The 55,982-nt window shown below is 53.3% G+C and carries 57 protein-coding genes and 7 pseudogenes (1 of these 64 running past the window's edge); 32 read left to right on the top strand and 32 right to left on the bottom strand.

Features of this window, described 5'->3' with window-relative positions; genetic code table 11:
- A pseudogene (gene putA, locus HA48_RS08490) lies at positions 1-2,598 on the top strand (trifunctional transcriptional regulator/proline dehydrogenase/L-glutamate gamma-semialdehyde dehydrogenase); it begins 1,346 nt to the left of the window's first position.
- 130 nt (positions 2,599-2,728) lie between these two features.
- Here the strand turns inward: putA and HA48_RS08485 are convergent.
- From HA48_RS08485 to HA48_RS08435, 11 genes and pseudogenes are all read right to left on the bottom strand, one after another.
- The gene (locus HA48_RS08485) at positions 2,729-3,811 is read right to left on the bottom strand and encodes an acyltransferase family protein (protein WP_128600626.1); all 1,083 of its coding nucleotides are present in this window, start codon (positions 3,809-3,811) and stop codon (positions 2,729-2,731) included.
- Between the two features lie 415 nt (positions 3,812-4,226).
- A complete protein-coding gene (gene tcyN, locus HA48_RS08480) occupies positions 4,227-4,979 on the bottom strand; it encodes an L-cystine ABC transporter ATP-binding protein TcyN (RefSeq protein WP_128600625.1) in 753 nt (250 codons plus the stop codon).
- Positions 4,976-5,644, bottom strand: coding sequence for a cystine ABC transporter permease (tcyL, locus tag HA48_RS08475; protein ID WP_128600624.1), 669 nt, complete (start codon positions 5,642-5,644; stop codon positions 4,976-4,978). Before tcyL ends, tcyN begins: the two co-directional genes overlap by 4 nt.
- Complete coding sequence (gene tcyJ, locus HA48_RS08470) at positions 5,644-6,444, bottom strand: cystine ABC transporter substrate-binding protein (protein WP_128600623.1); 801 nt, start codon at positions 6,442-6,444, stop codon at positions 5,644-5,646. The genes tcyL and tcyJ overlap by 1 nt, the downstream gene beginning before the upstream one ends.
- 148 nt (positions 6,445-6,592) lie before the next feature.
- A complete protein-coding gene (locus HA48_RS08465; protein WP_128600622.1) occupies positions 6,593-7,579 on the bottom strand; it encodes a D-cysteine desulfhydrase in 987 nt (328 codons plus the stop codon).
- A gap of 132 nt (positions 7,580-7,711) precedes the next feature.
- A complete protein-coding gene (fliZ, locus tag HA48_RS08460; RefSeq protein WP_128600621.1) occupies positions 7,712-8,215 on the bottom strand; it encodes a flagella biosynthesis regulatory protein FliZ in 504 nt (167 codons plus the stop codon).
- Between the two features lie 49 nt (positions 8,216-8,264).
- Positions 8,265-8,986 (bottom strand): annotated as a pseudogene (locus tag HA48_RS08455) (RNA polymerase sigma factor FliA).
- Positions 8,987-9,129: 143 nt separating this feature from the next.
- Positions 9,130-10,097 (bottom strand): annotated as a pseudogene (locus HA48_RS08450) (HNH endonuclease signature motif containing protein).
- Between the two features lie 325 nt (positions 10,098-10,422).
- On the bottom strand, positions 10,423-10,980 hold the full coding sequence (locus HA48_RS08445) for an FkbM family methyltransferase (protein ID WP_158086962.1): 558 nt from the start codon (positions 10,978-10,980) through the stop codon (positions 10,423-10,425).
- Positions 10,981-10,987: 7 nt separating this feature from the next.
- Positions 10,988-14,638, bottom strand: coding sequence for an O-linked N-acetylglucosamine transferase, SPINDLY family protein (locus tag HA48_RS08440; protein ID WP_128600619.1), 3,651 nt, complete (start codon positions 14,636-14,638; stop codon positions 10,988-10,990).
- Between the two features lie 150 nt (positions 14,639-14,788).
- The gene (locus HA48_RS08435) at positions 14,789-15,739 is read right to left on the bottom strand and encodes a flagellin N-terminal helical domain-containing protein (RefSeq protein WP_128600618.1); all 951 of its coding nucleotides are present in this window, start codon (positions 15,737-15,739) and stop codon (positions 14,789-14,791) included.
- A 254-nt stretch (positions 15,740-15,993) separates the two neighbouring features.
- Here HA48_RS08435 and fliD point away from each other — a divergent pair.
- The 3 genes and pseudogenes from fliD to fliT all read left to right on the top strand — a co-directional run bounded on the left by fliD (position 15,994) and on the right by fliT (position 18,175).
- Positions 15,994-17,399 (top strand): annotated as a pseudogene (gene fliD, locus HA48_RS08430) (flagellar filament capping protein FliD).
- Between the two features lie 12 nt (positions 17,400-17,411).
- Positions 17,412-17,816, top strand: a complete 405-nt coding sequence (gene fliS, locus HA48_RS08425; protein ID WP_128600617.1) for a flagellar export chaperone FliS — start codon at positions 17,412-17,414, stop codon at positions 17,814-17,816.
- Positions 17,816-18,175: a flagella biosynthesis regulatory protein FliT gene (fliT, locus tag HA48_RS08420; RefSeq protein WP_128600616.1), complete on the top strand. Its 360-nt coding sequence runs from the start codon at positions 17,816-17,818 to the stop codon at positions 18,173-18,175. The genes fliS and fliT overlap by 1 nt, the downstream gene beginning before the upstream one ends.
- Before the next feature lie 46 nt (positions 18,176-18,221).
- On the opposite strand, the gene yedD is transcribed toward fliT, so the two are convergent.
- Entirely contained in the window at positions 18,222-18,692 is a 471-nt protein-coding gene (yedD, locus tag HA48_RS08415) for a lipoprotein YedD (protein WP_128600615.1), read from the bottom strand.
- 148 nt (positions 18,693-18,840) lie between these two features.
- Here yedD and HA48_RS08410 point away from each other — a divergent pair, with 148 nt between their 5' ends.
- Positions 18,841-19,164 carry a DUF6388 family protein gene (locus tag HA48_RS08410; protein WP_128600614.1) on the top strand — a complete coding sequence of 108 codons (324 nt, stop codon included), beginning with the start codon at positions 18,841-18,843 and terminating at the stop codon, positions 19,162-19,164.
- Between the two features lie 314 nt (positions 19,165-19,478).
- The gene (locus tag HA48_RS08405) at positions 19,479-19,718 is read left to right on the top strand and encodes a DinI-like family protein (protein WP_128600613.1); all 240 of its coding nucleotides are present in this window, start codon (positions 19,479-19,481) and stop codon (positions 19,716-19,718) included.
- Between the two features lie 18 nt (positions 19,719-19,736).
- Here the strand turns inward: HA48_RS08405 and HA48_RS08400 are convergent, their stop codons facing one another.
- The 5 genes from HA48_RS08400 to HA48_RS08380 all read right to left on the bottom strand — a co-directional run bounded on the left by HA48_RS08400 (position 19,737) and on the right by HA48_RS08380 (position 21,444).
- The gene (locus HA48_RS08400) at positions 19,737-20,003 is read right to left on the bottom strand and encodes a hypothetical protein (RefSeq protein WP_128600612.1); all 267 of its coding nucleotides are present in this window, start codon (positions 20,001-20,003) and stop codon (positions 19,737-19,739) included.
- Positions 20,004-20,141: 138 nt separating this feature from the next.
- Positions 20,142-20,480, bottom strand: a complete 339-nt coding sequence (locus tag HA48_RS08395; RefSeq protein WP_128600611.1) for a hypothetical protein — start codon at positions 20,478-20,480, stop codon at positions 20,142-20,144.
- On the bottom strand, positions 20,465-20,662 hold the full coding sequence (locus HA48_RS08390) for a hypothetical protein (RefSeq protein WP_128600610.1): 198 nt from the start codon (positions 20,660-20,662) through the stop codon (positions 20,465-20,467). The genes HA48_RS08395 and HA48_RS08390 overlap by 16 nt, the downstream gene beginning before the upstream one ends.
- A gap of 82 nt (positions 20,663-20,744) precedes the next feature.
- Complete coding sequence (locus tag HA48_RS08385) at positions 20,745-21,074, bottom strand: hypothetical protein (RefSeq protein ID WP_128600609.1); 330 nt, start codon at positions 21,072-21,074, stop codon at positions 20,745-20,747.
- Complete coding sequence (locus HA48_RS08380; protein ID WP_128600608.1) at positions 21,055-21,444, bottom strand: hypothetical protein; 390 nt, start codon at positions 21,442-21,444, stop codon at positions 21,055-21,057. The genes HA48_RS08385 and HA48_RS08380 overlap by 20 nt, the downstream gene beginning before the upstream one ends.
- A gap of 142 nt (positions 21,445-21,586) precedes the next feature.
- Here HA48_RS08380 and HA48_RS08375 point away from each other — a divergent pair, with 142 nt between their 5' ends.
- Positions 21,587-22,237 (top strand): helix-turn-helix domain-containing protein, encoded by a 651-nt coding sequence (locus HA48_RS08375; protein WP_128600607.1) that lies wholly within the window; start codon positions 21,587-21,589, stop codon positions 22,235-22,237.
- 55 nt (positions 22,238-22,292) lie between these two features.
- Here HA48_RS08375 and HA48_RS08370 read toward each other — a convergent pair whose 3' ends face one another.
- Entirely contained in the window at positions 22,293-22,541 is a 249-nt protein-coding gene (locus HA48_RS08370) for a hypothetical protein (RefSeq protein WP_128600606.1), read from the bottom strand.
- Positions 22,542-22,787: 246 nt separating this feature from the next.
- On the opposite strand from HA48_RS08370, the gene HA48_RS08365 reads away from it, so the two are divergent.
- The gene (locus tag HA48_RS08365) at positions 22,788-23,999 is read left to right on the top strand and encodes a diguanylate phosphodiesterase (protein WP_128600605.1); all 1,212 of its coding nucleotides are present in this window, start codon (positions 22,788-22,790) and stop codon (positions 23,997-23,999) included.
- 34 nt (positions 24,000-24,033) lie between these two features.
- Here the strand turns inward: HA48_RS08365 and HA48_RS08360 are convergent, their stop codons facing one another.
- Positions 24,034-24,213, bottom strand: a complete 180-nt coding sequence (locus tag HA48_RS08360) for a hypothetical protein (RefSeq protein WP_128600604.1) — start codon at positions 24,211-24,213, stop codon at positions 24,034-24,036.
- A 248-nt stretch (positions 24,214-24,461) separates the two neighbouring features.
- Complete coding sequence (locus HA48_RS08355) at positions 24,462-24,830, bottom strand: biofilm/acid-resistance regulator YmgB/AriR (protein WP_341864974.1); 369 nt, start codon at positions 24,828-24,830, stop codon at positions 24,462-24,464.
- A gap of 428 nt (positions 24,831-25,258) precedes the next feature.
- On the opposite strand from HA48_RS08355, the gene HA48_RS08350 reads away from it, so the two are divergent.
- On the top strand, positions 25,259-25,459 hold the full coding sequence (locus HA48_RS08350; protein WP_128600603.1) for a hypothetical protein: 201 nt from the start codon (positions 25,259-25,261) through the stop codon (positions 25,457-25,459).
- 437 nt (positions 25,460-25,896) lie between these two features.
- Positions 25,897-26,073: a hypothetical protein gene (locus tag HA48_RS22035; RefSeq protein ID WP_158086961.1), complete on the top strand. Its 177-nt coding sequence runs from the start codon at positions 25,897-25,899 to the stop codon at positions 26,071-26,073.
- Positions 26,074-26,169: 96 nt separating this feature from the next.
- Here the strand turns inward: HA48_RS22035 and HA48_RS08345 are convergent, their stop codons facing one another.
- Positions 26,170-26,547: a hypothetical protein gene (locus HA48_RS08345; RefSeq protein WP_128600602.1), complete on the bottom strand. Its 378-nt coding sequence runs from the start codon at positions 26,545-26,547 to the stop codon at positions 26,170-26,172.
- Between the two features lie 579 nt (positions 26,548-27,126).
- On the bottom strand, positions 27,127-27,438 hold the full coding sequence (gene fliE / locus HA48_RS08340; protein ID WP_128600601.1) for a flagellar hook-basal body complex protein FliE: 312 nt from the start codon (positions 27,436-27,438) through the stop codon (positions 27,127-27,129).
- Positions 27,439-27,730: 292 nt separating this feature from the next.
- Between fliE and fliF the strand changes: the two are divergent.
- The 15 genes and pseudogenes from fliF (at position 27,731) to HA48_RS08265 (ending at position 41,591) form a co-directional block, all read left to right on the top strand.
- Positions 27,731-29,442, top strand: a pseudogene (fliF, locus tag HA48_RS08335) (flagellar basal-body MS-ring/collar protein FliF).
- A complete protein-coding gene (fliG, locus tag HA48_RS08330) occupies positions 29,439-30,431 on the top strand; it encodes a flagellar motor switch protein FliG (RefSeq protein ID WP_128600600.1) in 993 nt (330 codons plus the stop codon). The pseudogene fliF and the gene fliG overlap by 4 nt, the downstream one beginning before the upstream one ends.
- Positions 30,424-31,128, top strand: a complete 705-nt coding sequence (fliH, locus tag HA48_RS08325; protein WP_128600599.1) for a flagellar assembly protein FliH — start codon at positions 30,424-30,426, stop codon at positions 31,126-31,128. The genes fliG and fliH overlap by 8 nt, the downstream gene beginning before the upstream one ends.
- Positions 31,128-32,483, top strand: coding sequence for a flagellar protein export ATPase FliI (fliI, locus tag HA48_RS08320; RefSeq protein WP_128600598.1), 1,356 nt, complete (start codon positions 31,128-31,130; stop codon positions 32,481-32,483). The genes fliH and fliI overlap by 1 nt, the downstream gene beginning before the upstream one ends.
- Positions 32,484-32,503: 20 nt before the next feature.
- A complete protein-coding gene (gene fliJ, locus HA48_RS08315; protein ID WP_128600597.1) occupies positions 32,504-32,947 on the top strand; it encodes a flagellar export protein FliJ in 444 nt (147 codons plus the stop codon).
- Positions 32,944-34,213: pseudogene (locus tag HA48_RS08310) on the top strand (flagellar hook-length control protein FliK). The gene fliJ and the pseudogene HA48_RS08310 overlap by 4 nt, the downstream one beginning before the upstream one ends.
- Before the next feature lie 130 nt (positions 34,214-34,343).
- The gene (gene fliL / locus HA48_RS08305; protein ID WP_128600596.1) at positions 34,344-34,829 is read left to right on the top strand and encodes a flagellar basal body-associated protein FliL; all 486 of its coding nucleotides are present in this window, start codon (positions 34,344-34,346) and stop codon (positions 34,827-34,829) included.
- A 4-nt stretch (positions 34,830-34,833) separates the two neighbouring features.
- Positions 34,834-35,841 (top strand): flagellar motor switch protein FliM, encoded by a 1,008-nt coding sequence (gene fliM / locus HA48_RS08300; protein ID WP_021509863.1) that lies wholly within the window; start codon positions 34,834-34,836, stop codon positions 35,839-35,841.
- Complete coding sequence (gene fliN, locus HA48_RS08295) at positions 35,834-36,241, top strand: flagellar motor switch protein FliN (RefSeq protein ID WP_128600595.1); 408 nt, start codon at positions 35,834-35,836, stop codon at positions 36,239-36,241. The genes fliM and fliN overlap by 8 nt, the downstream gene beginning before the upstream one ends.
- 2 nt (positions 36,242-36,243) lie before the next feature.
- Positions 36,244-36,639, top strand: a complete 396-nt coding sequence (gene fliO, locus HA48_RS08290) for a flagellar biosynthetic protein FliO (RefSeq protein ID WP_128600594.1) — start codon at positions 36,244-36,246, stop codon at positions 36,637-36,639.
- Complete coding sequence (gene fliP / locus HA48_RS08285) at positions 36,639-37,373, top strand: flagellar type III secretion system pore protein FliP (RefSeq protein WP_128600635.1); 735 nt, start codon at positions 36,639-36,641, stop codon at positions 37,371-37,373. The genes fliO and fliP overlap by 1 nt, the downstream gene beginning before the upstream one ends.
- 41 nt (positions 37,374-37,414) lie before the next feature.
- Positions 37,415-37,684, top strand: a complete 270-nt coding sequence (gene fliQ / locus HA48_RS08280) for a flagellar biosynthesis protein FliQ (protein WP_128600593.1) — start codon at positions 37,415-37,417, stop codon at positions 37,682-37,684.
- The gene (gene fliR, locus HA48_RS08275; RefSeq protein WP_128600592.1) at positions 37,684-38,472 is read left to right on the top strand and encodes a flagellar biosynthetic protein FliR; all 789 of its coding nucleotides are present in this window, start codon (positions 37,684-37,686) and stop codon (positions 38,470-38,472) included. The genes fliQ and fliR overlap by 1 nt, the downstream gene beginning before the upstream one ends.
- 629 nt (positions 38,473-39,101) lie before the next feature.
- The gene (rcsA, locus tag HA48_RS08270) at positions 39,102-39,737 is read left to right on the top strand and encodes a transcriptional regulator RcsA (RefSeq protein WP_128600591.1); all 636 of its coding nucleotides are present in this window, start codon (positions 39,102-39,104) and stop codon (positions 39,735-39,737) included.
- A gap of 150 nt (positions 39,738-39,887) precedes the next feature.
- Positions 39,888-41,591, top strand: a complete 1,704-nt coding sequence (locus HA48_RS08265) for a methyl-accepting chemotaxis protein (protein ID WP_128600590.1) — start codon at positions 39,888-39,890, stop codon at positions 41,589-41,591.
- Between the two features lie 201 nt (positions 41,592-41,792).
- On the opposite strand, the gene dsrB is transcribed toward HA48_RS08265, so the two are convergent.
- Both dsrB and HA48_RS08255 read right to left on the bottom strand, forming a co-directional pair.
- Positions 41,793-41,984, bottom strand: a complete 192-nt coding sequence (dsrB, locus tag HA48_RS08260; RefSeq protein ID WP_128600589.1) for a protein DsrB — start codon at positions 41,982-41,984, stop codon at positions 41,793-41,795.
- A gap of 67 nt (positions 41,985-42,051) precedes the next feature.
- Positions 42,052-42,210, bottom strand: a complete 159-nt coding sequence (locus HA48_RS08255; protein ID WP_021509855.1) for a YqaE/Pmp3 family membrane protein — start codon at positions 42,208-42,210, stop codon at positions 42,052-42,054.
- 315 nt (positions 42,211-42,525) lie between these two features.
- Between HA48_RS08255 and HA48_RS08250 the strand changes: the two genes are divergently transcribed.
- The 3 genes from HA48_RS08250 to HA48_RS08240 all read left to right on the top strand — a co-directional run bounded on the left by HA48_RS08250 (position 42,526) and on the right by HA48_RS08240 (position 45,164).
- Complete coding sequence (locus HA48_RS08250) at positions 42,526-42,759, top strand: DUF2525 domain-containing protein (RefSeq protein ID WP_128600588.1); 234 nt, start codon at positions 42,526-42,528, stop codon at positions 42,757-42,759.
- 360 nt (positions 42,760-43,119) lie between these two features.
- Complete coding sequence (locus HA48_RS08245) at positions 43,120-43,917, top strand: mannosyl-3-phosphoglycerate phosphatase-related protein (RefSeq protein ID WP_128600587.1); 798 nt, start codon at positions 43,120-43,122, stop codon at positions 43,915-43,917.
- Between the two features lie 26 nt (positions 43,918-43,943).
- A complete protein-coding gene (locus tag HA48_RS08240) occupies positions 43,944-45,164 on the top strand; it encodes a glycosyltransferase family protein (protein WP_128600586.1) in 1,221 nt (406 codons plus the stop codon).
- Here the strand turns inward: HA48_RS08240 and dgcQ are convergent.
- The 6 genes and pseudogenes from dgcQ to HA48_RS08215 all read right to left on the bottom strand — a co-directional run bounded on the left by dgcQ (position 45,161) and on the right by HA48_RS08215 (position 49,222).
- Positions 45,161-46,813 carry a cellulose biosynthesis regulator diguanylate cyclase DgcQ gene (gene dgcQ, locus HA48_RS08235; RefSeq protein ID WP_128600585.1) on the bottom strand — a complete coding sequence of 551 codons (1,653 nt, stop codon included), beginning with the start codon at positions 46,811-46,813 and terminating at the stop codon, positions 45,161-45,163. The genes HA48_RS08240 and dgcQ overlap by 4 nt on opposite strands.
- Before the next feature lie 130 nt (positions 46,814-46,943).
- Complete coding sequence (locus HA48_RS08230; RefSeq protein WP_128600584.1) at positions 46,944-47,123, bottom strand: YodC family protein; 180 nt, start codon at positions 47,121-47,123, stop codon at positions 46,944-46,946.
- Positions 47,124-47,305: 182 nt separating this feature from the next.
- Positions 47,306-47,440: a hypothetical protein gene (locus tag HA48_RS22790; RefSeq protein ID WP_254919505.1), complete on the bottom strand. Its 135-nt coding sequence runs from the start codon at positions 47,438-47,440 to the stop codon at positions 47,306-47,308.
- Between the two features lie 37 nt (positions 47,441-47,477).
- Positions 47,478-48,322, bottom strand: a pseudogene (locus HA48_RS08225) (DUF808 family protein).
- A gap of 77 nt (positions 48,323-48,399) precedes the next feature.
- Complete coding sequence (locus tag HA48_RS08220) at positions 48,400-48,675, bottom strand: hypothetical protein (protein ID WP_128600583.1); 276 nt, start codon at positions 48,673-48,675, stop codon at positions 48,400-48,402.
- Positions 48,676-48,745: 70 nt separating this feature from the next.
- Positions 48,746-49,222: a very short patch repair endonuclease gene (locus HA48_RS08215; RefSeq protein WP_128600582.1), complete on the bottom strand. Its 477-nt coding sequence runs from the start codon at positions 49,220-49,222 to the stop codon at positions 48,746-48,748.
- 156 nt (positions 49,223-49,378) lie between these two features.
- Between HA48_RS08215 and dcm the strand changes: the two genes are divergently transcribed.
- Together dcm and HA48_RS08205 are read left to right on the top strand one after the other, a co-directional pair.
- Positions 49,379-50,779, top strand: a complete 1,401-nt coding sequence (gene dcm, locus HA48_RS08210; RefSeq protein ID WP_128600581.1) for a DNA (cytosine-5-)-methyltransferase — start codon at positions 49,379-49,381, stop codon at positions 50,777-50,779.
- A 187-nt stretch (positions 50,780-50,966) separates the two neighbouring features.
- A complete protein-coding gene (locus tag HA48_RS08205; protein ID WP_128600580.1) occupies positions 50,967-52,565 on the top strand; it encodes a methyl-accepting chemotaxis protein in 1,599 nt (532 codons plus the stop codon).
- A 47-nt stretch (positions 52,566-52,612) separates the two neighbouring features.
- Here the strand turns inward: HA48_RS08205 and HA48_RS08200 are convergent, their stop codons facing one another.
- Positions 52,613-52,861, bottom strand: coding sequence for a hypothetical protein (locus HA48_RS08200; RefSeq protein WP_128600579.1), 249 nt, complete (start codon positions 52,859-52,861; stop codon positions 52,613-52,615).
- Between the two features lie 70 nt (positions 52,862-52,931).
- Positions 52,932-53,636 (bottom strand): phosphohydrolase, encoded by a 705-nt coding sequence (locus HA48_RS08195; protein ID WP_128600578.1) that lies wholly within the window; start codon positions 53,634-53,636, stop codon positions 52,932-52,934.
- A 586-nt stretch (positions 53,637-54,222) separates the two neighbouring features.
- Here HA48_RS08195 and HA48_RS08190 point away from each other — a divergent pair.
- Positions 54,223-54,903: an ASCH domain-containing protein gene (locus tag HA48_RS08190; protein ID WP_128600577.1), complete on the top strand. Its 681-nt coding sequence runs from the start codon at positions 54,223-54,225 to the stop codon at positions 54,901-54,903.
- 203 nt (positions 54,904-55,106) lie between these two features.
- A complete protein-coding gene (gene mtfA, locus HA48_RS08185; RefSeq protein ID WP_128600576.1) occupies positions 55,107-55,883 on the top strand; it encodes a DgsA anti-repressor MtfA in 777 nt (258 codons plus the stop codon).
- Positions 55,884-55,982: the final 99 nt, after the last annotated feature.

Genomic DNA, 55,982 nt, shown 5'->3' with positions numbered 1-55,982 from the left:
TCCGGTTTACACCCGTAAGGTGTATACCGATATCTCCTATCTCGCCTGCGCCCGTAAACTGCTGGCCGTGCCAAACCTGATCTACCCGCAGTTCGCAACGCACAACGCCCATACGCTGGCGGCGATCTATCAGCTGGCGGGCAATAACTACTATCCGGGCCAGTATGAGTTCCAGTGCCTGCACGGCATGGGTGAACCACTGTACGAGCAGGTGGTGGGGAAAGTGGCCGATGGCAAACTGAACCGCCCATGCCGCATCTATGCGCCGGTTGGTACGCACGAAACGCTGCTGGCGTATCTGGTGCGCCGCCTGCTGGAGAACGGTGCCAACACATCCTTTGTTAACCGTATTGCCGATAACACACTGCCGATCGATGAGCTGGTGGCCGATCCGGTCTCCGCCGTGGAGAAGATGGGCATCAGCGAAGGTGCCATTGGCTTGCCGCATCCGAAGATCCCCCTGCCGCGCGATCTCTATGGCGATAAGCGCGTGAACTCGGCGGGTCTCGACCTGGCAAACGAACACCGTCTGGCGTCGCTCTCCAGCGCCCTGCTGACCAGCGCCAGCCAGCCGTGGATCGCTGAGCCGATGATTGCAGGCAGGTGCGATACCGGCGAGAGCCGTCCGGTGCTCAACCCCTCAGCACCGGGCGATGTGGTCGGGAGCGTACGCGAAGCAACACCGCAGGAGGTCTCCCGCGCGCTGGATGCCGCGGTCAATGCCGGTCCGATCTGGTTTGCCACACCGCCGCAGGAGCGCGCAGCCATTCTGGAGCGCGCCGCCCAAACCATGGAAGGTCAGATGCAGCAGCTGATTGGTCTGCTGGTGCGTGAAGCCGGTAAAACCTACAACAACGCCATCGCCGAAGTGCGTGAAGCGGTCGATTTCCTCTATTACTACGCGGGCATGGTGCGTGACGATTTCGACAACGAAACCCATCGCCCGCTCGGTCCGGTGGTCTGTATCAGCCCGTGGAACTTCCCGCTGGCGATCTTCACCGGGCAGATCGCCGCGGCGCTGGCCGCCGGTAACAGCGTGCTGGCCAAACCGGCCGAGCAGACCCCATTGATCGCCGCGCAGGCGGTGCAGATCATGCTGGATGCCGGCGTACCGGAGGGCGTACTGCAGCTGCTGCCGGGCCAGGGTGAAACCGTGGGGGCACAGCTGACCGGCGATGAGCGCGTGCGCGGCGTGATGTTCACCGGCTCAACGGCGGTAGCGACCCTGCTGCAACGCAACCTGGCGGGCCGTCTTGATCCACAGGGCCGCCCGACTCCGCTGATTGCAGAAACCGGCGGCATGAACGCCATGATCGTTGACTCCTCCGCTCTGACTGAGCAGGTGGTGGTGGATATCGTGGCGTCGGCCTTCGATAGCGCCGGCCAGCGCTGTTCGGCGCTGCGTCTGCTCTGTATTCAGGACGATGTGGCTGACCACACGCTGAAAATGCTGCGTGGCGCCATGGCGGAGTGCCGCATGGGCAACCCGGAGCGTCTGTCAACGGATGTTGGCCCGGTGATTGACGCCGAAGCCAAAGCCAATATTGAGCGTCACATTCAGGCGTTACGTAATAAGGGCTTCACCGTGTATCAGGCGGTGCAGGAGAACCCGCAGGACAGTAAAGAGTGGCAGAGCGGTACCTTCATTAAACCGACGCTGATCGAGCTGGATCAGGTAAGCGATCTGGATAAAGAGATCTTTGGTCCGGTGCTGCACGTGGTGCGCTTCACCCGTAACAACCTGCCGCAGCTGATTGAGCAGATTAACGCATCCGGCTACGGCCTGACGCTCGGCGTGCACACCCGTATCGATGAGACCATTGCGCAGGTCACGGCCGGTGCCAAAGTGGGCAACCTCTATGTGAACCGGAATATGGTTGGTGCGGTAGTGGGCGTGCAGCCGTTCGGCGGCGAAGGCTTGTCGGGCACCGGGCCGAAAGCCGGTGGACCACTCTATCTCTACCGCCTGCTGGCGAACCGTCCGGACGGCGCCTGCGCCTGACGTTCGATCGTCAGGATGCTGAGCGTCCGGTAGATAGCACCGCGCGTGCGATGCTGCTGCAGGCGCATCAGGCGCTGCAAAGCTGGGCGCAGGATAAGCCGGCGCTGCTGGCGCTGTGCCAGCGTTACGACGAGCTGGCGCAGGCCGGTACCGTGCGACTGCTGCCTGGCCCAACCGGCGAGCGCAACACCTTTACCCTGCTGCCGCGCGAGCGCGTGCTCTGTATCGCGGATAACCAGGAGGATGCGCTGATTCAGCTGGCCGCCGTGACCAGCGTAGGCAGTCAGGCGCTGTGGCAGGATGATGAGCTGCATCGCACGCTGCGCCAGTCGCTGCCGGCAGCCGTACAGCAGCGCATTGAGCTGGCGAAAGATCCGCTGGCCGCAGAGTTTGATGCGGTGATTTACCATGGCGATGCCGATCAGCTGCGCAGCCTGTGCGAGCAGATTGCCGCACGCGAAGGCGCGATTGTGTCGGTGCAAGGCTTTGCCCGCGGTGAGACTAACCTGCTGCTGGAGCGTCTGCTGATTGAGCGTTCGCTGAGCGTGAACACCGCTGCAGCAGGCGGCAATGCCAGCCTGATGACCATTGGTTAACACAGCGCACGCAGTAAACAAAACGGGCGGCCTTTGCGGGCCGCCCGTTTTTTTATCCCGCAGAAGTGATCCGCCCGGGCCGCCAACCTCTTCGCATCGCGATCACGGATGCGCAACCCTCACCCAACCGCTACGCCGCCGACTTACTGCGCTTTAAGCCAATCAGCGTCGGGAACACAAACAGCGACTGTCCCATCCCCCGGTTGGTCAGCGACCACACCGCCACGGAGCAGAGCGAACAGATCCCCACGATTGCCAGCGGGTACAGGCAGGCCCAAAGCAGTGAAAACCACGCGTGCTCGAACAGATGGTGACGCTGAGCAAACAGAATCGCCGACATACCAAAGAACTCAATAAAGATGCGGTGTATCACATAGATCTGCAGCGTATTACGCCCGACCCAGTTGAAGAATGTCATCGCGAAGTGCGCATTGAGCCAGCGGCACGCCGCCACGCTGAACAGTATGGCGATAATGCACATGAACAGGCTCTTATCGAGACCGAAGATGACGTGAATGCCAGCCAGCGCCGCCAGCACTGCCCACGCGCTGATGTTCTCACGGCGCAGCTCACTCAGGCGCAGCATCAGCGGGCTCCAGAATGCCCCCAGCAGGAAGAACAGGAAGTACTGCGCCAGGCTCTGCGGCCCCCAGAAGGGAATAACCTTCTCCGCTGCCAGATAATTGAGCACCACGGCCACCACCAGCAGCGCCACTTTGTGCTGGCGGAAGATTTTGGCACAGAGGAAGTAGAGCGCTAAACCGTAGAGATACCAGGAGGTGCTCATGGCCATAAAGGTCAGCTTGAGAAACTCGAACAGCGAACCGGCATACGCGGCGTTGAGGTTTTGTGAGATGCGCTGACCGGTGATCTCCGTCGAGATGCCGACAATGGACCACCACTGGATAAAGCCCCACAGGATGTAGAGATAGAACAGGTTGGTAATGCGGCTGGTAAACACCTGCTTCCATGGACGATTTACAATGCCGTTGGTCGCCAGCAGCCCGGATACAAAGAAAAAGGCTGGCATACGTAAGGGTGATAATACGGTATTAAACTGCACCCATATTTCTGCCGGGATCCAGCCGGCGCTCAAATATTTTACCGTCCCTTCAAATCCCGGTAATACGGTGTGATACAACACGACCAGTAATATACAGGCCCCTTTCAGGGTATTTACCCATGCAATATCTTCTTTCCTGGCGTTATTCATTGGATTAGCTCCCGCTGCAGTGTAGGTCTTAAAGGAGAAGAGTGAAGAAATAAGCGCTGATGCATTTATGATTTTTAAACGATTATTCAACAACCCTGTGGTGGTGACTGTAGCGAAAGTCTTAAAGTGTTTTAAATGGTCCTGATCTAACAATACTTTACAGTACCATATATTAATTGACCTGAAATAATGCTGCGTAATTCCACTGAGATTAGAGAGGCTAAGGTAATATCAGAAGAAACAGATGCTGCGGTTAAATGCACCGGAAATTAAGAACTATCCGCGATAATGAAAACCAGCGTTACATTTACCGTAATGAAAAAAGATATATTGATGCACCAAAAGGGTAAGAGAATATTTTATTAATATGTTAGCGCGGGGGAATTAAAACGGGCCAGCGTGCCGGCCCGGGGGATTATTGATTGAGGAATTTATCGAGAAATTGCCGGGTACGGGGCTGCTGCGGATTACTGAACAGCGCTTTTGCCGCGCCCTGCTCCACGATGCGCCCCTGATCCATAAAGATGGCGCGATCGGCCACGTCACGCGCAAAGCTCATCTCATGAGTGACGATCACCATCGTGCGTTTCTCCTGCGCCAGCGCCCGAATGGTGCTCAGCACTTCGCCCACCAGCTCCGGATCGAGCGCCGACGTCGGCTCATCGAACAGGATCACCTCCGGACGCATCGCCAGCGCGCGGGCGATCGCCACGCGCTGCTGCTGACCACCGGAGAGGCGACGCGGAAAACTCTCCTCTTTGCCGTGCAGCCCTACTTTCTCCAGCAGCGTGCGCGCACGCGCCACCGCTTCCGCTTTTGGCTCGCCTTTGACAATCACCGGGCCTTCGATGATGTTCTCCAGCACCGAACGATGCGGAAACAGGTTAAAGTTCTGGAACACAAACCCAACCTGCTGCCGCAGCTGCCGTACCTTCTCTTTCTGCTTACTGAGCCCGAGGCTGGCGTCGATGGTGATACTTCCCACCATTACCTGACCGCTTTCAGGCACCTCCAGCAGATTGATACTGCGCAGCAGCGTGGTTTTACCGGAGCCGCTTGGGCCGATAATCGCGACCACCTCGCCCGGCGCCACATCCAGATCGATGCCGTGCAGCACGGTCTGCCCGTTAAACCGCTTTACCAGCTGACGTACTTCAATCGCACTCATTTCGCCTCCCGATCCTGACGATTCACATGCGCTTCAAGGCGGTTCTGCAGTGCCGACAGCACGGTTGCCATTACCCAGTAGATCAGCGAGGCCGCCAGATACATGGTAAAGACCTCCAGCGTACGTGAGGTGATCAGCTGCGCCTGACGGAACAGCTCCGGCACCTGAATCGTGGCCGCCAGCGAGGTATCTTTCACCAGGCTGATAAAGCTGTTACCCAGCGGCGGCAGCGCGGTGCGGGCAGCCTGCGGCAAGATCACGCGCCGCAGCGTTTGCCACGGCGTCATACCGATACTGGCGGCCGCCTCCCACTGACCGCGCTCAATGGCGGCAATCGCGCCACGCAGTGATTCAGACGCGTAAGCGGCAGTGTTAAGCGAGAGGCCAATCATCGCTGACGGGATCGGATCCAGCTCGATACCAAACTGCGGCAGACCGTAGTAGATCATAAACAGTTGGGCGATGAGCGGTGTGCCACGAAAAATCGACACGTAAATACGCGCCAGCCAGTTGATCGGCCAGAAGTGCGACAGGCGCATCAGCGCCAGCACGAAGCCGAGTATCAGACCGAAGAACATCCCGCCGATACTCAGCTGCAGCGTAAACAGCGCGCCTTTAAGGAGAAAAGGTGCTGAATCCAGCACCAGCTGTAAGCTCTCCTGCATTATTTCGTGACGTCCGCGCCGAACCACTTCTCAGAGAGTTTGCTCAGCGAGCCATCTTTCTGCATGTCCGCGATTGCCGCGTTGATCGCTTTCAGCAGATCCTCGTTGCCCTTACGCAGCGCCACGCCCGACTCCAGACGTGAGAAGGCCGGGCCCGCTACCGCCATGGTGTCACCGGTTTTCTTCACCAGATCCAGTGCGGCTAAGCGGTCCACCAGAATGGCGTCAACGCGGCCAGAGCGCAGGTCCTGATATTTAGTCGGGTCATCATCATAAGTGCGGATATCCACGCCTTTGACGTTATCACGCAGCCACTGCTCGTAGTTGGAGCCCAGGCCCACGCCCACTTTCTTGCCGGAGAGATCGTCCGGTTTGCTGATGGTGCCGGCGTTTTTCTTCATGGTCAGCGCCTGCACGCCGGAGATGGTGTACGGCGTAGAGAAGTCATACTTCTTCTTACGCTCAGGTGAAATGGTCACCTGGTTGATCACCACGTCGATACGTTTGGAGTCCAGCGAAGCCAGCATGCCATCCCATTTGGTCGGTTTCAGTGCGGCTTTCACCCCAAGGTGCTGCGCCAGCTCCTGTGCAAACTCCACTTCAAAGCCGGTCAGTTTGCCGCGCTCATCCTGGAAGCTGAACGGCGGATAGGTGCCTTCCAGACCCACGCGCAGCTCGCCCTTGCTCTTCACCTGCGCCAGCAAATCTTCGGCGGCAAAGGTTTTCACGTTGACGCCCGCCACCAGTGCGACCGCCATCATTCCCATCACCAGCTGGCGACGAATTGGAGAGAAGATCATAATTACCCCATTTATTGTGATGTGTTGTGATTGTTGTGTGCCCAACCGGTACGCAGGGTTGCGCACCTGATTGTTATAATCAGGCCGCCCTTTGAGGCGACCTGTTAATTCCTAACCGCCGGATTATAAACTTTTTTATGCCGCTGTCTCAGACCGAAGGATGATAAGCAAATAACGCCGGCGATCCCCCGGTGTGGACAAACAGCAGCGGCCCGTCACGACGGAAGCGATTCTGGCTAATGCCATCGATCAGGCCAGCCATCGCTTTGCCGGTGTAAACCGGATCGAGCATGATGCCTTCAAGGCGCGCCAGCAGCTTCACCGCTTCCATGCCTTCGTCATTGGGTTCGCCGTAGCGCGGCGCGAAGTAGTCATCCCACAATGTCACCGGTGCCTGCGCCTGCAGTTCCAACTGCTCAGCCAGCGGCATGCGGATGCGCTCCACGATCGGCAGCTGCGCCTCCGCTTTACGTGAAACCGTTACGCCTACCAGCTCGGTATTGGGCAGCAGGTGCTCCAGCCCTACCGCCAGCCCGGCATGGGTACCGGCACTGCCGGAGGCGACCACCACCGCCGCAAAATCCACCACGCCTTCACTCTGATGGGCGATCTCCTGCGCGCACTCCACGTAGCCCAGCGCCCCCAGCACGTTTGAGCCGCCCACCGGCACGCTATAGGGACGAAAACCCTGCGCCTCAAGCCGCTCCGCCTGCTCTGCCAGCTGGGCCGGAGGATTGTGCAGTGCATCTACCATCACGACCTCGACATCCATCAGATCCAGCAGCAGACGGTTGCCATTGTGGAGGTAGTTCTCTGCAGTCGTACCGATAGGATTCTCCAGCAACGCCACGCACTTGAGGCCAAGACGCGCCGCGACCGCCGCCGTCTGGCGCACATGGTTGGACTGAATGGCACCGGCAGTCAGCAGCACATCTGCGCCTTCACGTAGCGCATCCGCCGCCAGGAACTCCAGCTTGCGCAGCTTATTGCCGCCCAGCGCAACCGGGGTGAAGTCATCGCGTTTAATAAAGATATCGCGTCCGAGATAATCAGACAGGCGGGGAAGATGCTCAAGCGGTGTAGGTGCACCGAGTAGTTCAAGACGCGGGAACTGGTGCAGAAGATGTAAGGACAATGCAGCCTCCATTCGGGCAGTGTGCGATTATCCATACAGTGTTGCAGAAGATGAGAAAAGTCGCACCCGGAATTGATCGGGTGCGATCGTCAGTTGCCGGCATGCTCGCCAGCAACTGATGTAAAATCACCCTTAGCTGCGCTGCCAGCCTAAAAACTGGTCATATTTACGCAGCGCGATACGGTAGTTGTTATTACCGGCATCGGGCAGATCATTTTCCAGACACTCATGCCAGCTATTGCCCCGTAATCTTTCTGCCGGGAAATTTTTCGCTTTTAGCATGTCATCGAGACGACGCAGGCGCACCACATATTCACGAATGGTACTGTGACTCATTTCGGTCTGTTCAAACAGATATTGTTTAAACGCCATAATGTCGAAGTAATTCGGATGGGTATTACAAAAAATATCGCTGCAGAAACGGCACAGCGCCGTCAGTTCCGGCTGAAGCTTCATCCAGACCTGATCGTCAATCATCTGGTCCATGCGGGCGATGGCCTCTTTATTGATGATCTGGCCGCGGAATACTAACGCCATGCGGTCTAAAACTTTGCCGCAATGTGAACAGTTGCTTTGGCTGTGTTTATAGTCTTTAAGGTAGCGACTTAAAGGTCTGGCTTTGACTTTGGCTCCCATTGCTGAGTCCCCGGTTTTTTTATTTTTGTTTCCCCAGGAACTGAGTCTGTCAGCGCGCTCCCGATAACCGGGCCCGCAGGCGTTTGATGGCCTGACTGTGCAGCTGGCTGACGCGGGATTCCCCCACTTCGAGCACCGCGCCAATCTCTTTCAGGTTCAGTTCTTCCTGGTAGTACAGTGTGAGCACCAATTTTTCACGCTCGGGCAGCGCTCGATCGCTTCTATGACGCGTTCACGCAGATTTCCTTCCAATAACTGATGCAACGGGTTGGCTTCCTCATGCCCCTCCGTGACCAGCTCCGCACTGTCGCCGTGTTCTTCCCGATACTCGTCGTATGAAAAGAGCTGACTATTGTTGGTATCCAGCAAAATCTGCCGATACTCTTCCAGCGAAACATTCAGCCGCTCAGCCACTTCTTGCTCGGTAGCCGCACGCCCCAGCGTTTGTTCTACCTGATGCATCGCACCGGCCACCTCACGCGCATTACGACGCACGCTGCGCGGTGCCCAGTCGCGGCTGCGCAGTTCATCCAGCATTGCGCCCCGGATACGCTGCACGGCGTAGGTAGTAAAGGCGGTGCCCTGCAGCGCGTCGTAGCGCTCCACGGCATTTAATAAACCAATGCCACCGGCCTGCAGCAGATCGTCAAGCTCAACGCTGGCTGGCAAACGCACCTGCAGGCGCAGCGCTTCATGCCGCACCAGAGGAACATAGCGCTGCCAGAGCGAATGTTTATCCATCACGCCATCGGCGGTATAGAGATCGTTCACATTGACTACCCTGCGTTAATAAAGTTATCGGCATGATTATCCAATTCTGTAGAGGTTTCGATTGGCAGAATAGGCAGGCAAAAGCGAGGTTATTTCAAATTTGTTATGGTTGGCGGTGGATCGCACCGCCAGAAAGGGATCGCTCAGCGCAGATTACGCAGCCGCTGCCGCGTGCCGGGCGGCACGGCGTGCCACAGCGCACAGGTTTTGCCCGCCAGCGCCTGATAACAGGAACTTATGGACTCGTCGTTTTCAAGTGCTGCATTAAACAGCACCTGCCCGGTTTCCGCGTCGATGCTTATCATTTTATTGATGAACAGTCGCTGTAAATCACTGCGTAAAAACAGGCCGTTATCCACGCTGTTATCCGCGAGAAACCCCTCTTCGTTCTCTTGGGTGTCAATATGACAGGCCTCCACCCACGGCCAGCTGTGCCGCTCGGTTAAGCGCGTACCGGTAATGATGCAGGCGCCGTAGCGCGCTTTCACCGCCGAGGTAAACTCCGCCTGGCTGGCGCGCTGGAACACGCGGGCTTTCACGCGGCGGCCAACCTCCGTGCCCGGCATTACGGCGGTGGGCACTTTTTGCTGTGGCGTGCTCAGCACCACCAGAAACTGGATCTTGCGCGACAGCGGAAAACACGGATGCGCCTGCGGATCGAACAGCTGCCAGTACTCCTCCTCTTCGGTCTGGCGCATCAGCACCAGCTTAAAACCGCGGCTGCTTAGCAGGTTCTGCGCCTCCGCCGATCGCGGATCGAGCATGGCGTAGACCTGCGCTTCGCCCACCACTCTCCAGCGGCCGGTTTTACGCGTCTCATCGTTGCGCCGGAAGTAGAGAAACGCCTGCTGGTTTTTCAGGTAGTGCTCAAAGCGGCGCAGGTAGTTTTTGCGTTCGTTATCGTCAGAGATAAACAGCAGATCCTCCAGCGGGCTGTTGAGCTCTTCCTGCGCAAACAGCGCGCGGATAATCAGGTTGCGATAGCTGGTCGACGGGCTCAGCAGGCCACGTGCGGTGAGCTCCTTCTCATCCGGATGCTGCTGCGCATAGCGCAGGGCGATCTCTTCGAGGTCAGCAACTCACCCGGTAACAAGTCATAATTGAAGCGCATAGACACCCCAGAAACAGGAAACGTACGACAAAAAATGAGTGATTCTGAGGGGAGTTATCGGCAGATGTGCGGCGGGCTGTAACACAATGTGTGACTTATTCACATCATGTTACCCACAAAATATTCGTATCGCAGTAAAGCAGAGTTAATTTAGGAAGTAATAATATCTTGAACGTTATTTAAAAAATTAAAGCTTCAAGGATTTATTAAATATTTACTGTTACATCTAACAGAATTATAACTAACTCTAACAAATCTCATTGTGCTTATATTACTATGACATAAACACCCTTTTTTCAAAGGGTGTTTATGCGCAAAGATTAATTTAGTTAACTTTTGAAAAAAGATACGTCGCTGTTGCATTGAATCTTTTTAAGGGAATATAGTTAAACTTCTTAAGAAAACCAGAAATTTCGTCAAATTCTTTATTGGTCGCTGCTTCAATGTATAGCACAGGATTATGTCGCTCAAGAGTTTTTATTGCTCCTCTTAAAACCTCCATTTCCATACCTTCGACATCGACCTTAATGACAGATATGGAATTCACTGGTTCTTTCTCAACGACAGAATCAAGCGTAGAAATCCTTATCTCACCAGTATCATTTACATCCAGCTTAGTCATGCCTATATTCTTGTCATCTACTTCACCAAGGTTGGCTTTGGTTTCAATACTACCAAGTCCCATTTGATGGGCAATAACCTTACCTTCCTTTAAATTACGCCTTATATTTCTACACAGGGTGTCATAGACATTCTTTTGTGGTTCAAATGAAATAACCTTTTCCACATCGCATAATAGAGAGAAATATATAGTGTGGTTGCCAATATTTGCACCTACATCAAGGATAGTGCTCCTCTTTTTAGCCCTTGAAGAAATATCCATAAGCATTTCAGTTCATAGAATGAACTGTAGATTTGATTACATTCTGAATATAATCATCTTTATTTGGCAAGTGCATGCATACGAGTTTATCCTCATGACTAAAACTGAAAGCATCATTGACAACACTCATATCTTCTTCATTATTATGCTCATTATTTTTAAAGCCATAATGCTTGAGCATTTTTTTAATATTTTTGTCATTACCTCCATTTAATAAATTATCATGCCATAAGGGTTGTGCTAAAGCACCTTCCCACTCAAGCAATTCCATCTTTTTACCTACTACTTTAACTTTGACTCCATTCATGCGGCACATCCAATAAAGCCAGATATCATCTGTGCCTGGCGATAACTCGGAGAAAAGCTCTTCATTAATAATATCATGATAAAAACAGTGTGGCGGATATAAAACTCCAGCCCCCGATGTCGGGAAATTTAATGATGAAATATCATTGGATACATCATACTCCCATCCCCATTCTTTATAAGGAACAGGTAGGCCATTTTTATCTAAAATGATCTTATGCGCACGATGAGCAACCACGACTTTGTAATCCCCATTCCATGCGCCGATTAAATTTTCAAGCCAGTCTTCGGCATAATATAAGTCATCATCAGCCGTAACAATAAAAGAGTTAGGATCATCCTTAAGTGTAGGAATGATTTTTTTATATGATTTAATATCCTTGCAATACTTTATTTCTAAACCATGACTAATAAACTTAATAACATTATCAGGAACTATATTTTTTTCTGACTCAGCAATCCACAAAATGATTCTGTCAGCTTTTACTGTTTGGTTTAAGAGACAATTAAGTGTTAAATGGAGCGTATCAAAACGTTTACAATATGACGTTAAGCTGACAATAAGCTTTTGCGGCAGAGAATGTCCTCTTTTGTTACTTACATTAGATATAGATGACTTGCTATCAAAAGCAACTTCTTTTATATAATTAGCAACCCGATTTTTAGATTGCATCTGCAATAAGGAGACTACAATATCATAAAGACCATATCCGGTATGTAGAATAAATGCCAGCTTTTCACATTGTTGAATACTAAGCTTCGCTCTACGATCTTTAGATGCAATGAAAAGGGCTTCTGCTGCTATCATTTGCGAAGATTCGAATGGTTGATTACCTTCTATTTCTACAAGCTGTTGATATTCGATATTCACAAATGAGTGAAAATCCAGGCCTACATTTCTTAATTGGTCGCATATGTTGCTAAATGACAGTTGTCCTTCGTGAGTATTTTCAAAACGATAATGTACCGCCACAAAGAGACAAGATTTTAAGATTCGCGCTCCGTATGCGAAAAGCTCTTTAAGATTGAATCTGTTATCTAAAATTAACCAGTCAACTCTATCAAGCCCATAAATTTCATCAAGTTTTAGCGATGGCACTTTAATCTTAGTAATTACTCTTTGAGGATACCATCCTTCACGTTTTGAGGTAAAAGTAATTGCATCCAGGTCGCTACTATATTTAGCATCGAGACACATATTTAATTGTGTATCGTTACCATCGCCTAGTAATTGCATTTGAACTTTCTGCAGAGAGTTTCTTTTTAAGGGAAGATGGGTGTCTCCTACAATGCCTAAAGGATCGATAATAATTACAAATATACCATTTGTTGCCATTAATGCCTTGAACTTATCTTGGCAAGCAAGGATACCACCATAGTCTAAAGCCCTAACCTGGCCATCAAGGTTGAAAGAAAACCCTAACTCATTATCTATTAAAGATGAATTCTCAACCTCGATAGGATGGTTTAATTTAATTGCTTTTTTTTCTGGCTCAAAGAAAAGTCCTTCGTTCTCTATAAAGGATAATGCCGCAGGTAACTTCCCCTCACAATATCGCTGCCAAATAGCGCGCATAGCATCAGTAAAATGACGAGCATAAATTTTCCCATCACATACAGAAGAAGATAAAAGAACCTCTCGCAAATGGCGCCTAATTAAGGCCAGGTTTTCAGTATCATTCGCCAGGCTTTTAGCGATAGTTAAATAATCCCCCCAGCTTTCTGCAACTAATTCTGGCATCCCTGCATGAACAAGATGCGAAGCAGAATGACGGCCAGCAAAGGTTGGCCCGGGTAACGTTATAACCGGCACTCCCATTACCATGGCTTCACATGTTGTTAACCCTCCTGAATAAGGCCAGGGGTCAAGCGCTATATCAACCCTATTATAGCTCTCAAGTAATTCTTTATGTGGAGATGCGCCTTCCAGAATAATTCTACTGCGTTTTATACCGTACTTTTCAAGCGTAGTGTAAATACGATCACTCAGCGTAACATCTTTAAAATTGAAACTTTTCAAATACAGTTGAGAGTTTGGAATATCATTAAGTAACAAAGCCCACTGTTCTAACAAAACATCATTTATTTTTGCTGCATTATTAAAGCACCCAAAAGTAATAAAACCTTTTTCTTCATAGGGTAAAGATGAAACAGGTGGTAAATATCCCGGTGGATCATAACATATATAATCTACTGGAAGCCTTATTAACTTCTCTGTATAGTAATCATCAGTACCTTCATGCGTTTCAACATTATCGCTGAGCAGATAATCCATTCCTTCAAGACCAGTGCTACTTATTAAACCTCCTACCCATTTAACCATGATAGGTGCAGGTTTAAGCTGTAAAGTTCGCATGCGGCTATTAGAGTTATAACCATTCAAATCAAAAAGAATGTCTATTTCGTGTTGCCGAATTAAGTCATTCAATTCCAAATCAGAGATACTTTCAACTTGTACCCATTTTGCTGTAATCCTTTGTAAGCGCTGTGTGATGTGATCTGAAGCAGAAGTTGTACTGTAGGCGTAAAATTCCATTTCATGATTAAAAACATGAGATAAACCAATGGCTATCATCATACCCACAGGATGAGATCTAAAACCATCAGAGATCATTCCAATCCGGAGCTTTTTGTTTTTTTCTTTATTCAGCGGCATTGCTGGCTGAATATTTTTTAATGGCTTGAATTTTTTCTGCCAATCAAAGCAAAGCTTCTGTAAATCATTAATATCCATAGCAGGGTCATAATGAGAACTGACAATATGATTGAAATAAGGTAGCGGATTGGAGTCAGTAAGCGCCTTAGCTTTATTGTAAGCTTCATGCATTTTATCAAAATTGGCCATTTCTTGATAAATAAGTGCCAGGTGACTCCAGTTGGACCATTTATCAGGTTCCAAAAGAATGAGTTGCTCAAAGCATTCAATTGATTCTTTGTATTTCTTTTGCTTTTGCAGAACGTTTGCCAGCAATACTTTCATGGGGACTGCTTGCTTTCCACCCATTGCAGTCATAGCGTCGTTTATTAAAATCTCAGCTTCATCAAAGCGTTCTAGCGAATAAAGCATACCTGCCTTAGAATATAAGGCCTTCTGATGATTTGCCTGAAATGAGAGTGCTTTGTTAAAAGCTTTCTCTGCGGCGATGAAATCATTTAGTTTATGATGCGTGCGGCCCATAAACTCCCACAGATCTGCATTTTGTGGGTTTTTATCCAGTATTTTTTTGACTTTGACCAAAGCAGCCTGAGGATTGACATCAAGCATCTCAAAAAGCTGTTTACTCAATAGTCCAGCATTATGGATGACTTGAGAGCGATTAGTGGGTTTAGTTTTTACAGCTGTTTTTTTCATAATTGTATTTTCTCGAATGAAAACAGTGAGTAGCTAATCATCTGGGTAAACAGCTACTGTCTTTTTCATTAGTTTAAAAAATACAAAAAAAAATAACGGGTGGAGCACCCGTTATTTTTACTGCTAATTGTGAGGATTAGCGAACTAAGATTAACGAAGCAGAGACAGCATGGTCTGTGGTACCTGGTTAGCCTGTGCCAGTACAGAAGAACCAGCCTGCTGCAGAATCTGTGCACGAGACATATTCGAGACTTCGGTCGCGTAATCAGAATCCTGGATACGGCTACGGGCAGCTGACAGGTTGTTGACGGTATTGTTCAGGTTCGTAATGGTAGACTCAAAACGGTTCTGAGAAGCACCCAGTGAGCTACGTTGTTCATCAACAGCTTTAATCGCAGCGTCGATATCTTTCAAAGGCTCCCCACCACCTAAAGCACTACCTGTAACTTTACCACTCTTAACGTCAAAACCTACTGCGTCAACTTTACGGGCATCGCCATCAATTGCAGTCAGGCCAGATGCAGCCGCAGTATTTGCATATACACCACTGGCAGCAGCAGTTGTGGTGCCGTCAGAGCCTGCAGAAGCCAGGTTCCAGCCAGCTGCACCATTAATTTTGATGGAGATGGTTTCACCGTCTTTAGAACCCACCTGGAAATCATAAGATTTCGCAGCTGAGCCAGTGTTGTTCAGAACTTTTTTGCCGTTAAAGTCTGTCTGAGTAGTAACACGGTCAATCTCTTCCATACGCTGGTTAACTTCAGCCTGGATAGAGTCGATGTCTGATGCAGAGTTAGAGCTGTTCTGCGCCTGAACGGTCAGGTCACGGATACGCTGTAAGTTGTTGTTGATTTCTGACAGCGCGCCTTCAGCGGTCTGCGCCAGAGAGATACCATCGTTAGCGTTACGTGCAGCAACGGTCAGGCCGTTGATGTTAGAAGTGAAGCGGTTGGCGATGGCCTGACCTGCAGCATCATCTTTCGCGCTGTTGATACGCAGACCAGATGAGAGACGCTCGATCGCAGTACCCAGTGAAGACTGAGATTTGCTCAGGTTGTTCTGCGTCACCAGGGACAGGGTGTTAGTATTGATAACAGCCATGATATTTATCCTTCAAATTAAATGGTTAGGTTTCGGCATTTGGCCTGCGGCTTCATCACCGTCAACCTGATTATCGTCACCCCCCAATCAACCTTTAGAAAAATTTCTGCGAAAATTTAAAAAATCTCAAATGGCCGAAGTGCAATAAAGAAGGGGTTTTTATCCACCTATTGTTTTTTGTTTGAAGGATTAACCTTTTTTGCGTCGCTGCCGATACTGCTTCCAGTGATTGTCCATCAACTAAGGATTGAACTATGGCAAGTGTAAGTAACCTGAATGCCGGTACTAACCTCGGCTTAAGCGATTTGTATGATCAGCTGCAAACGGCGGAACAGGCTAACCTGACGCCGATTACGACGCAACAGACCTCTTATAAAGCCAAACTGTCAGCATGGGGCATTGTGCAAACCGCACTACAAAAAGTGCAAAGTGCTGCCGCAGCATTAAAAAATACGTCTGCTATCGCTAGCACCAAAGTCAGCAGCACTAATACCGCATTTGCCGCCACGCTGGCCAATAATGCTACCTCTGGAACATATTCAGTAGAGGTAACCCAGCTTGCAAAAGCCCAGTCTTTACTTTCAGCAAGCGCGACCAGTAAAGATGCGGATTTAGGTGACAGCAGCCAGGCTTCACGCACCATCACGATTACGCAGCCGGGCAGAAAACCCCGATGACCGTCACGCTTGGTAAAGATCAAACCAGCCTGACGGACATTAAAGATGCTATCAATAAACAACAAGGTAGCGTTACCGCCAGCATCATTAAATCTGATGACAACACTTACTATCTGGCACTGACTTCGCGTGATAGCGGTACAACCAATGAGATGACGGTCGCAACAGACGATAGCGAGCTAGCAAAATACATTGGGTTTACCAAAGGCGGCAGCAATAACGGCATGACGCAGCAGGTAGAAGCCGCCGATGCAAAACTGAACATCAACGGGGTTGCTATTACCCGTAGCAGCAACACTATTACCGATGCGCCGGAAGGTGTGACGCTGAATCTGACGAAAACCAATACCGGTAGCCCGGAAACGCTGGCGGTAACGAAAGACAATGCGCCGATGATAGCAGCCGTTCAGGCTTATGTTGACGCCTATAACTCGCTGCAAACGACCATCAGCAATCAGACTAAATACACAGCGGTGGATCAGGGCAGTAGCTCCCAGAACTCTGGTAATGGCGATCTGCTGGGTGACGGCACTCTGCGTAATATCCAGACCAGTCTGCGCTCTAGGCTCTCAACCAGTGCACAAGGCGGTGGCAGTATCTCCCTGCTCTCGCAGATTGGTATTACACAGGATATTAATGGCAAGCTGACTGTTGATAGCACTAAGCTGGGCAAAGCGCTGGATGAAAAATCCGCTGATGTGGTGAGTTTCCTGTCAGGTGACGGTAAAACCACAGGTTTTGCCACCCAGACCAGTAATTATCTGGACCAGATTTTGGGAACTAACGGTTCGGTACAGAACGCTACTGACGGTATTAATAAAACCCTTAAGAAATTGTCGGACGATTACGATCGCGTAAATGCACAAATTACCGCCACCATGGCGCGTTATAAAACGCAATTTACCAACTTGAATACGCTGGTCTCATCCATGACGCAAACGCAGAACTATCTGACGCAGCAGTTTGCGAACATGAGCAGTTAACAGGAGTTAAAAATGTACGCTAAATCGGGAATTCAGGCCTACGCGCAGGTCGGTTTAGAGAGTGCCGTGTTGAGCGCCAGCCCGCATCAACTGGTGGTAATGCTGTTTGATGGCGCACTGAGCGCCATGAAAAAAGCCACTATTTTGATGGAACAGGGTGATATTCCCGGTAAGGGTCTGGCGCTGACAAAGGCAATCAATATCATCACTAACGGCTTGCGTGCCGGCTTGAATCATGAAGTTGGCGGAGAGCTCTCCGCCAATCTCGACGACCTGTATGAATATATGACGCGCCGCCTGCTGGAGGCCAACTTGCGTAACGATTTTGAGGCAATTGCTGAAGTCGAAGCGCTGTTGAAAAACATTGCAGATGCGTGGAAGGAAATCGGCCCCAACCAACCGCAGGACTCGTATTAATGACGATACACGTTGATTTACTGCAGGGCTATCAGCAGCTGCTGAAGCTGAGTAACGCCATGCTCGCACAGGCTAAAGAGGGCCAGTGGGATGAGCTGATTGCTTGTGAAATGACCTATCTGCGTAACGTGGAGAGTGTCGCACGCGATCAGGATACCAGTGCACTGCCCTCCGGACTCCGCATGCAAATTCGCCCGATGCTCAAACAAGTACTGGATAATGAAAACGAGATAAAGGGATTACTGGCACACCGCATGGATGAACTGCGTGCGCTGGTACAAACGACGTCGCAACAACAGAAAGTGACTTCTGCTTATGGGCGAATCTCCAATCAGGTTTTGTATCCAGGAAATCTCTGACGCAAATGCTGCCGGGTGAAGCACCTGACTTCACCCGCGCATTGCATTAAGACTGCGGCGCTGTATTCGACACCGGCTTTAATATCTCCGGCTCAATATCCTGAATCACTGCATCACCAGGGCGCTTCGCCACCTCTTCCAGTGCCTGCTGACACTCCACGGTTGGCCGTTCAACTTTGCGCAGCGTTAAGCCATCATAGTGCAGTTCACCATTTTCCAGCGTCAGTGGCATAACACGTGCCTGCCGGTTCACGTTGACCCACTCATCGTCAAGGCGCGTCAGCTTACCGGGTTTGGCGATAACGCGTTGCCACTGGCGACAATCCAGCGTATCGCCCTCAGCGCCGATAATCAGGCTGCCCAATGCCTGGTCGCTGATTAATTTGCCCTGCGGACCCGTTGTCTGCCAGATGCCTTTGAGCGCCAGCGGTGCCGGGGTTTTCACTGCTTCGTCATAGCTATTGATTTGCGCACATCCGCCCAGCGCCAGCGCGGCCAGTACCATCCACTTTTTCATTTTCAGTCCCTACACTCGCATCAATGGCGGCTACGTTATAATTTTTCCCGGGAGTTACGCAAGGCATCTGCTGCAAAACCCCTGAGTTCCTGACAAGCTGCCTGGTTCAGGCTACACTAGCGCGCAAGTTAATTAGCAGGTATCCCGAATGAAAACCCCGCAAGAGTACTATGCGCTGGCACGCAGCATGTTTTTTACCGCCCACCCCGATTTTCAGGCTGCGCTGGACGAGCTAACCGAAAGTGACGCCCGGGCCGCTAACCTCTCCTTACGCGAACTGCGCGAATGGCATGCGGAGCGCATCTATGCTGCGTTTCTGCGTCAGAAGAAGCTGGACGGGATGCTGTTCTCTATTCAACTGGCTGAACCGGATAAAGCCGTTGCTGCTGAAGCGATTGAAACCTATCTTAAATCACATGCTGCTGCACTTGGCATGACGTGGGAAGCGTTCTGTATCAAGAACGAACTTTAAGCCCCCGTGAGTGATTTTCAGGCATTTTACACAAATCCCTCAGGAAAAGTTGTACAACAAAGAAAAAGTTGTATAACTTAATGCTCACGACGTGTGTCGTAGATTGTCCTTGAACGAATGGTGCGCTTGCACCGCCTCTGGAGGTGTTGCTGGATTTCCACCTCCAGAGGTTCAATTTTTCCCTTCTGCCCTGCTTCTTCCTCACCCGTTTGTGCGACGTTTGCCAGAAATAGAAATTTTTGCCTGAACGCCGCTTGCCACTGTTTTTATTTACAGTATTATTACGCTCCCACTTTGATTAATGGATCGCTTTGATGTTTGTGGAACTGATTTACGACAAGCGCAATGTCGCCGGCCTGCCTGGCGCGCGTGAGATGATTTTAGAGGAGCTGGAGAAGCGCGTTCACCGCGTCTTTCCGGATCTGGAAGTACGCGTTAAGCCAATGGAGCGTAACGCGATTGATACGGATATGAGTAAAAATGATAAAGCGACCATCGCGCGTATCGTAGAAGAGATGTTCGATGAAGCGGAAATGTGGCTGGTGGCTGATTAAGCCACCAGCAGAGCGGGCTTAGCTCTCCTGCTCACTGTGGTTGATGGCGATTTCCAGATCCTGAATCGCCAGATCAATATCATCCAGCAACTTGCCCTGCTTATTTATCAGCGCATCAAACCGTGCTGCATTCTCTTTGTCCTTATACTCTCCGGCGTCAAAGGCCAGCCAGTGGCTTGAGAGCGTCTCGGTATTTGTCTGCGCGTAGTGACGCATCTCTTTTAGCTGTGAGGTGACATCACGCAGGTATTCAGTTTTGGTTTTGATTGCCTCTGTATCACTCATGCTATTTTCCTTTTCGCTGTAAAAGCCAGTTAAAATAACGCTCGAACGATTAAAGATAGTAGAAAATAGCGAGACCGCTCTAAGAATAATCGGAAGCAGTGCAAGCTGGGAACATCCTGTTCCCATATTATTTGAGCCTTACATATACTTCTTCGCCAGCGCGATCAGCTCATCCTTTGCTGCCGACCCCAGTTTCAGTACGCCCTGTTCGACGAAGCTGAAAGCCTGGGCAAAATCCTTCACACCGGCAGCAATGTCCTGGCGCACGGTGTCTGTCGCCGCGGATGCAGATGAAGCAGGTGCTGGCGGGCTTACCGATGCATCAGGTTGCTGATCGTTGCGTAAGCCCGGTGTCGAGGCAGATGATGCACCAGCGCTGGCAGACCCATTTGCCAGCGGATCCTGCGTCGCCAGCTGCTGATCCAGATCGACAGGTGCGTCTGCAGCAGCCGGCTGCTCTGCTACGATTGGCGCCACGCCAGTGCTATCAGCCTGCGCAGCGGTATCCTCCTGTTTTTGAACAGCGCGGCCGCCGGCGCGCCTGTGGCTGGCGTCGCCACCGCTGATGTGGTGGCTGTCTCATTAGCAAAACTCTCCAGTGGCGACAGATCGTGCTCCGCCTCGGTATTCGTTGGTGCGATGACAGTTTGTTCACTCATAACTTTCTCCTTCTTGCTTAATAAAGACCACAGTCGATGGAAACTGTCTGCGATCTGCTCGGTAATACGCATTCTGGCCTCCTTAGCGGGATGTCGCTGGCGGCGACGCCTGCCCTGCCGTCGGATTGGCTTTGCCCGCAGCCTTACTGCTGGCCTGGCCCTGGGGGCTCTCAAGTTTTTTCTGCAGCACAATCACCTGATTGGTTAACTCTGCGACTTTTGCTTCGCGCCGATCGGAAATCACCCGATACTGATGACGGATATCTTCGACGCGCCGGTTAGCGCTGTTGTTGACATAAACAAACATGATGGTCATCGCTACGCACAGCAGCGATAACAGCATTAGCAGCCCTCCCAGCAGCAGGTGCCGCCGATGGCTCTTCACAACGAACTCACTGTTTATCTGCACCATCGCGGTTCTCCTCCAGTGTGGTGATCAGTTGATTAATCTGACTGCGGAACTTATCGCTGTGATCGGCTTCCGTTGTTGCCAGCAGAATGCCAAGGGCGTTCTTTATCAGCCGCAGATCGGTCTCCAGCGATGAGATACGCCGCAGATTCTTATCGTGGCGGATACGTAGCTCATCGTTCTCCTGACGCATCAGCACATGGCTCTCTTTGAGAAGCAGCACCTGCTCTTTGTAGCTGGTGATGATCTCGCCGCCTGCGCGATTGCTGGTGACGATAGCGGCAATACCCGCCATTAACGGTTTCCAGAACACCGCTGCTGCCCCCCCGCCGAGAAGCAGTGCGCCAACGCTTGTGACCAAACTACTCTCCATGCCTCACCTCTCAACACTGGCAATATGCCTGACTTAGATTCGCTGACTGCCCTTGCCAGATGTGCAGCCAGCGCCGTTATTTAAGTTTACTTTAATTAATGAATTTAAGTATACTTAAGTCAACCAATCAGGAGTTGTCAAGATGATGATGAAAGAATCGATGGGTGAACGTATCCGTACGCGGCGCAAAGCGCTGGCCTATACGCAGCAAGCGCTGGCCAGTGGTATCGGCGTATCACATGTGGCTGTTTCACAATGGGAAAAGGAAGAAACCGTACCGCGTGGAGAGAATCTGCTCCGGCTGGCAGAATTGCTGCAGTGTACGCCGGCGTGGATCATTGATGGCGATGGCGAGGTGTTTGATCACGCCACTCATCCGCATGCTGTCACCGCGGTGCCTTTACTGAGTCTGGCCCAGGCCGCAGGCTGGTCAGGCGAAGAGCGTTTGCGCCTGCAGACGCAGGCGACACACTTTCTCTACAGTGATACGCCACTCAGTGACGGCGCGCTGGCGGTGACGCTGGAAGATGCGGCGATGCAGCCGGACTTTCGACCTGGCGATCGATTAATCTTTGAGCCTGCGCTGGAGGCGAAACCGGGTGTCGTCGTGCTGGCATTGGTAAACAGCCACGTGCAGGTGCGAATTTACCGGGTACATGAGCAGCGCAATGACGCGCCTGTTTTTTCGTTACGGCCGCTAAACCCGGATTTTCCGGCGTTGCACAGTGAAGATAATCAACTGCAGATAATCGGCACGCTGGTTGAGCTGCGCCGGCGTATGAGTCAGGGATAAGATGCAAAAAACCCGCGGCAGCGCGGGTTAAGTCTTGCAAGCACTACGGCAAAAATTACAGCACGTCGGTCAGATGATCGACTACAACTTTGCCCTGCATGTCTGTTTGCATAATGCGATAGCTGACAGGCCAGGAGCGACGATTGCTGAGCTTATCAAACAGCACAACGCGGCCTTTCGCTTCGCCATTGGCGGCAATAATGCGCCACTCGGTGACATCTTCCTGGCCCCGGTTATTTTGGCGCAACACACTCTGTTCAACTAAACGATCGCTCTCATCAATCTTCAAATAATCACGTAACATGTTTCTCACCTCTGGTTAACGTGAGCAACCATACGCTTTTCATTTATCTATTCAATCGAATTTATTTATCGATAATGCATGCGTTGCGTACAGCATGAACAAATTGACTTGACGAGCCATTTTAGCCGTTTCGTTTAACGCTAATTTTACGAAATAGTGGACGATCATGCCGCTTAGCGCTGGACAGACCCCGCTATGCGCCTGCTACTGTATGAGCCAAAATAATTATACAGCCGGATAATCTACATGCTGACCACCATCCTTTATCGCAGCCACCTTTATGACCATGTTCCAGTGAAAACGCTGCAAGACATGGTGGCAAAGGCCAACAAAAAAAATGAACTGTCGAGCGTGACAGGAATATTACTTTTTGATGGGCTGCATTTCTTCCAGTTACTGGAAGGACCGGATCAGGAGGTACAGGGAATTTACAATCGTATTTGCCAGGACGCACGCCACCATAACCTCGTTGAACTGATGCATGACTTCGCCCCTGCCCGCCGCTTTGGTAATGTCGGGATGGAGCTGTTTGATCTACGCGAACACGAAAAATCCAGCGTGCTACAGGCCGTACTGGATAAAGGTACCTCGCGCTATCAGCTGACTTACGACGATCGCGCACTCCAGTTTCTGCGTACCTTTGTTGAGGCGCGCGAGAAAGAGAACTACTTCGAAATCCCGCCGGCCAGCACCTGGGAGTTTGTAGCCGACAGTGACTCGTATCGCGAGCTGGAGAGCTTCCAGCATCACGTCCAGGATTGCCGCTTTGCATTCCAGCCGATTGTCGATCCGTTTTCCCGTCGCATCACCGCCTATGAAGCGTTGATCCGTACCCCCACCGGCGGTTCACCGCAGGAGTATTTTGCTGCATTCGGCGGAGAGGCCATCTATCACGCTGACATTCAGGCCAAAAGCCTGGCGTTCAGCCTGGCAAAGAAACTGGGCATCGGTAACCAGACATTGACCATCAATCTGTTACCGATGTCGCTGGTGACGGTGCCTGATGCGGTGGAATTTCTGCTGAAAGAGATCAATGCTAACGGGCTGATTCCGGAACAGATCGTGGTAGAAGTCACGGAGAATGAGATTATCTCCCGCGCCGAAGAGTTTACGGCGGAAGTGAAAAAACTTAAGGCCGCCGGCATTAGCCTGGCGCTGGATGATTTTGGCGCCGGCTTTGCGGGATTGTCTCTGCTCTCTAAGTTTCAGCCGGATAAGATCAAGATCGACCGCGAAATTATCAGCGATGTGCATAAAAGCGGCCCCAAGCAGGCCATTGTGCATGCCATCATCAAGTGCTGTGCATCGCTGGAGATTGCCGTTGTTGCAGAAGGCGTGGAGAAAGCGGAAGAGTGGATGTGGCTGGAAGCGGTTGGCATCAGCCAGTTCCAGGGATATCTGTTTGCCCGTCCGCAGTTCAGCGGATTCCCCGTGGTTGCCTGGCCGGAAATTAAGTAATGCCCTGGCGTCAACCGCTTGCTGCGGTTGACGATCAATACTGCCTGAGCGGTTGGTTCAGGCGCTCGCCGAGTACTTTGTACTTCATCAGCTCAAAGGTTTTCTGCGTCATGGGGACCGCGCTGCAGGGACGAAACCAGCCAAATTGCCGCTGATAGAGCCACACTTCCGGAAAGCGTTCACCATCTTTGACCCAGTAATAGCCGTCTTGCATAGTCTTACCTGAAGATAATCGTTGTTCAGGCTGTTCTGCACGCCTGATGAACACGCTTTTGGCGCGATGGAGAATCCAGCCTTAACCACTAATCTTAGCAGAGTATAACGCGCGCGAATCCAGTCAGCGGTTTATGCATTGAATAAGCGAAGCGCAAGAAATGAAAAAGCCCCTGCGCTGAGGGGCCATTAATTTACGCAACTTACATCACTGTCAGCGAATCACCGTCACTTCTTTGGAGACAATATTTACGGTGCTGTTTCCTCTGGTGCCCGCTGAACGATCAGCTCCAACGCCTGGCGATAAATATCCAGCTGGACAACATCATGCTCAGATTCTAACCTCTCAAGCAGTGCCAGAATAATATCTTTATTACTTACGCGGAGTTTCACGGCAGCCAGCTGTTTGTAGATGATTGCAATAACTTCTTTTTCACTGGTGTATTGTGCACCGGCGTTTTTAAAATATTCAGATAGCTGAGACTCAGTTGATGCCAATGACCTTAGTTCCATTACAAGCCTCACAAGTTGCTTAACAGCCGGTGCGATGACCATTACTGTCAGAGTGAATATTGAATCAGTCAGGTAAAAAAAGAGCCTCTGAAGGTGGAAATCCACAACACCTTCAGAGGCGATGCAATGCATCATTCGTTACGTGTGACTGATTGCCACCCCGAGAAGTTATACAAACTTTGCAATGTTGTACAACTATGCAGTTAGCAAATCGTGTGGTCTGATGAGAGGTAAAGGTTAAAATCGCGTATTTACAGCAATCATATCGATTGCTTTTAGTTATAAAATCATTAGGTTAATGATAATTTTTCTCAAAAATGTATTTTAAATCCCTCATTCTATTGAACAAAAAATATTTGCTTAAAAAAGGCATCACAGCCTTCTATACAACCATCTCAAACTTGTACAGGTTTGCAAAACTGTACAAGTTAACCCTACTGCGTGTACAGTAGGAACAGGCTTCCCCGTGGCAGAAAACCGCTGCGCGGAACATGAAATTCATCATTACATTACGTTAAAAGATGGAGAGCAATATGAAGCAACATAGTACGAATAAGGAGCGCAAAGACGAAGGTGAAGTACATAAAGGATTACCGGAAGCCGCTCCAAATGCCGGTAATGCTTATGAGGAAGATGATCATCCAGCGACAGATAACGCTAATGAACATGGCGAAATACCACGCACGCGTGATGACAGTGATGATCACAAAAAAGATCCCTATCAGGATCAGTGATGGCCATTTGATGACGCCAGGACCGACCCACCGGACGTTATTTTCCTTGCTGGCTTAACTTCGCTGAAATAAGCGAAGCGGCTATCAGGATTGATCATTGAGTTTAATTAATACATTATTTTGCGGAAATTAGAGAAGGCGTGCCTTCATTCATTTCTGGAGAGCACTGATGGAAACGGGTTTTTACTGGGTTGGCAGCAGTACAACGGAGCCGGAGGTATGGTATTGGGATGCAGGACGGGGGTTTTATCGTCCCATGGAGCCAATTCCGCTTTCTCTGCCTCGTTTTAAATCTGCAGGCTTTAAACTTCTCAGTGGCAAACTGACGCCGCCGGATGAGCCATAAGCTACCTCAGTTTTCGTCTCTTTCTGAGAATATCGCCGGTTGCGCTGTTAAGCGCAGCGTAGCTGGACTATATTCCTCACTGGAGGATGCGATGATGAAGGAAGGATTTTATTGGGTGCAGCTGGGCACGAATGAGCCTGAGGTCTGGTTTTTCTCAGGTGAACAAGCCGATGCCTGGTTTGAGCCCACCAAAAATGAGTCAATCGGCCAGCAAAAATTCGCCGATCTTGGCTATAAAGTGATTGGCGAACGACTCTCGCTACCATAATGATCTAACCGCCTCTTACGGGCGGTTTTCTTTTTGTGCTCATCAAAAACCAGCTTAGCGCTGGCTTAATCGGACAGATTATCGTCAGTGGCAGCCCTACGCGCCCTTGATTTCAGTGGTACGAATATCAAGGTAACGTGACAGGCCTTGCTTCGCGCTCTCCACCGCCAGTGCATTTTGCGCTTCAAGATAAAATTTATCCGCATTACGGCGTAAATCCTGATTTACCGGATGAACGGTATATTTAATCAAGCGATCGCCGTTATCGTAGCTGCATACCATATCCCACGCCTGTTGTGGTGAAGCACCGATCTCGCATTTACCTGGGCCATAAGAGTATTTAAGGAAGTTATTCGTTGTAGCCGCAGCGCTGACTACATAATCAGGCTTGCCGTATCCTTGCGCGAAACCCGCATAAGCCGCAGTTGCCATCAATGCCGCTGCAACGCCAACTGAAAGAAGTAACTTTTTCACCTGTACAATCCATCGTTTTAATAAGTGCGAAAATCATATAAGAATCGTCTCAGTATTTCACCCCCTAAAATCGGTAGTTATGACAAAATGTTTCCAGTGTAACAGACGAAATGTCTGTAACACCCTGATTTTGATAAGGACAAAATACATGTTCAAAGGCACAGTGCGACTTTTGTAAAGAAAGCACTCATGAGCGGTAAAGGAAACGCCTGTGCAGTACCACTTTTCTGCATTGCACTTTTGGTCCCACACAGGCTCTTAAGGTCAGGGCATAAAAAACCTCCCGCAGGAGGTTTCTTATTCAGATAGATTTCGGTGCGTTCTCATCCGGGAACATTGTGCCATCTTCATCGTCATCATCTGGTAATGGCTCATCATCTGGCATTGGTACAGGATCATCAGGACGCTCAGACATACTCACCTCCACACCCTACGTTGGGTATTAGAGAGTTTAGCGCTGTCACGGCCTTGCCTGCCCTGTTTGTGGCATATCTGTGAATCAAGCGTAAGAAGTGAACTACTTCTCTTTAAGCGCTTTGCTTATCTGCTCAGGTCAGCTAATCATGCGCAAAAAGCGCACTAGATCTGCATGCTCATCATCTCTGTATAAGCGTTAACCAGCTTATTACGCACCTGAATACCCATCTGCATAGAGATGGATGACTTCTGCAGATCCACCATTACATCGTTAAGCTGGATGCCCGGTTTGCCCATTTCAAAGTCCTGCGCCTGCGCGCGGGCAGCCGTTTGGGTCGAGCTGATCTTGTCCAGCGCCGCTTTCATGGTAGCGCCAAAATCCATCTGGTTTGCACTTTCGTTTGATTTGCCACTGGCCTGCAGCGACGTTAACTGCAGCTGCTGCAGAACGCCATCAATTGCCTGAATCGACATTGCCTGTACCTCATAGATGAAGGGTTCAAATTTTCACGAAGCAAAAGTTAGCACACTGTCAATAGGACAAAGGCGCTAAATGACCGCAAAAAACCCGGCTTATCCAGCCATCGAAGTGAAGCACTTCATCAAATAATGCCACCCATTGAATTGGAATTTCATTTTCATTTGCCCTCCGGCGTGTTTCGGCGGTCGCTAAGCGGCGACAGCACAGAGCAGAAAGGGGGGACGTCAGGGAGTCAGTTTTGTCACCACAACTTACCCGGTCAATTATGTCAGGCAGGAATCGGTCATGAATGCGAGTGCAGCCGCTACACAGGATACAGCAAAGAAAGGCTTCAATGACCTTCTCGCCCGCCTGCGCGCCAATCCGCGAATTCCCTTAATCGTCGCCGCCGCCGCTGCTATTGCAGTGGTTTTGGCACTGGTGCTCTGGGCAAAAGCGCCCGACTATCGCGTCCTCTATAACAACCTCTCCGATGAAGATGGTGGTGCGATCGTCACGCAGCTGACCCAGATGAACATCCCTTACCAGTTCGCTGAAAACGGCGGTGCCTGATGGTGCCGGCGGAAAAAGTGCATGAACTGCGTCTGCGCTTAGCCCAGCAGGGGCTACCGAAAGGTGGCTCCGTGGGCTTTGAGCTGATGGATAAAGAGAAGTTCGGCATCAGCCAGTTCAGTGAGCAGATCAACTATCAGCGTGCGCTGGAGGGTGAACTGGCGCGCACCATCGAAACCCTTGGGCCGGTGAAAAGCGTGCGCGTGCACCTGGCGATGCCAAAACCGACCCTGTTCGTGCGCGAACAGAAATCGCCTTCGGCGTCAGTGACGCTGAGCCTGCAGCCGGGCCGTGCGCTGGATGAAGGCCAGATTCAGGCGATTCAGCACATGGTGTCCAGCAGCGTGGCCGGCCTGCCGCCAGGTAACGTTACGGTGGTTGATCAGACCGGCCGTCTGCTGACGCGCTCCGATAGCGAAGGCCGCGATCTCAATGACGCGCAGCTGAAATATGCCTCTGAAGTGGAGAGCCGCTACCAGCAGCGCATCGAAGCTATCCTGAATCCGATTGTAGGCCAGGGCAATGTTCACGCGCAGGTGACGGCGCAGATCAACTTTGACCGTAGCGAACAGACTGACGAGAAGTACCAGCCGAACGCTAATCCGGCGAACAGCGCGGTGCGTTCACGCCAGACCAGCACCAGCGATCAGAACGGCAGCGCCTACCCGGGCGGCGTGCCGGGTGCCCTGTCGAATCAGCCGGCACCGGCTAACACGGCACCGGTCAACACTCCTCAGCAGCAGAACAACAACGCCACGGCGCAGAATAACGCCGCACAGAACGCCGGCACCTCAACCAGCACCGCGCAGAGCAGCGGCCCGAGCAGCTCCAGCCGCAACGACACGGTTAACTACGAGCTGGACCGCACCATCCGTCATACCAAACTGAACGTGGGCGATGTACAGCGCCTGTCGGTTGCAGTAGTCGTGAACTATCGCGATGACGGCAAAGGCAAAGCGATTGCGCTTAACGAACAGCAGATTAAGCAGATCGAAGATTTAACCCGTGAAGCGATGGGCTATTCGCAGACGCGTGGCGACAGCGTCAATGTGGTGAACTCGCAGTTCAACCTTACTGAACCGACTGGCGGCGACCTGCCCTTCTGGCAGCAGCAGGCGTTCTTTGATCAGCTGATGAGTGCCGGTCGCTGGCTGCTGGTGGCGCTGGTTGCCTTCATCCTCTATCGCAAGATGGTGCGTCCGCAGCTGATGCGTAAACGTGAAGCGGAGAAAGCCGCTGCCGACGCTGCTGCAGTTCGTGCCGCAGCCCGTGAAGAAGAAGAAGCGTACAGCGTCCAGCTCAGCAAAGACGAACTGGATCAGGAGCGCAAATCGAGTAACCGCATGAGCGCCGAGGTGATGAGCCAGCGCATCCGCGATATGTCTGAAAACGATCCGCGCGTCGTGGCGCTGGTTATCCGCGAATGGATGAGTAAAGAACTATGAGTCTGACCGGTACTGAAAAGAGCGCCATTCTGATGATGACGATTGGTGAAGAGCGCGCGGCTGAGGTGTTCAAACACCTCAACCAGCGTGAAGTCCAGCACCTGAGTACTGCGATGGCGAGCATGCGTCAGGTCTCCCACAAGCAGCTCACCGAAGTACTGCGTGAGTTTGAGATGGATGCTGAGCAGTTCGCGGCGCTGAGCCTCAACTCCAACGATTACCTGCGTTCGGTGCTGGTAAAAGCGCTGGGCGAGGAGCGCGCCTCCAGCCTGCTGGAAGATATTCTCGAGAAAAACGAGACCACCAGCGGTATGGAAACGCTCAACTTTATGGAGCCGCAGGCCGCAGCCGATCTTATCCGCGACGAGCATCCGCAGATCATCGCCACCATCCTGGTGCACCTCAAACGTGGCCAGGCGGCGGATATCCTGGCGCTGTTCGACGAGCGTCTGCGTCACGATGTCATGCTGCGTATTGCCACCTTTGGTGGCGTCCAGCCAGCGGCGCTGGCCGAGTTGACCGAAGTGCTCAACGGCCTGCTGGATGGTACCAACCTTAAGCGCGCGAAGATGGGCGGCGTGAGAACCGCAGCAGAGATCATCAACCTGATGAAAACTCAGCAGGAAGAGGCGGTTATCGAAGCGGTACGCGACTTCGACGGCGAACTGGCGCAGAAGATCATCGACGAGATGTTCCTGTTCGAAAACCTGGTGGAAGTGGACGATCGCAGCATCCAGCGTCTGTTGCAGGAAGTGGAGTCCGAGCAGCTGCTGATTGCGCTGAAAGGTGCAGAGCAGCCGCTGCGCGAGAAGTTCCTCAAGAACATGTCCGCCCGTGCGGCCGATATCCTGCGCGACGACCTCGCCAACCGTGGTCCGGTTCGTATGTCCGCGGTGGAGAACGAACAGAAAGCGATTCTGCTTATCGTGCGCCGTCTGGCGGAAGCAGGCGAGATGGTAATTGGTGGTGGCGAGGAAACCTATGTCTGATGCCTTTTCCGCCCGTGCATGGCAACCCTGGCAGCCTGACGATCTGGGCCGCCCGCTGGAGATGACCCCGGAGCCACTGCTGCCGGATGAGCCTGACGCTGATATCGAACTCAGCGAAGAGGATGAGCAGCAGCAACAGCTGGAGCGGATGCAGCAGCAAATGCGCAAAGATGCGCAGACGCAGGGCTATAGCGAAGGCTACCAGAAAGGTTTTGCTGAAGCGCAGCAGAACGGCTACGACGCCGGATTCCAGCAGGGCTTAGCCGATGCCCAGCAGCAGCAGGCGCCGTTACAGGCGCGCATGCAGCAGCTGGTGACCGAGTTTCACCACACGCTGGAGGCGCTGGATAGCGTGATTGCTTCACGCCTGATGCAGCTGGCGCTGGAAGCAGCCCGCACGGTGATTGGCCAAGCCACGCAGGTGGATGGCAGCGCCCTGCTGCGCCAGATTCAGCAGCTGATTCAGCAGGAGCCGATGTTCAGCGGTAAGCCGCAGCTGCGCGTCCATCCGGATGATTTACAGCGGATTGAGCAGACGCTCGGTCCGACACTCGATCTGCACGGCTGGCGCCTGCTGGCCGACAGCACGCTGCACCCGGGCGGCTGCAAACTGAGCGCCGAAGATGGCGATCTGGATGCCAGCGTGGCAACGCGCTGGCAAGAGCTGTGCCGCCTGGCAGCACCGGGAGCCTTCTGATGACCTCTCGTCTGTCACGCTGGCTTGGCGCGCTCGACGCCTTCGAATCCCGTATCAGTCAGGTTCAGACCGTGCGCCGCTATGGCCGCTTAACCCGCGCCACGGGCCTGGTGCTGGAAGCTACTGGCCTGCAGCTGCCGCTGGGTGCCACCTGCATTATTGAGCGCCACGATAACGGCAATGTGAACGAAGTTGAGAGCGAAGTGGTGGGCTTTAACGGCCAGAAACTGTTTTTGATGCCACTGGAAGAGGTGGACGGCATTCTGCCTGGCGCCCGCGTCTATGCTCGCGTGAATGGCGAGCACAGCGGTAAACAGCTGCTGCTTGGCCCGGAGCTGCTGGGTCGCGTGCTGGATGGCAGCGGTAAACCGCTCGATGGCCTGCCCTCACCGGAAACCGGCTATCGCGCTCCGCTGATCACCGCCCCCTTCAACCCGCTGCAGCGTACCCCGATTCACGATGTACTGGATACCGGTGTGCGGGCGATCAACGCCCTGCTCACCGTCGGTCGCGGACAGCGTATGGGCCTGTTCGCCGGCTCCGGCGTCGGTAAGTCAGTGCTGCTCGGCATGATGGCACGCTACACCAAGGCGGACGTCATTGTGGTTGGCCTGATTGGTGAGCGTGGCCGCGAAGTCAAAGAGTTTATTGAGAACATCCTCGGTGCGGAAGGCCGGGCGCGCTCGGTCGTGATCGCCGCGCCGGCGGATGTCTCGCCGCTGCTGCGTATGCAGGGCGCCGCCTACGCGACGCGTATTGCCGAAGATTTTCGCGATCGCGGCCAGCATGTGCTGCTGATCATGGACTCCCTGACCCGCTACGCCATGGCGCAGCGAGAGATCGCTTTGGCCATCGGCGAACCGCCGGCGACCAAAGGGTATCCGCCTTCGGTGTTTGCCAAACTACCGGCGCTGGTAGAGCGCGCCGGTAACGGCACGCACGGCGGCGGCTCTATCACCGCTTTCTATACCGTGCTGACGGAAGGCGATGACCAGCAGGACCCGATTGCCGACTCCGCGCGCGCCATTCTCGACGGCCACATTGTGCTGTCGCGCCGCCTGGCGGAAGCCGGCCACTATCCGGCCATCGATATTGAAGCCTCAATCAGCCGCGCCATGACGTCGCTGATTGATGAAACGCACTATGCGCGCGTACGCCAGTTCAAGCAGTTGCTCTCCAGCTATCAGCGAAACCGCGACCTGGTGAGTGTGGGCGCCTATGCCGCCGGCAGCGATCCGATGCTGGACCGCGCCATCAAGCTCTATCCGCAGATGGAAGCCTTCCTGCAGCAGGGCATTTTCGAGCGCAGCGATTATGACGACGCCTGCCTGCATCTGCAGGCGATGTTCGGTTAACGCGGTAAGCGAGGTAAGCGATGAAAACGGCGAATGCAATCGACACCCTGCGTGACCTGGCAGAGCAGGATCTGGAGCAGGCGGTTATCCATCTGGGCAATATGCGCCGGGGCCAGCAGCAGGCTGATGAGCAGCTGAATATGCTGCTGGATTACCAGGACGAGTATCGCAATAAGCTGAACCAGGACATGAGCGGCGGTATCGCCAGCACGCGCTGGAGTAACTATCACCAGTTTATCCAGACGCTGGAGAAAGCGATTGAGCAGCATCGCCAGCAGCTGAGCCAGTGGAATCAGCGTCTGGAGCAGGCGCTGACCAACTGGCGCGAGAAGCATAAAAAGCTGAACGCCTACCAAACGCTGATTACCCGCGCTGAAGAAAACGCATTACGACAAGAAAACCGTCTCGATCAGAAACGGATGGATGAATTTGCCCAACGGGCCGCATTGAGGAAAGGCGAATGAATACGCTGCCAACACTGCTGACGCACACCGCAAAAGCCGGTAAAGCCGAGCCTTCAGCCGCATCGGAGAACCCGTTTGCTGCTGATACCCTGCCACAGGGGTTTATCACCGAACTGGCAACCGCCTGCTTACGCTGGCTAAGCAGCAGGGAAATAGCGCGCAATCGACTGATCTGGCAGCAGAAATTGATGATAAAGACGTCACTAAAGCGTCGCTGAGTGCGCTGCTGCAGGCGCTGGAGAAACCCGACGCGTTAAACGCACTTTTACAGCCGGAAAACACTAAAGCCGGGCTGAAATCAGCCGATGATAATGACAAGCGTGAGGCAACTTCGTTAACTGCCAGCGACTTAGAGAATGTGCAGGCGCTGTTTGCCATGTTACCAGCTGCTGTAGAAAGCCGCAGCAGCCCGGTCGCTGAAAATGCCACGGCGGAGATGAAGCCTGCTGATGCCCGCGCCACGCTGAATGCCGCGCTGCTCAACGGTTCGCTGCAGAGCGCAGCGAAAGAGGAGACGGCAAAGCCGGATAGCGCGGCGAAGCGCGGCAGCGAAACCCTGGCGACAGCGAGCAACCTTGCCAGCGGTACGCAGGCCAGCACGCACGCTACCGCTACGCCGTCCGCCAGCAGCAGTAACGGTATGACGCTGGATGAGAGCTTTCAGCAGGTATTAAACGCACTGAGCAAACCGGAAGAGCGGCAGAGCAGCGCCACTTACCAGGACAGCAGCCTGCCGACCGCACAGAGTGCGCTAAGCAGTACGGCACCGCTGGTGACGCATACGGCCAGCACCAGCGCTGCGCCCTCAACGCCAATGCTGAATGCCAGCTGGGCAGCAACGAGTGGCAGCAGGCGTTGAGCCAGCAAATTGTGATGTTCAGCCGTAACGGGCAGCAGAACGCCGAGTTACGTCTGCATCCGGAAGATCTGGGTGCGATCCAGATCAGCCTGACGCTGGATAAGGATCAGGCACAGTTAACTATGGTTTCCAGCCACAGCCACGTGAGGGCCGCGCTGGAAGCGGCGCTCCCACAGCTGCGTACAGCGCTGGCGGAGAGCGGCATAAACCTGGGACAGAGTAACGTCAGCAGTGACGCCTTCGCACAGGGCCAGAACTATCAGGGCCAGCAGGAAGGACGTCGTGATGGCCAGCACGGTAGCTTTACCCTCTCCCAGGACAGTGACAACGAGATAACGCCTATTGCCGTCCCGGCAGCCCTCCAGGCGCGCGCGACCGGCAACGGCGCTGTCGATATCTTTGCCTGACAGCGACTAAACGCTGAAGGTAAGCGTAAAACCCGCGTCTTTTCTTCCCATTGTTTGACTTAAGACGCGGGATAATCTGTCCAGGTAAGCCGAGAGGCTTGCCCATAATTCACAGGAAGTAACTGCAAACATGTCTGATAACGCGAAAGCTAAAGGCCGCAAACGTTCACTACTTATTCCGGTGTTACTGATTGTAACGCTGGCCGCTTGCAGCGTGGCAGGCTATGCAGTCTGGCGAATGATGAACAAACACGAGGGCGATAAGCCAGAAGCGGCGAAAGTTGAGCCACCGGCCGCCCCCGTATTTTTTGCAATGGATACGTTTACGGTTAACCTGGTCAATCCCGATAACGATCCCGATCGCGTGCTGTACGTCGGCTTTACGCTGCGTCTGCCCGATGAGGATACCCGTCGTCGGATGAATGACTACCTGCCAGAGGTACGCAGCCGTCTGCTGTTGCTGCTTTCGCGTCAGAACGCGGGCGCACTGGCAACGGAGCAAGGCAAACAGGCCCTGATTGAACAGATCAAACAGGTGCTGCTGCCGCCGCTGGTAAAAGGTCAACCTGCACAGGTAGTCAGTGACGTGCTGTTTACCGCCTTCATTTTGAGGTGACTTAATGGGCGATAGCATTCTCTCCCAGGCTGAGATTGACGCGCTGCTCAATGGCGACAGTGACAGCGCGGAAGTAGAGAACAGTTCCAAAGGGGCCGATGGCGATATCCGCCCCTATGATCCCAATACCCAGCGTCGCGTGGTACGCGAGCGTCTGCAGGCGCTGGAGATCATTAACGAGCGTTTTGCGCGTCATTTTCGTATGGCGCTGTTCAACCTGCTGCGCCGTAGCCCGGATATCAGCGTCGGCGCGATCAAGATTCAGCCGTACCATGAGTTTGCCCGCAACCTGCCGGTGCCAACCAACCTGAACCTGATCCACCTGCAGCCGCTGCGCGGGACGGCGCTGGTGGTGTTTTCACCCAGCCTGGTGTTTATCGCTGTCGATAACCTGTTTGGCGGTGACGGTCGTTTTCCAACCAAAGTGGAAGGCCGTGAGTTTACCCATACCGAACAGCGCGTGATTCGCCGCATGCTGAAGCTGGCGCTGGAGGGCTACAGCGATGCATGGAAAGCGATCTATCCGCTGGAAGTGGAGTATGTGCGCTCCGAGATGCAGGTGAAATTTACCAATATCACCACCTCACCGAACGATATCGTGGTTAACACCCCGTTCCAGGTGGAGATTGGTAACCTGGTCGGTGAGTTTAATATCTGTATTCCGTTTTCCATGATTGAGCCGCTGCGCGAGCTGCTGGTCAATCCACCACTGGAGAACTCGCGTCAGGAGGATAACCACTGGCGTGACAATCTGGTGAAACAGGTACAGCACTCGGAGCTGGAGCTGATTGCCCACTTTGCCGAAACATCGCTGCGCCTGTCACGTATTTTGCAACTGAAACCTGGTGACGTCCTGCCCATTGAGAAGCCGGACCGCATCATTGCCCACGTTGATGGCGTACCGGTACTGACGAGCCAATATGGCACGCTCAATGGCCAGTATGCGCTGCGTGTTGAACACCTGATTAACCCGATTTTGAATTCGCTGAATGAGGAACAGCCCAATGAGTGACAGCAAAAAACCGTCCGATGATATCTCTGCGGACGATCTGTGGGCTGAAGCGATGAACGAGCAGGCCGTAACCAGCACGCCGGACCCGACTGAGAACGTGTTTAAGTCGCTCGACAGTAACGGCGTCAGCGGTTCGCTGCAGGATATCGATCTGATCATGGATATCCCGGTCAAACTGACGGTTGAACTTGGCCGCACCAAGATGACCATTAAAGAGCTGCTGCGTCTGACACAGGGTTCGGTGGTGGCGCTGGATGGGCTGGCGGGTGAACCGCTGGATATCCTGATCAACGGCTATCTTATCGCACAGGGCGAAGTAGTTGTGGTGAACGACAAATATGGCGTACGCATCACTGACATTATTACGCCATCCGAACGTATGCGTCGTCTGAGTCGCTAAGCATGTTAAAGAGCGCACAAACCGTGCAGCCGGTCCACGCACAGCCGGTGGTCTCCACCGGTTCCGTCGTCGGGCAAGTCAGCAGCGTGCTGGCGGTCATTGTGCTGCTGATTCTGGCGTGTGGCTGGATCGCTAAACGTCTCGGCTTTGCGCCAAAAGCCGTCAGCGGCCAGGCGTTGAAGGTGAGCGCCAGCGTCCAGGTTGGCCGCCAGGAGCGGGTGGTGATCGTGGATATCGCCGATGCGCGTTTAGTGCTGGGCGTGACGGCGCAGCAGATTACGCATCTGCACTCGCTGCCGCCGGTGGCCCCTGAAGCGTTGGCACCTCACGCTGCCCCCGCGCAGGATTTTCGTCAGCTGTTACACACTCTGGTTAAACGTCCCGGAAAACCCCAATGATGCGTCGATTGCTTCCCCTTTTGCCACTGCTGATGCTGCTGGCACCGGCTGCCCATGCGCAGCTGCCGGGTTTAATCAGCCAGCCGCTGGCAAACGGTGGCCAGAGCTGGTCGCTGCCGGTGCAGACGCTGGTGTTTATCACCTCGCTGACGTTTATTCCTGCCGTTCTGCTGATGATGACCAGCTTTACGCGCATCATTATCGTATTTGGCCTGCTGCGTAACGCACTCGGCACGCCATCCGCACCGCCTAATCAGGTGATGCTCGGCCTGGCGCTGTTTCTGACCTTCTTTATTATGGCGCCGACCTTCGACAAGATTTACACCGACGCTTATCTGCCGTTTAGTCAGGACAAGATCAGCATGGAAGTGGCAATTGATAAAGGCGCGCAGCCGCTGCGCGAATTTATGCTGCGCCAGACGCGTGAAGCGGATCTCGCGCTGTTTGCCCGCCTGGCAAATACCGCCCCGATTCAGGGACCGGAAGCCGTGCCGATGCGTATCCTTCTGCCGGCATACGTCACCAGCGAGCTGAAAACCGCTTTCCAGATTGGCTTTACCGTCTTTATCCCGTTTTTGATTATCGATTTAGTGGTCGCCAGCGTACTGATGGCGCTGGGGATGATGATGGTACCGCCGGCCACCATTTCACTGCCGTTCAAGCTCATGCTGTTCGTGCTGGTTGATGGCTGGCAGCTGCTGGTGGGTTCACTGGCGCAAAGTTTCTACTCCTGAGTGGCATCCGCCCCTCCCTTCTCTTCCGACAGGAGCACAACATGACACCGGAATCGGTAATGGTACTGGGCCAGGAAGCGATGCGCGTCGCCCTGATGATGGCCGCTCCACTGCTGCTGGTCGCTATGGTGAGCGGTTTGATCATCAGTATTCTTCAGGCCGCCACGCAGATTAACGAACAGACGCTGTCCTTTATCCCGAAAATCCTGGCCGTTGCTGCGACTGCCGTGGTCGCCGGTCCGTGGATGCTGAACCTGATGCTGGATTATATCCGCACGCTGTTTAGCAACCTGCCCTATCTCATCGGCTGATGGTTACGCTCGATAGCAGCCAGCTGGTTCACTGGGTGGCTCAATTCTTCTGGCCCATGGTGCGCTTACTGGCTCTTTTTGCCAGCGCACCGGTGCTGAATGAACGAAACATTCCCAAGCGGGTCAAAATTGGTCTGGCGGTTGTTACCACCTGGATTCTGATGCCGCTGCTGCCGCCGGTTGAAGTGACGCTCTTTACTCCGTCTGGCTTCTGGATGCTGGTACAGCAGTTGATGATTGGTGTCGGGATTGGCCTGACAATGCAGTTTGCTTTTTCAGCGGTGCGTCTGGCCGGTGAGATGATTGGCCTGCAGATGGGGTTATCGTTCGCAACGCTGCTCGATCCCAATAGCCGGGTGAACATGCCGCTGCTGGCTCGCTTTCTCGATATGCTGGCGATGTTACTGTTCCTGACCTTTAACGGTCACCTGTGGTTGATCTCGTTACTGGTGGACAGTTTTCATACGCTGCCGATTAATGATCAGCCGCTGAACGCAAACGCGTTCATGGCGCTGACGAAATCAGCGAGTTTAATTTTCCTTAATGGCATGATGTTAGCGCTGCCCTTAATAGTTCTGCTCCTCACGCTAAACCTGGCACTAGGTTTGTTAAACCGTGTTTCACCTCAACTGTCGGTTTTTGCTATTGGCTTCCCGATTACCTTAACGGTAGGCATTCTTAGCCTGGGTATGATGATGCCGCTTCTTGCCCCTTTCTGCGAACATCTGTTTAGCGAAGTCTTTGATTTACTCGCCCAGTTTGTGTCAGAGCTCTCCCCTGCCGGATGATTAACGATACTGTTGCCATCCTTATCTGATAGTTAAGTATTCAAAATCATTCTGTGTATTTTTCGAACCATATTTCTCAGAAATCAACTGAGGTTATTCTGATAAATACGCATTTTTGGTGAAAATTATTCTTATTAAACGGCACTTCGCGTATTTTACTCAGACGATTCTTAAGGTGCTTCACCTTGCGAATTGGTTGATAAAATGCTCAAAGGGCTGTTTTTAAACAAAAAAAATTTAAAAGCGATTTTTCTTGTCTAAATCCCTTTTTTCCGGCATTGTCAACGCTCGCTGAAACGTCACACTTTCGCGATACAAATGTTTTTAAGATTTGTCCTATCAGATTTGTCTGTGACTTGCGCGATAGTGACAGGGCTCTCAAAAACAGAGCGAATTACATACTTAAAACAAATTCCCGGCGATTCCCACTATCGCGGGATTAAGCGTGACGTGGATGTAACACAAAAAACTTCGCAGAACGGGTCAGGGACGAGTCATGATGGCGCACGGGTATATTTCGCCAGGCTGCAGAGCAGAATAAAAAAAGTGTCTTTGGAAATCTCTCTCGTACCGCAAACGCGTATTCATCGTTGATTTAAACGGATAACAAATTGGTGAGGGTCGCTATAATGCCAACGATTATTATGGATTCATGTAACTACACACGCCTGGGTTTGTCGGACTATATGTCGGCAAAAGGAGTCAAAAAGAAAAATATTACCTCCGCATCGGATATCGAACAATTGCAACAAAGATGTGAGCAATTAAAGCCGGGCGTAGTATTTATCAATGAAGAATGTTTTATTCATGAATCCGATTCCAGCGATCGTATTCGCTCCATTATTATGCAGCATCCTGATACGCTATTCTTTATCTTCATGGCGATCTCGAATATCCATTTTGAGGAATATCTCTACGTTCGTAAGAACTTGATTATTACGTCAAAATCGATAAAAACTTCGACGCTGGACTCGCTGTTAGGCACTTATCTGCAAAAGAAACTCAATGCATCCCCGCGTATTTCTGCCGGGCTCGATATTCATCCACTGACATTAAGTCAGACTGAATCGAACATGCTGAAAATGTGGATGTCAGGCCATGACACCATTCAGATTTCAGACAAGATGCAAATTAAAGCGAAAACAGTTTCGTCACATAAAGGTAATATTAAGCGTAAAATTAAAACGCATAATAAACAGGTTATCTACCATGTGGTACGACTGACGGATAATGTTACCTCCGGTATTTATGTAAACGTGCGATAATTTCGTGCGATAAGCGTCAGGGCCAGTCATGTGACTGGCCCTGTTGCATTTTAGCGGTTTTGCGACCTGCGTCTCACTTCTCCATCTCATCCTTTGCCCTGCCCTGCCGATGATAGCTCTCAGAACACTTACCTAAATGAGAGCAAGGATATGAAAACAGCATCGATCGATGGGCAGTATAAGCTCAGCATCTGGCAGAACCTGCGCCTGATGCCTCTATTCAGCATGATCTTTGGTGGCATTCTGCTGCTTTTTGCCCTGTGTATTGGACTCGCCAGCTACTTTTTAATTCTGAGTAATAACTCGCTGGATGACGCCACAAATGAAATCCAGATTCGCATGGGGCTCTCAAACAGTTCGAACCATTTACGTACTGCACGTCTGAACGTAATTCAGGCTGGCGCAGCCGCGCGTATTGGTGAGATGGATAGCTACCGGGCCGATCTGGCGCGTACTGAAACACGCATTACGCAGGCGCGCGAAGGGTTTAACTTCTATATGAATCGTCCGGCAAAAACGCCTGCGGGTATTGCACTGGATGAACCGCTTGCCACCCGTTTCAACGATTACGTTGAGAAGGGGCTGAAACCGATGATTGAGTCGGCGAAACAGGGCAGTTTTGAGGGCATTATCGCGCAGGAGACCGACGTGACGCGCAAGCTGGATGATGCCTATAACGAAGTGCTGCTGAAAGCGATTAAGATTCGCACCGATCGCGCGGCGGATATCAGTGCCCAGGCGGAGCATCAGTCACGGCTCGGCTTTATCGCCATGGCTGTTGCCTTTGCCAGCGCCGTGGTGCTGGTGCTGCTGACGTTTATTTTCCTGCGCCGCGTGGTGATTAATCCGCTGCGTCACTCCGTATCGCTTATCGAGCGTATCGCACAGGGCGACCTCACCGCGCCGGAGCAGGCGTATGGCCGCAGCGAGATTGGCACGTTGCAACACAACCTGCAGCTGATGCAGGCGGCGCTGGTGCGTACCGTCGGGACAGTGCGCGAAGGTGCCGTCGCTATTTATCAGGGATCAAGCGAAATCTCCGCGGGCAATACCGACCTCTCTTCCCGTACCGAGCAGCAGGCCTCCGCGCTGGAGCAGACGGCCGCCAGCATGGAGCAGCTTACGGCAACCGTGAAGCAGAATGCCGAGAACGCGCACCATGCCAGCCAGCTGGCTGCTGATGCGTCCGGCAAAGCGCAGAGCGGTGGCGATCTGGTTAGCGGCGTGGTGAAAACCATGAACAATATCTCCGGCAGCTCGAAGAAGATTGCGGAGATTACCAACGTTATTAACAGCATCGCTTTCCAGACCAATATCCTGGCGCTAAACGCGGCGGTTGAAGCGGCACGCGCCGGTGAGCAGGGACGCGGGTTCGCCGTGGTGGCCAGTGAAGTTCGTAATCTGGCCCAGCGCAGTGCGCAGGCAGCCAAAGAGATTGAGTCGCTGATTGCAGAATCGGTGGCTCTGATCACCAACGGCTCACACCAGGTGGGTGAAGCGGGCACCACGATGGGCGAAATCGTTGAGGCCGTCCGCCGCGTGACGGACATTATGTCGGAGATTGCGGCAGCGTCAGATGAGCAGAGCCGCGGCATTCAGCAGGTGAGTCTGGCAGTGACAGAGATGGATAACGTGACGCAGCAGAACGCCTCGCTGGTGGAAGAGGCCTCGTCGGCAGCGGCTTCGCTGGAAGATCAGGCCGGTAAACTGACGCAGGCGGTGGCCGCCTTCCGCCTGAACGATAGCCCGGGTTCGCTGGTGAAGGCCGCGCCAGCACCGGCTCTGAAATCCCCGGTGCTGGCCCCGCGCGCGGCTTTAGCGGCACCCGGGAGCGATAACTGGGAGACGTTTTAAGGGTTGAAGGCAGGGAAATTAATTAACACTGAATCCATAGCGCCGGCCTGAGGGGCTGGCGAATTTGCGTGGATGTTCTCACTGCGGATAGAGGGTTAATGGAGTATCGCTGTTTCTGAACATCTTGATGCCGTTGACTTCCGGCGTGGCGCTCCTGTGGGTCGCCACGCCGGAGAAGGTGATTACTATCCGGGTAACGATCTACTCCTGCAGAGGCTCCACAAACACCCCTTCAGCGTGATCGCTCTCATTAAAGAACCAGATCCCCAGCGGATAATCCTCCAGCGCCACCAGATACATGGTGCCTTCATTAAATCCCTCAACAGCCAGCACCGTACCGGTACGACGCGGGCCGCCATCCGTTTTAACCGTTACACGATCATTGACCTTCATCGAGCGCTCTCCAGAAAAAATCCTGTGCTCAGTGTAACGGAAGATAACCGGCGCTGCCCGATCCGGATCAACGACGTGCGATAACCCATACCGCGTGCACAATACCTGGAATGTAACCGCACAGCGTCAACAGAATGTTCAGCCAGAACGCCCCGCCAAATCCAACCTGTAAGAACACGCCCAGCGGCGGCAGCAGAATAGCAATAATAATTCGAATAAGATCCATACTAACTCCCTGATAAACATCATTATCAACAAACACTAAGCATAGCTGATTTACACAGAAAGGGGGGTGTTAGCGGGTAAAGATGTGTCAAAACATACCTTTTCACTTTCTTAACGTTTAGCAGAGAGATTTTTGACGCGCCCTGGCTTTACACTCTCCTCACTGCACCAACCCCAAAGGCGCAGTCAACCTAAAAGTAACAAGGATTTTTGCCCGCGCAGCGCGGGCTTTTTTTTGCCTGTTTTGTACCGCCCGCCGCCCCTTTCAACCAGCGTCTATACTGTCAGAGAACCCATCCGCCTCCGGGAGGCTATGATGACGACAGCAAAAGAGTACAGCGACAACGTACAGCGTGAAGTGAACATTGACGTTGAATCGTTACTGGAAGCGATTCAAAAGAGGACTTCAGGCGAGGTGAAAGAGTTTATGGAAGCGGAACACGCGCACCGCGTGCACGTTAATGGTCAGGCATTCGACTCTTATACTGAGCTGGCCGACGCTTTTGAACTGGACATCCGGGACTTCACCATCTCCGAAGTGAACCGCTGAAATCGATTTCAAAAAAATACCCGGCGGGATGGCCGGGTAAAAGAGATCAGTAAATTCGTTACACCAGGAAATCTTAACACCGGGCCAGATTACGCTTTAACTGTATTAAGACAAGTCTCATTTCTGCACGCTAATCGAACAAATCTGCATAATCATGCGTAGCTGTTACCGAAAACATCGCTTCACGACTGATAAAAGCGGTGCACAAAGCGTGCATCAAACTTTTTAGCATGCCGGCCTTTTAAGAATTATCCTGGATATTGACTGCGCCAGTGGCACGCCAAAGTGTGATCGTGATTACGCTATTATACTGATATCACTTCGCTTTACGGATGCCCTCCGGGCTTAAGGAGTGTGATGATGATCCCGCTTGATTCGTCCCTGCTGATCGTAACTGACCTTGACGGTTCGCTTCTGGACCATCACGACTACAACTGGGATGCCGCCAGCGAGTGGCTGGCACGTCTCAACGCGCACCATATCCCGCTGGTAATCTGCTCCAGCAAAACCGCCGCTGAAATCATTCCGCTGCAAAAACGTCTGGGCATTGCCGGTGCGCCTTTTATTGCCGAGAACGGCGCACGCGTCGCCTTCGGCGGCGATGAGCCGCTCACCGAGGAGCCCTCTGCCTCTTATCGGGCACTGTGTCAGACCCTGCAAACGCTGCAGGCCGACTTCCGTTTCGACGGCTTCCACCAGTTCAGCGATGCTGAGGTCGCGCGCTTTACCGGCCTGACGTTAACAGAGGCCAGCCAGAGCCGCCTGCGGGACGCTTCCGAGGTAGTGCTATGGCGTGATGACGAAGAGAAGCTGGATGATTTTCGTCACGCCCTGGCGCAGCACCAGCTTGCACTAACGCAGGGTGGCCGCTTCTGGCACGTTATGCCTGCCGGCAGCGGCAAAGGCGTCGCACTGGCGCAGCTGCAGCAGCATCTGGCTGAACAGGAGGGGCATCAGCGCACGACTATCGGCCTGGGCGATGGTCCGAATGACGCGCCAATGCTGGAGCGCGTCGATTACGCCGTGGTGATTAAAGGCTTCAGTAAAACCCCGGTGGTGCTACAGCGCCCCGATGAGGAGAACGTTTATCACACCGCACGCCCGGGCCCTGAAGGCTGGCGTGAAGGCCTTGACTATTTTCTTGCCCAATCCGTTTAACGGCAACCGATAAGAAGGATGAGACGATGAGTGATTTTTACCAAAATGGCGTAATTACCAACTTTCATAATCTCACCCACCGCAGCGTAGAGTCGCTGGAAAAAGAGATGGTGCGCTTTGCCCGTAAACGCAAAATGGGGCTGATTTTGCCTTCGCTGTTCTCTGAGCTGGAGGGCCCGGCACTGGATAACATCGTCAATGAGCTGGCGAAAGTGCCCTATCTGGAAGAGATTGTCATTGGCCTCGATCGTGCCGATCGCGATCAGTTTCTCTTTGCGCGTGAGTTCTTCTCGCGCCTGCCGCAGCGCCATCGCATCCTGTGGAACGATGGCCCGCGTCTCAAAGCGCTGGATGCTGAACTGGATAAAGAGGGTTTATCCCCCAGTCAGCCGGGTAAAGGGCGCAATGTCTGGTTCTGTACCGGCTATACGCTGGCTTCCGATCGCACCCAGTGCGTCGCGCTGCACGACTGTGACATCGTCACCTATGAGCGCGGCATGCTGGCGCGGCTGCTCTATCCGCTTGCCAATCCCGCTTTTCAGTATGAGTTCTGTAAAGGATTCTACGCCAGGGTGGCGGATGGCAAACTCAATGGTCGCGTCGGACGTCTGCTGGTCGGCCCGCTGCTGCGCTCCCTGCAGAAAGTCTACGGCCACTCGGAGTATCTCGACTATCTCAGCAGCTTCCGCTATCCGCTCTCCGGTGAGTTCGCCATGCGCACCCACGTGCTCAACGGCATCAAAATTCCAGGCGACTGGGGGCTGGAGATTGGCGTGCTTTCAGAGATCTATCGCAATTACACCACGCGTCAAACCTGCCAGGTAGAGATCGCCGACAATTACGATCACAAACACCAGCCGCTGGCTGAAGATGATGGCACCGGCGGCCTGAAACGTATGAGCAACGACATCGTGCAGTCGCTGTTACGTAAGCTGGCAACCATGGGCGTTCCGCTCACCAGCGATTCATTCCGCGTTCTGAAAGCCACGTACTACCGCAACGCGCTGGACATGATGGAGATTTACAACCACGAAGCGACGATGAATGGGCTGAAGTTTGACCAGCACATCGAAGAAGCGGCGGTTGAGATGTTTACGCAGGCGATTCTGGACGCCGGCCAGTCATTTATCGAGCGTCCAAATGAAAAGCCGTTTATACCCAGCTGGAGCCGCGTGCAGTCCGCTTTCCCGGATATCCTGCAGCGCATCTATCAGGCTGTCGAAGAGGATAACAACGGCAACGTCTAATCTTCAGCACAGACCCGGTTGCGGCCGCCGCTTTTGGCCTGATACAGGCGGCGGTCCGCTACCGCCTGCAATCGTTCCGCATTGTAATCGCCCTGCTCTTCACTGCTGGTGACGCCGGCCGATAGCGTCACGTTAAAAACAGTGGTGGCGTTGAGCAGTATGGTTTTGCCCGCCAACCGGATACGGATGCGTTCGGCCACTGCCTGCGCGTCTGACAGCGTTGTTTCAGGCAGCACAATACAAAACTCCTCGCCGCCGATACGGCCAGCGACATCATAGCGGCGCAGCGTATGGCTAATCACCGCCGCCACATGCATCAACGCCTGATCGCCGGCCTGATGTCCCCAACGGTCATTGACCTGCTTGAAGTGGTCAATATCAAGCTGAATCACCGCCAGCGGCTGTTGCTGTTGCTGGCAGCGAGCGGCCAGCGCCACAAACTGCTCAAAAAAGGCGCTGCGATTAAGCAGCCGCGTCAGACCGTCATAGTTGGCGCGCCACGAGAGCCGCGCGGATAACGCATCCATGCGCCGAACCAGACGAAAAATGATCTGATGCGCCAGCAGCAGCAGCAGCACAAACAGCAGCCACATCCCGAACAGAAAGAGCGCCAGACGCCCCAGCTCCTGCGAAAGTCCCTGCTGCAAACTCTGAATATTCACCAGCCAGGCATCGACATTATTCAGTTTGCTCCAGCTGGCAAACTGCGTACCGAGCCGCAGTACGCCGGTGGTCTGCTGCCGCATACGCTGCTCCAGCCTGGCCTGCTGCTGCGACGTTAAGGGGCGATCGTCCGGGGCGCTAAGGCGGGTAATCTCCTGCAGATTGTGGTCAACCAGCAGCAGCTTACCCTGCAGCAGGCTGTGCCGCGCGCTTTGCAACACGCTGTGCATACGCTGCCGGGTAAAATCCATCGACAGTACGCCATACCAATAGTGCTGACTGACCACCGGCGAGCTGACCGTGAGCATTAAGCCTTCACCGAACTCGCCCTGATAGGCCCCGGTCCAGCGCCGCTGCGCATGCTGTGCGCCCGCCGGATTTTGATCGCGAAAATAGCCGCGCTGGATCATGGTGGCGTAGCTCTGCTCCAGCGCCTGCGCGTTCTCAGGCGGGCGTGAGCTGATAAAGTAGCCGGCACGTGAGGTGTACCAGAAGCGCGAATGAAAATCCTGCGTCTGGTTGCCAAACTGCATAATAAAGCTGAACTCCAGCGCCGCGCGCAGCTCGGCTTCAAGCGTGGCAGGATTACGCACCAGCAGTGGGTCGCGCGCCAGCCAACTATCGCCAACGCCATTCAGCGGCATACTGCGGGCATTGGGGAGCTGCAGCTGCCAGGTGGGCTGATGACGCAGTAGCTGAAAGCGCCGGAGCGCCTCGCGTCCGTAATCCGCATCCAGCGGATGAGTCAGCGCATAGTTAAGCATCTTCTGGTAGTAGTTGAGTTCGTCCACGCTCTCCTGAAACTGGCTATCCAGCGCTTTCTGAATTTCCGCCAGCTGCGCACTCTGCCGCTGCTCATAATTATTTTTCAGCTCCAGCGCTTCATGCGCGGTGAGAAAAGCAGAGAACAGGAACACTGCCAAAAAGCAGAGATGCACGCGCGCATAGGGATTGATGCGGCGTTGCGGGGGTAGCGTAATGGGCATCAGCAGCCTGACTCCGGGTGGCGACGAATGCGAAAAGTGTAGTCAGAGGGCGGATAAGCGTACAGGCAGGGATCAGGGAAAGAGAGGGTAAGCGCGTGGCATCGGGACGGTAACGACCGTCCCGAACTGCTTAGCTGGCCAGCTGCTGCGCGGTCGACAAGTGACTGAGCTCGTCACTATGGAACGCCTCACGGCGTACGCTGTAGCCATCATACCAACGACACTCTACCATTCCGCTGGCATAGCCGGTCACCACCATAGTGGGTCCGCCCTCTTTATGCTGAACTTCGTCACTGATCGCAAAGGTCATACCGCGCCCTCCCTTCTAACCGTTGAATGAACGGTTTTAGGTATAGCAGCTGTGCAGGCTTTTTGCCTATAGGATATTGCTATTACTGTGACAAAATCGGAATAAGCAGTTAAAAATGTTGTTAATAAAAAAAGCCGATAAAGATTATTATCGGCTTTTAAGCAGTTTAGCGGGTAAGGCTATCAGATTTTGCAGCCTTCACAGTCTGCTTCATCGCTGATGTCTGCCGGGACTTCACTGGCTTTCTCAGCCGCTTTCGCTTCTGCCTGCTCCAGCTGTGCATCGATATCAAATTCAAACATATCGTCGTTCATCATCGTTCTCCTGACCCGTGATTAAAAAAATTCCTGCGCTTTATACCGATTTCCCGCGCAGCTTCGCAACCAGATTTACCACTAACAGCACGATCGACCCAACGAGAAAGCCGAGTACCAGGCTGGCACCATTGCTCAGCAGTGCAGAGACTATCCCGTGGAAACCGCTGCTGTACGCGTCAATGGCGTGATGCAGCGGCGCAATCCCGTGCACAATGATCCCGCCACCTACCAGGAACATCGCGATGGTGCCGACAACCGAGAGAATTTTCATCAGCACGGCGCCATGGCCAGTAAAGCACCGCCCACCGCTTGTGCCAGCGTAGAATTTTTTTCGCGCAGCCAGTAGCCGAGATCGTCAATCTTCACGATCATCGCCACAATGCCGTATACGCCAACGGTCACCAAAATCGCGATGCCGGCCAGGATCAGCACCTGGTTCAGCAGCGGCGCCTCAGAGACAATGCCAAGCGTGATGGCGACAATCTCTGCCGACAAGATGAAATCCGTCCGCACTGCGCCTTTGACTTTGTCTTTTTCATACTGGCGCGGGTCCTGCTGGGTCAGCTTATCCAGCCGCTGCTGGCGCGCTTCCGGGCTTTTTTCAGCCTTGTCCTGATGCAAACTGTGCAGGACCTTCTCCACCCCTTCGTAGCACAAATAGGCCCCGCCAAGCATCAGCAGCGGCGTAATCAGCCAGGGCGCAAACGCGGAGATCAGCAGCGCCAGCGGCACCAGAATCAGTTTGTTAATAAAAGAGCCTTTCGCCACGCCCCAGACAACGGGCAGCTCGCGGTTGGCTTTGACGCCGGTAACCTGCTGCGCGTTAAGCGACAGATCGTCCCCTAATACGCCGGCGGTCTTTTTTGCGGCCACTTTGCCCATGACAGAGATGTCATCCAGCAGCGTAGCGATATCATCCAGAAGCGTAAGTAAACTGGTTCCTGCCAAAGTAATTATCCTTATTCCGGTTGGTGATCCTGACAACAGGGGCATCGCTCAACCGCCGTGACTGTTATATCGGCGATGCCCGCACAGTCCCATTCGACGCGTAACGTTTTCCCGTGCAGATCCCCGGCGTGCAGATATTTGCTCACCGGGCTTTCCGTCATGCCGCTGATCTCCTCCGTGGCGACCAGCTGGTCGCCTACGTAGATGCGTGCCGTGGCGCTGGCGTTCACCATGCGCTCATCGCGCAGTTGATACAGGCGTTTGACCGTCAGTTTGATACTGCTCATGGTTCTTTTCCGCGTCCCAGAGAAAGAGGTGATCTAAACGGTTATCGCGCTGGAAAGCAATATCTGCACGCTAATCAACGCGATAGTGATGCAGTCCCTGATGGTCGATTTCACTGCTGTGCGCTGCCGCCAGCAGCCACTCCTCCAGCCGTTCGACCAGATCGGCATCCTCCAGCTTGAGTTTGCCGCGCAGGGCGCACTCCCATACGATCAGCACCTTCCAGCCGCCCTCCTGCAACTGCTGAATGTAGCGCCGGTCGCGCTCCACATTACTGTTGATTTTTCCGGTCCAGAATTCGGTGCGCGTCGCCGGCATTTTAAACAGATAGCAGTGGTGCCGATGCCAGAAGCAGCCGTGAACGAATATGATGGCTTTTTGCTGCGACAACACAAAGTCAGGCCGGCCCGGCAGCGCCTTATCCTGCACGCGATAGCTAAAGCCGCGGTCTTTGAGAAGCAGCGCGATACGCTGTTCAATCGCCGTATCCTGAGTGCGGATAGCGCGCATATTTTTGCTGCGAATATCGTGCGAGTGAACGTCGGCCATGGCGTCTCCTTTTTATGGGGCTCCTTCAACTTTAGCGGTTTGGGGCAAAAGCGAAAGCCAGCCAGCGAAAGAGTGCGAGCCATCTCCAGCGTCGCGCCAATTTCCACCTCGCGCCAGGAGTGGTAGCATAGCCGCCTTACTGTTAAGGAAAAACGCATGCTTGCACTTGATCCCGCCGCAACGGCTTCGCCCTCCCCGTTACCCGCTGCTCCGGATGACGCCACATCGCTGTTGATGCAGGTGCTGGACATCTATGCACCGCGCGATCTGGTCACCGTGTTAAGTGAGGCGGGCGGCCGCGACTGGAGCGTGCCGAAACTCAATCGTATTCGCAGCGGCAAAAGCGCCGCGCCGGCGCTCTCCTCAATGGAGATCGCCCATCTGCAGGCGCTGCTACCATCGCGCCCGGCACACTACGCGGCGCCAAAATTTCAGTTTATCGATCTGTTTGCCGGTATTGGCGGCATTCGTCGCGGCTTTGAGCAGATTGGCGGACAGTGCGTATTCACCAGCGAGTGGAACAAAGAGGCAGTGCGCACCTACAAAGCCAATCACTACAGCGACCCGCAGCTGCACCAGTTCAATAGCGATATCCGTCTGGTGACGCAGCCCGCCGGCCTGCAGGACGAGCAGGCGATTTACCAACATATCGATCAGACTATTCCCGATCACCAGGTGCTGCTGGCCGGCTTCCCCTGCCAGCCCTTCTCCCTGGCCGGTGTCAGTAAAAAGAATGCGCTGGGCCGCGCGCACGGCTTTGAGTGTGAAGCACAGGGCACGCTATTTTTTGACGTCGCGCGCATTCTGGCGGCGAAAAAGCCGCCGTTTTTCGTGCTGGAGAACGTTAAAAATCTCAAGAGCCACGATAAAGGGCGGACGTTCGCCATCATTATGGCGACGCTGGATGAGCTGGGGTACGACGTGGCCGATGCCGCTGACGAAGGCCTGCCGGATGCGAAGGTGATCGATGCGCGTCACTTCTTGCCCCAGCATCGTGAACGGATCGTTCTGGTGGGCATTCGCCGCGATAGCGGTCTGAGCCAGGGATTTTCGCTGCGGGCGCTTCCGGCGCTCTATCCCCGCGAGGTGCCATCGTTGCACAGCCTGCTGGAACCTGAGCCGGAGGCCAAATATACCCTCTCCCCGACGCTGTGGAACTACCTCTACCAGTATGCCAAAAAGCATAAAGCCAAAGGCAACGGGTTTGGCTTTGGTCTGAACGATCCGCGCAATCTTCACGGCTGCGTACGGACGCTGTCGGCGCGTTATTACAAAGACGGTTCGGAGATCCTCATCGATCGCGGCTGGGACTCTGCGCTGGGGGAACAGGACTTTCAGCAGGCAGAGAATATGGCACGCCGGCCGCGCCGTCTCACACCGCGCGAGTGCGCACGTCTGATGGGTTTTGAAGCGCCTGGCGAAGCGCGTTTTCGTATCCCGGTCTCGGATACTCAGGCGTATAAGCAGTTTGGTAACTCGGTTGTGGTGCCGGTGTTTGCTGCGGTGGCGCAGCTACTGTTACCGTTAATTGAGGAGCACGCGCGTCACAATGGCTGATCCTTATTAACGCGCTATCATTTGCACCGATCGAGCGTGCGAAGCCTTGTGGCTTAAAGCACAGTGATTCAGGACCACAATTTTATTTAGGGGCGCGTATTCTGCTGTTTTTTGGCGAGTCGCGTCCGCTGTCACCGAACTGTCATGCATCAAACCAATACTCCGTTTTATTTTTTGGAGCTGTTTGATGTCACGCCTGTCTGTTATCTCTCTGCCACGGCTGCGCCACCGCATTACTTTGCGTCTGCCGCTATGGCTCACCAGCCTGCGCAGTCAGTTTCTCCTGTTTATCGTTCTGTTCTGCCTGCTGCAATTTGCGGGCGTGCTGCTGCTGAATAATCACGTCACCCGGACGCAGCACTCGCTACAGCAGGCCAGCCAGCTACGCGAGCGTCTCGCCCTGCTGGATAAGGCGCGTATTGAACTGCTGACCGCCAGCGACAACAGCCATCGTGCCGGCATCTATCTGATGCAGGATCAACAGAGCGGCTCAGTCGATAGCTGGCAGAGCCTGGCCGCTGCGGCAAAGGCATCGCTGACGCAGGCGCAAACGCTGTTCACGGAATATCATGCCCGGGCCGATAGCCCATTGGCGCAGGGCTTTACGCTGCTGGACGAAGGGCTGCAGGAGCAGCTGAAAGGGTTGGCCGCCAGCGATATAAACGCCTTCTTTATGGTGCCTATGCAGGCATTCCAGCAGCAGTTTAATGACGCATGGTTCAGTGAGATTGAACAGGCTAACCAGCAGCTGAGCGGCGTGAATCAGAGCACGCTCAGCTCACTGAAGCAGAGCCGTAATCTCTCACTGGCGGTGAGCGCAATCCTGATGGCGCTGCTGGTGCTGGCTGCCAGCCTGCTGATGCGCGGTGTTCTGCTGCCGTTGCGCCACGCCAATACCCGGCTGGCGCGCATTGCCACCGGCGATCTGGTCGCCAGCCATGCTACCCCGCGCCGTCAGTCACTGGAGACGCGCCAGCTGTTCCACTCTATTGATACCATGCGCCACGGATTGCTACAGATTGTCAGCGACATCAATACGGTAGCCATCAGCGTGGCGGCGGGCGCAGAGCGTATGCAGCAGCATAATGAACAGGTGATGCAGCAGCATCAGGCGCAAAACGCCAGCTTCCATCACCTGTCGCAGCGTCTGCATCGCGTCTCAGAAGAGGTGGAGAACGGCGCGCAGTTTTCACAGCAGGCCACGCGTGAGGCGCAATCAGCAGATACGCTGATGCGTCACTGTGCCCGGGAAGTGGATAATATGGAAAACCAGATGCAGCAGATTGTCGCGGCGGCGGGCGATATTGCCGGCATCGTCGGCATGCTGGATAGCCTCTCGATGCAGACGCGCTTGCTTTCGCTGAATGCGGCGATCGAGTCTGCCCATGCCGGAGCTTACGGCCGCAGCTTTTCGGTCGTGGCGAAAGAGATGGGCGCGCTGTCGCAGCAGAGCGGTGACTCAACGCGCCAGATTGATGGCCTGATTCAGCATACTCAGCAGCACATTCATGACGGCTTCACGCAAGTTCAGGCGCTGGAGGTGTTGTTTACACAAATCAGCAATGCCGTTTCCGGCGTTGTCAGCCAGCTGGACGAACTGCAGCACAATACGGCCGCGCAGAGCCATCGCGTCAGTAAGATTGCGCAGGAAGTGACGGGAATGAGCGAGCAGCTGCAGCAGAGCGAAGCGCTGAATGCGCAGCAGGTTCAGGCCGCGGCGCAGCTGCGTGAGCTCTCTGCGCGCCTGGCACAGCGCGCGCAGCAGTTCCGCGTTATCGCGGAGTAAAGTAACACCCTAAAAAAACCCGTCAGATGACGGGCTTTTTGCGTCTGTTACTTCCTCTTTTTGCCCTTCTTCAGCAGCGCACGTACCTGCTTCAGCTCGGCGGCGGAGAGTTGATCGCTCACCGCCTCTTCGGTATGCAGATTATCCACCGCCGGTTCCGCCGCCGAATCTAAGCTGGCCTGCAGGCGGTTAACAATCTCCTGGCTCATGGAAACCTGGTTATCCGCGGCAATTTGTTTAATGTGCTCTTTCAGCGCCGGGTCAATTTTGATAGTTACGTTAACGCTTTCGGTCATCTTGGTACTCCCTGTTGATTTACCTCAACGTAGCGGAAGAGGATGAAAGTTAACAGACTGTCATAAAAATTTAATATTCTGCCTGTAGGGGACTAAAATCGTTTAACACTGAGGCATCAAGTTCTGTGAGGTTGCCCTGTAACTCGGCGCACAGCTTTGCCATATACTGCACAAGAAAATCAGCATTATGCGCCGCCAGCAGACGCCCGGTTTCGGTTTGCATGGTCTCCGGCAGGCGCAGCAGCTTCTTCTGGAAGTGATCCAGCGTCCACTTCACATCGTCCAGTTCACGCGCTTTACCCAGCGGGTCCTCGCTATCGAATAAGGGACGACCAAGCGCACCCGCAGTATAGAACACCCGCGCCAGACCAATGGCACCCAGTGACTCCAGCCGATCGGCGTCCTGAACGATTTTAGCCTCCAGCGTGTGCGGCATGATGCGCGCACTGAAACTGTGCGCCTGCACGGCATGGGCCACGCTATCCAGTCGCTCAAACGGGAAGTCCGGGAAATCCTGCTGCAGAATACGACGGGTCTCTTCCGCTGCGTATGTTGATGCAAGATGACGCTCGGGATGATTTTTCGGCAGGTTAACCACATCGTGGAAGTAGCAGGCGGTAAGCACCACCATGGGATCAGCGGGCGTGTCTTGCATAATGCGGTTCGCGCTCATCCAGACGCGACGCAGGTGCGCGATATCATGGGCTTTATCGTCGTGCAGCCAGTTCTGCTGCAGCCAGTTCTCATAACGTTGTTGCCAGTGAGTCAGTGACATCGTGCTTCTCCTGTTATGGCTGTTTTCCGCACCCTGTGGCCGGATGTCGTCCTGCTGACATCATAACGGCCCGGTGATGACACTTTTCTGACACGCATCCTGGCGGCAGAAAGCGTAAAATGTGACGGCAATCATGTTATAGCGTTGTTACCGCCTGATGCCCAGCGCAGACTGCGTTTTAAGCTTTTCCTTACTTAATTGCCGTTAAAGCGCTCTGGTTAACAGTATTTATGTATTAATGCACGATATAAATCATCTGTTACCGATTAATTCCAGTTAAGAGTGCGACAGCCCAGCATTAATTGTGGCGGGTGTATAGTGTCTTAATCTGAAAAGATTCCCATTCTGGCCGTTATAACGTACTGTATAGGGGAAATTTCCGACTTGCTCACGCTTGCGAACGCTTAAACCGTCCGCATTTTACTTATGAGCCATTTTTTAAACCGGAAAATGCAGGAATCGCCTGATGGTAAGGCGACAAATTATTAAGCAAATTGATTTAAAGTCATTATGCTAACGCTCTCATCCGTGATTAAGGATGCTGAAGTAACGTTTTCCGGGTTCGTGACATAACAAGAGGTAAAAAATGAAAGAACGGCCGATTCTTTTTTCCGAACAGCGGGTCCGCGCCCTGTTGATTGGCCAGCAAACACAGACCCGACGCATTATGAAGACCCAGGCTTTTGGCCCGGGTCAGGATCATCATGAGGGCGTGCACGCGTTTGACGTCAGTGCCAACCATTTGCATGGCTACAAGTTGATGTCGATGTCCGATATCAGCGCGCACTGTCCGTTTGGTCAGGTTGGCGATCGTCTGTGGGTACGCGAAACCTGGCGCGGTCCGATTGTGCCGGAGGAGCAGCTGGCCGAGTACGATCGCGATCCACTCCCCTTCCGCCATCCGGCGTTTTGTCAGTACCGCGCAGACAGCAACGAGTTGGGGCAGCTGGATGAGAATCTACAGGACGCTGAGCAGTTTGGCTGGCAGACCGCCATCCATATGCCGCGCTGGGCCAGCCGCATTGATCTGGAGATCACGTCGGTGCGCGCCGAAAAGATTCAGGACATCAGCGAAGATGACATCATGGCAGAGGGCGTACAGACCGATTCGCACTTCCTGAACAATTTCTTCACCATGAACATGAACGCCGAATCACCAAAAGAGGCTTACCGCAAAGCGTGGCAGAAGCAGTATGGCGCCACCAGCTGGGAAGTGAACCCGTGGGTATGGGTGATTGCGTTTCAGCGCGTCATGCGCGAGGGGTAATGGTGTTGTTCGCCCGCGTACTGTGTGAGGGCGCCCTTACCGGCGACCTCACCTTTTATCCCGCCCTCAAATGTCAGCTTTGCCACTTCAGTCACAGACAAGCCCGCCGCTAACAGGTTGAATATTGCGCTTTGATTCCCCGCTGGCAATGAACGCGCTGCCGCGTCAGGATATGATTTCCTCCCTGCAGAGTGAGTAACGCGATGTTCAAATGGCCGTGGAGTGCGCAACCCGATGCTGCCGTTACGGCCCTGCCGTGGCAACAGGCGCTGGCACAACCCATCTTCTCGCTACTGATGCCGGATGATCAGCAGATGCTGATCGCGCTGGCACAGCGTTTTCTGCAGCAGAAAAAAATCACCCCGCTGCAGGGGCTCACACTTAACGAGCTGCTGCTGACGCGCCTGGCACTGCTGTTCTGTTTACCGGTCCTGAAACTCGGCCTGGAGTGGCTGGACGGTTTCCACGAAGTGCTGATCTACCCGGAACCTTTCAATGTTGATGACCGCTGGGAAGATGAGAGTGGCCTGGTGCATCAGGCGCCAGCGGTACACGCCGGGCAGAGCTGGACGCAGGGTCCGGTGGTGCTGAACGCGCTGGATATCGCCGACTCCTGGGATCTCTCCGGTTATAACCTGGTCATTCATGAAGTCGCGCACAAACTCGATGCGCGCGGCAGCGGCTATACCAGCGGTATTCCGGCTATTGCCCTGCGTAATGTCGCCCGCTGGGAGAAAGATCTGCTGCAGGCGATGGCAGAAATTGAAGCAGAGGTCGAGCTGGCAGGCGAACAGGCGGCGACCATTGATCCCCATGCGGCCAGCGATCCGGCCGAGTGTTTCGCCGTGCTCTCCGAGTACTTCTTTAGCGCACCGGACCTGCTGGCGCAGCGCTTTCCCGCCATGTATCACCACCTGACGCAGTTTTACCGGCAGGACCCGATTGCCCGGCTGGCGCCGTTAACACCAGAATCTGCTTAAATCGCGATCGCTTTGTATTTTTGCTAGCCAGTTGAATATAAATATGTTTCCTGCTGTTGACACACACGTGGGGTGCCATTAATATGCGCCTCGTTCACA

Source organism: Pantoea wallisii (assembly GCF_002095485.1).
Taxonomy (GTDB): domain Bacteria; phylum Pseudomonadota; class Gammaproteobacteria; order Enterobacterales; family Enterobacteriaceae; genus Pantoea; species Pantoea wallisii.
Note: the sequence above shows the minus strand (reverse complement) of the source record. Positions and strands in the feature narration are given on the sequence as shown.

What these genes read in the sequence shown, in the direction of transcription:
- HA48_RS08485 (WP_128600626.1), bottom strand. Translation starts at nt 3,811, where the DNA reads ATGAATAACGCCAGGAAAGAAGATATTGCATGGGTAAATACCCTGAAA.
- HA48_RS08350 (WP_128600603.1), top strand. Translation starts at nt 25,259, where the DNA reads ATGAAGCAACATAGTACGAATAAGGAGCGCAAAGACGAAGGTGAAGTA.
- HA48_RS08405 (WP_128600613.1), top strand. Translation starts at nt 19,479, where the DNA reads ATGTTTGTGGAACTGATTTACGACAAGCGCAATGTCGCCGGCCTGCCT.
- HA48_RS08200 (WP_128600579.1), bottom strand. Translation starts at nt 52,861, where the DNA reads ATGACCGAAAGCGTTAACGTAACTATCAAAATTGACCCGGCGCTGAAA.
- mtfA (WP_128600576.1), top strand. Translation starts at nt 55,107, where the DNA reads ATGTTCAAATGGCCGTGGAGTGCGCAACCCGATGCTGCCGTTACGGCC.
- HA48_RS08365 (WP_128600605.1), top strand. Translation starts at nt 22,788, where the DNA reads ATGCTGACCACCATCCTTTATCGCAGCCACCTTTATGACCATGTTCCA.
- HA48_RS08385 (WP_128600609.1), bottom strand. Translation starts at nt 21,074, where the DNA reads ATGGTGCAGATAAACAGTGAGTTCGTTGTGAAGAGCCATCGGCGGCAC.
- fliJ (WP_128600597.1), top strand. Translation starts at nt 32,504, where the DNA reads ATGAAAACGGCGAATGCAATCGACACCCTGCGTGACCTGGCAGAGCAG.
- fliI (WP_128600598.1), top strand. Translation starts at nt 31,128, where the DNA reads ATGACCTCTCGTCTGTCACGCTGGCTTGGCGCGCTCGACGCCTTCGAA.
- HA48_RS22790 (WP_254919505.1), bottom strand. Translation starts at nt 47,440, where the DNA reads ATGATGAACGACGATATGTTTGAATTTGATATCGATGCACAGCTGGAG.
- HA48_RS08215 (WP_128600582.1), bottom strand. Translation starts at nt 49,222, where the DNA reads ATGGCCGACGTTCACTCGCACGATATTCGCAGCAAAAATATGCGCGCT.
- HA48_RS08445 (WP_158086962.1), bottom strand. Translation starts at nt 10,980, where the DNA reads ATGGATATTTCTTCAAGGGCTAAAAAGAGGAGCACTATCCTTGATGTA.
- HA48_RS08370 (WP_128600606.1), bottom strand. Translation starts at nt 22,541, where the DNA reads ATGTTACGTGATTATTTGAAGATTGATGAGAGCGATCGTTTAGTTGAA.
- fliL (WP_128600596.1), top strand. Translation starts at nt 34,344, where the DNA reads ATGTCTGATAACGCGAAAGCTAAAGGCCGCAAACGTTCACTACTTATT.
- rcsA (WP_128600591.1), top strand. Translation starts at nt 39,102, where the DNA reads ATGCCAACGATTATTATGGATTCATGTAACTACACACGCCTGGGTTTG.
- HA48_RS08230 (WP_128600584.1), bottom strand. Translation starts at nt 47,123, where the DNA reads ATGACCTTTGCGATCAGTGACGAAGTTCAGCATAAAGAGGGCGGACCC.
- HA48_RS08265 (WP_128600590.1), top strand. Translation starts at nt 39,888, where the DNA reads ATGAAAACAGCATCGATCGATGGGCAGTATAAGCTCAGCATCTGGCAG.
- HA48_RS08240 (WP_128600586.1), top strand. Translation starts at nt 43,944, where the DNA reads ATGAGTGATTTTTACCAAAATGGCGTAATTACCAACTTTCATAATCTC.
- fliT (WP_128600616.1), top strand. Translation starts at nt 17,816, where the DNA reads ATGACGATACACGTTGATTTACTGCAGGGCTATCAGCAGCTGCTGAAG.
- HA48_RS08220 (WP_128600583.1), bottom strand. Translation starts at nt 48,675, where the DNA reads ATGAGCAGTATCAAACTGACGGTCAAACGCCTGTATCAACTGCGCGAT.
- HA48_RS08380 (WP_128600608.1), bottom strand. Translation starts at nt 21,444, where the DNA reads ATGGAGAGTAGTTTGGTCACAAGCGTTGGCGCACTGCTTCTCGGCGGG.
- HA48_RS08360 (WP_128600604.1), bottom strand. Translation starts at nt 24,213, where the DNA reads ATGCAAGACGGCTATTACTGGGTCAAAGATGGTGAACGCTTTCCGGAA.
- HA48_RS08410 (WP_128600614.1), top strand. Translation starts at nt 18,841, where the DNA reads ATGAAAACCCCGCAAGAGTACTATGCGCTGGCACGCAGCATGTTTTTT.
- HA48_RS08435 (WP_128600618.1), bottom strand. Translation starts at nt 15,739, where the DNA reads ATGGCTGTTATCAATACTAACACCCTGTCCCTGGTGACGCAGAACAAC.
- fliH (WP_128600599.1), top strand. Translation starts at nt 30,424, where the DNA reads ATGTCTGATGCCTTTTCCGCCCGTGCATGGCAACCCTGGCAGCCTGAC.
- fliS (WP_128600617.1), top strand. Translation starts at nt 17,412, where the DNA reads ATGTACGCTAAATCGGGAATTCAGGCCTACGCGCAGGTCGGTTTAGAG.
- fliZ (WP_128600621.1), bottom strand. Translation starts at nt 8,215, where the DNA reads ATGGGAGCCAAAGTCAAAGCCAGACCTTTAAGTCGCTACCTTAAAGAC.
- HA48_RS08440 (WP_128600619.1), bottom strand. Translation starts at nt 14,638, where the DNA reads ATGAAAAAAACAGCTGTAAAAACTAAACCCACTAATCGCTCTCAAGTC.
- fliE (WP_128600601.1), bottom strand. Translation starts at nt 27,438, where the DNA reads ATGTCGATTCAGGCAATTGATGGCGTTCTGCAGCAGCTGCAGTTAACG.
- HA48_RS08205 (WP_128600580.1), top strand. Translation starts at nt 50,967, where the DNA reads ATGTCACGCCTGTCTGTTATCTCTCTGCCACGGCTGCGCCACCGCATT.
- HA48_RS08195 (WP_128600578.1), bottom strand. Translation starts at nt 53,636, where the DNA reads ATGTCACTGACTCACTGGCAACAACGTTATGAGAACTGGCTGCAGCAG.
- fliG (WP_128600600.1), top strand. Translation starts at nt 29,439, where the DNA reads ATGAGTCTGACCGGTACTGAAAAGAGCGCCATTCTGATGATGACGATT.
- dgcQ (WP_128600585.1), bottom strand. Translation starts at nt 46,813, where the DNA reads ATGCCCATTACGCTACCCCCGCAACGCCGCATCAATCCCTATGCGCGC.
- fliN (WP_128600595.1), top strand. Translation starts at nt 35,834, where the DNA reads ATGAGTGACAGCAAAAAACCGTCCGATGATATCTCTGCGGACGATCTG.
- fliP (WP_128600635.1), top strand. Translation starts at nt 36,639, where the DNA reads ATGCGTCGATTGCTTCCCCTTTTGCCACTGCTGATGCTGCTGGCACCG.
- dcm (WP_128600581.1), top strand. Translation starts at nt 49,379, where the DNA reads ATGCTTGCACTTGATCCCGCCGCAACGGCTTCGCCCTCCCCGTTACCC.
- HA48_RS08245 (WP_128600587.1), top strand. Translation starts at nt 43,120, where the DNA reads ATGATCCCGCTTGATTCGTCCCTGCTGATCGTAACTGACCTTGACGGT.
- tcyJ (WP_128600623.1), bottom strand. Translation starts at nt 6,444, where the DNA reads ATGATCTTCTCTCCAATTCGTCGCCAGCTGGTGATGGGAATGATGGCG.
- fliQ (WP_128600593.1), top strand. Translation starts at nt 37,415, where the DNA reads ATGACACCGGAATCGGTAATGGTACTGGGCCAGGAAGCGATGCGCGTC.
- HA48_RS08250 (WP_128600588.1), top strand. Translation starts at nt 42,526, where the DNA reads ATGACGACAGCAAAAGAGTACAGCGACAACGTACAGCGTGAAGTGAAC.
- HA48_RS08400 (WP_128600612.1), bottom strand. Translation starts at nt 20,003, where the DNA reads ATGAGTGATACAGAGGCAATCAAAACCAAAACTGAATACCTGCGTGAT.
- fliM (WP_021509863.1), top strand. Translation starts at nt 34,834, where the DNA reads ATGGGCGATAGCATTCTCTCCCAGGCTGAGATTGACGCGCTGCTCAAT.
- HA48_RS08255 (WP_021509855.1), bottom strand. Translation starts at nt 42,210, where the DNA reads ATGGATCTTATTCGAATTATTATTGCTATTCTGCTGCCGCCGCTGGGC.
- fliO (WP_128600594.1), top strand. Translation starts at nt 36,244, where the DNA reads ATGTTAAAGAGCGCACAAACCGTGCAGCCGGTCCACGCACAGCCGGTG.
- tcyN (WP_128600625.1), bottom strand. Translation starts at nt 4,979, where the DNA reads ATGAGTGCGATTGAAGTACGTCAGCTGGTAAAGCGGTTTAACGGGCAG.
- yedD (WP_128600615.1), bottom strand. Translation starts at nt 18,692, where the DNA reads ATGAAAAAGTGGATGGTACTGGCCGCGCTGGCGCTGGGCGGATGTGCG.
- dsrB (WP_128600589.1), bottom strand. Translation starts at nt 41,984, where the DNA reads ATGAAGGTCAATGATCGTGTAACGGTTAAAACGGATGGCGGCCCGCGT.
- HA48_RS22035 (WP_158086961.1), top strand. Translation starts at nt 25,897, where the DNA reads ATGATGAAGGAAGGATTTTATTGGGTGCAGCTGGGCACGAATGAGCCT.
- fliR (WP_128600592.1), top strand. Translation starts at nt 37,684, where the DNA reads ATGGTTACGCTCGATAGCAGCCAGCTGGTTCACTGGGTGGCTCAATTC.
- HA48_RS08190 (WP_128600577.1), top strand. Translation starts at nt 54,223, where the DNA reads ATGAAAGAACGGCCGATTCTTTTTTCCGAACAGCGGGTCCGCGCCCTG.
- HA48_RS08375 (WP_128600607.1), top strand. Translation starts at nt 21,587, where the DNA reads ATGATGATGAAAGAATCGATGGGTGAACGTATCCGTACGCGGCGCAAA.
- tcyL (WP_128600624.1), bottom strand. Translation starts at nt 5,644, where the DNA reads ATGCAGGAGAGCTTACAGCTGGTGCTGGATTCAGCACCTTTTCTCCTT.
- HA48_RS08390 (WP_128600610.1), bottom strand. Translation starts at nt 20,662, where the DNA reads ATGAGTGAACAAACTGTCATCGCACCAACGAATACCGAGGCGGAGCAC.